Source organism: Iodobacter fluviatilis (assembly GCF_004194535.1).
Taxonomy (GTDB): Bacteria; Pseudomonadota; Gammaproteobacteria; order Burkholderiales; family Chitinibacteraceae; genus Iodobacter; species Iodobacter fluviatilis_A.
This window is the reverse complement of sequence record NZ_CP025781.1, coordinates 288,358-346,028: the sequence shown is the minus strand read 5'-3', so window position 1 is coordinate 346,028 and position 57,671 is coordinate 288,358. Positions and strand designations below refer to the sequence as shown.

Annotated in this window: 42 protein-coding genes, 3 tRNA genes and 1 pseudogene (2 of these 46 only partly in view); 29 read left to right on the top strand and 17 right to left on the bottom strand. The window is 47.9% G+C overall.

The annotated features are described in order from the left end of the window. The 9 genes from C1H71_RS01550 to C1H71_RS01510 form a co-directional block, all read left to right on the top strand. Positions 1–1,544, top strand: partial view of a lamin tail domain-containing protein gene (locus C1H71_RS01550; RefSeq protein ID WP_130105002.1) — the 3' portion only. It extends 376 nt beyond the left edge of the window; only the last 1,544 of its 1,920 coding nucleotides appear in the window; its start codon lies off the left edge, out of view; it ends in the stop codon at positions 1,542–1,544. 73 nt (positions 1,545–1,617) lie between these two features. After that, positions 1,618–2,091: a hypothetical protein gene (locus tag C1H71_RS01545; RefSeq protein WP_130105001.1), complete on the top strand. Its 474-nt coding sequence runs from the start codon at positions 1,618–1,620 to the stop codon at positions 2,089–2,091. A 450-nt stretch (positions 2,092–2,541) separates the two neighbouring features. Then, positions 2,542–2,985: a type IV pilin protein gene (locus tag C1H71_RS01540; RefSeq protein WP_130105000.1), complete on the top strand. Its 444-nt coding sequence runs from the start codon at positions 2,542–2,544 to the stop codon at positions 2,983–2,985. Continuing rightward, a complete protein-coding gene (locus C1H71_RS01535; RefSeq protein WP_130104999.1) occupies positions 2,985–3,653 on the top strand; it encodes a GspH/FimT family pseudopilin in 669 nt (222 codons plus the stop codon). The genes C1H71_RS01540 and C1H71_RS01535 overlap by 1 nt, the downstream gene beginning before the upstream one ends. A gap of 3 nt (positions 3,654–3,656) precedes the next feature. Beyond that, positions 3,657–4,166, top strand: a complete 510-nt coding sequence (locus C1H71_RS01530) for a type IV pilus modification PilV family protein (protein WP_130104998.1) — start codon at positions 3,657–3,659, stop codon at positions 4,164–4,166. After that, positions 4,135–5,337: a PilW family protein gene (locus C1H71_RS01525; RefSeq protein ID WP_130104997.1), complete on the top strand. Its 1,203-nt coding sequence runs from the start codon at positions 4,135–4,137 to the stop codon at positions 5,335–5,337. Before C1H71_RS01530 ends, C1H71_RS01525 begins: the two co-directional genes overlap by 32 nt. Positions 5,338–5,528: 191 nt before the next feature. Continuing rightward, entirely contained in the window at positions 5,529–6,140 is a 612-nt protein-coding gene (locus C1H71_RS01520; protein ID WP_130104996.1) for a hypothetical protein, read from the top strand. Between the two features lie 193 nt (positions 6,141–6,333). Next, positions 6,334–8,526 (top strand): pilus assembly protein, encoded by a 2,193-nt coding sequence (locus C1H71_RS01515; protein ID WP_188053490.1) that lies wholly within the window; start codon positions 6,334–6,336, stop codon positions 8,524–8,526. Further along, entirely contained in the window at positions 8,499–9,338 is an 840-nt protein-coding gene (locus C1H71_RS01510; protein ID WP_130104994.1) for a PilC/PilY family type IV pilus protein, read from the top strand. Before C1H71_RS01515 ends, C1H71_RS01510 begins: the two co-directional genes overlap by 28 nt. A 127-nt stretch (positions 9,339–9,465) precedes the next feature. On the opposite strand, the gene istB is transcribed toward C1H71_RS01510, so the two are convergent. Both istB and istA read right to left on the bottom strand, forming a co-directional pair. Continuing rightward, positions 9,466–10,266 (bottom strand): IS21-like element helper ATPase IstB, encoded by an 801-nt coding sequence (gene istB, locus C1H71_RS01505; RefSeq protein WP_130104872.1) that lies wholly within the window; start codon positions 10,264–10,266, stop codon positions 9,466–9,468. Continuing rightward, positions 10,259–11,779 carry an IS21 family transposase gene (gene istA, locus C1H71_RS01500; protein WP_130104993.1) on the bottom strand — a complete coding sequence of 507 codons (1,521 nt, stop codon included), beginning with the start codon at positions 11,777–11,779 and terminating at the stop codon, positions 10,259–10,261. The genes istB and istA overlap by 8 nt, the downstream gene beginning before the upstream one ends. A gap of 183 nt (positions 11,780–11,962) precedes the next feature. On the opposite strand from istA, the gene C1H71_RS01495 reads away from it, so the two are divergent. Further along, the gene (locus tag C1H71_RS01495) at positions 11,963–12,238 is read left to right on the top strand and encodes a hypothetical protein (protein ID WP_130104992.1); all 276 of its coding nucleotides are present in this window, start codon (positions 11,963–11,965) and stop codon (positions 12,236–12,238) included. Between the two features lie 46 nt (positions 12,239–12,284). Here the strand turns inward: C1H71_RS01495 and serB are convergent, their stop codons facing one another. The 5 genes from serB to mfd all read right to left on the bottom strand — a co-directional run bounded on the left by serB (position 12,285) and on the right by mfd (position 22,508). Further along, positions 12,285–13,124 (bottom strand): phosphoserine phosphatase SerB, encoded by an 840-nt coding sequence (gene serB / locus C1H71_RS01490; protein ID WP_130104991.1) that lies wholly within the window; start codon positions 13,122–13,124, stop codon positions 12,285–12,287. A gap of 73 nt (positions 13,125–13,197) precedes the next feature. After that, entirely contained in the window at positions 13,198–13,959 is a 762-nt protein-coding gene (locus tag C1H71_RS01485) for a substrate-binding periplasmic protein (RefSeq protein ID WP_130104990.1), read from the bottom strand. 78 nt (positions 13,960–14,037) lie between these two features. After that, positions 14,038–14,733, bottom strand: a complete 696-nt coding sequence (locus tag C1H71_RS01480; RefSeq protein ID WP_130104989.1) for a YecA/YgfB family protein — start codon at positions 14,731–14,733, stop codon at positions 14,038–14,040. A 165-nt stretch (positions 14,734–14,898) separates the two neighbouring features. Continuing rightward, positions 14,899–18,957 carry a DEAD/DEAH box helicase gene (locus tag C1H71_RS01475; RefSeq protein WP_130104988.1) on the bottom strand — a complete coding sequence of 1,353 codons (4,059 nt, stop codon included), beginning with the start codon at positions 18,955–18,957 and terminating at the stop codon, positions 14,899–14,901. A gap of 152 nt (positions 18,958–19,109) precedes the next feature. Beyond that, a complete protein-coding gene (mfd, locus tag C1H71_RS01470; RefSeq protein ID WP_130104987.1) occupies positions 19,110–22,508 on the bottom strand; it encodes a transcription-repair coupling factor in 3,399 nt (1,132 codons plus the stop codon). Between the two features lie 291 nt (positions 22,509–22,799). Between mfd and C1H71_RS01465 the strand changes: the two genes are divergently transcribed. From C1H71_RS01465 to C1H71_RS20530, 3 genes are all read left to right on the top strand, one after another. Then, positions 22,800–25,313, top strand: a complete 2,514-nt coding sequence (locus tag C1H71_RS01465) for a bifunctional diguanylate cyclase/phosphodiesterase (RefSeq protein ID WP_130104986.1) — start codon at positions 22,800–22,802, stop codon at positions 25,311–25,313. Between the two features lie 72 nt (positions 25,314–25,385). Next, the gene (gene rlmB / locus C1H71_RS01460; RefSeq protein ID WP_130104985.1) at positions 25,386–26,126 is read left to right on the top strand and encodes a 23S rRNA (guanosine(2251)-2'-O)-methyltransferase RlmB; all 741 of its coding nucleotides are present in this window, start codon (positions 25,386–25,388) and stop codon (positions 26,124–26,126) included. Positions 26,127–26,421: 295 nt separating this feature from the next. Beyond that, a complete protein-coding gene (locus tag C1H71_RS20530; RefSeq protein WP_188053488.1) occupies positions 26,422–26,592 on the top strand; it encodes a hypothetical protein in 171 nt (56 codons plus the stop codon). On the opposite strand, the gene C1H71_RS01455 is transcribed toward C1H71_RS20530, so the two are convergent. The 5 genes from C1H71_RS01455 to hrcA form a co-directional block, all read right to left on the bottom strand. Further along, positions 26,582–28,027 (bottom strand): sensor domain-containing diguanylate cyclase, encoded by a 1,446-nt coding sequence (locus C1H71_RS01455; RefSeq protein WP_130104984.1) that lies wholly within the window; start codon positions 28,025–28,027, stop codon positions 26,582–26,584. The two genes, C1H71_RS20530 and C1H71_RS01455, sit on opposite strands and share 11 nt — an antisense overlap. 139 nt (positions 28,028–28,166) lie before the next feature. Next, complete coding sequence (locus C1H71_RS01450) at positions 28,167–29,468, bottom strand: DUF3999 domain-containing protein (protein WP_130104983.1); 1,302 nt, start codon at positions 29,466–29,468, stop codon at positions 28,167–28,169. A gap of 144 nt (positions 29,469–29,612) precedes the next feature. Then, positions 29,613–33,296, bottom strand: a complete 3,684-nt coding sequence (locus C1H71_RS01445; RefSeq protein WP_130104982.1) for a DUF2339 domain-containing protein — start codon at positions 33,294–33,296, stop codon at positions 29,613–29,615. A gap of 296 nt (positions 33,297–33,592) precedes the next feature. Continuing rightward, entirely contained in the window at positions 33,593–34,621 is a 1,029-nt protein-coding gene (gene mltB, locus C1H71_RS01440; RefSeq protein WP_130104981.1) for a lytic murein transglycosylase B, read from the bottom strand. A gap of 43 nt (positions 34,622–34,664) precedes the next feature. Then, positions 34,665–35,678 (bottom strand): heat-inducible transcriptional repressor HrcA, encoded by a 1,014-nt coding sequence (gene hrcA, locus C1H71_RS01435; protein WP_130104980.1) that lies wholly within the window; start codon positions 35,676–35,678, stop codon positions 34,665–34,667. Positions 35,679–35,825: 147 nt separating this feature from the next. Here hrcA and C1H71_RS01430 point away from each other — a divergent pair, with 147 nt between their 5' ends. The 6 genes and pseudogenes from C1H71_RS01430 (at position 35,826) to C1H71_RS01400 (ending at position 44,458) form a co-directional block, all read left to right on the top strand. Then, positions 35,826–36,701, top strand: coding sequence for an NAD kinase (locus tag C1H71_RS01430; protein WP_130104979.1), 876 nt, complete (start codon positions 35,826–35,828; stop codon positions 36,699–36,701). Positions 36,702–36,912: 211 nt separating this feature from the next. Next, on the top strand, positions 36,913–38,571 hold the full coding sequence (gene recN / locus C1H71_RS01425) for a DNA repair protein RecN (RefSeq protein WP_130104978.1): 1,659 nt from the start codon (positions 36,913–36,915) through the stop codon (positions 38,569–38,571). 134 nt (positions 38,572–38,705) lie between these two features. Continuing rightward, positions 38,706–39,185, top strand: a complete 480-nt coding sequence (gene tadA, locus C1H71_RS01420; RefSeq protein ID WP_130104977.1) for a tRNA adenosine(34) deaminase TadA — start codon at positions 38,706–38,708, stop codon at positions 39,183–39,185. Between the two features lie 500 nt (positions 39,186–39,685). After that, positions 39,686–40,459: pseudogene (locus C1H71_RS21195) on the top strand (glycoside hydrolase family 18 protein); the annotation flags it as partial. A 561-nt stretch (positions 40,460–41,020) separates the two neighbouring features. Beyond that, entirely contained in the window at positions 41,021–42,835 is a 1,815-nt protein-coding gene (locus C1H71_RS01405; protein ID WP_130104975.1) for a M4 family metallopeptidase, read from the top strand. 81 nt (positions 42,836–42,916) lie between these two features. Beyond that, positions 42,917–44,458, top strand: coding sequence for a M28 family metallopeptidase (locus C1H71_RS01400; protein WP_130104974.1), 1,542 nt, complete (start codon positions 42,917–42,919; stop codon positions 44,456–44,458). Positions 44,459–44,523: 65 nt separating this feature from the next. On the opposite strand, the gene C1H71_RS01395 is transcribed toward C1H71_RS01400, so the two are convergent. The 4 genes from C1H71_RS01395 to gspL are packed head-to-tail and all read right to left on the bottom strand — an operon-like array spanning position 44,524 to position 47,165. After that, the gene (locus C1H71_RS01395; protein ID WP_130104973.1) at positions 44,524–44,862 is read right to left on the bottom strand and encodes a P-II family nitrogen regulator; all 339 of its coding nucleotides are present in this window, start codon (positions 44,860–44,862) and stop codon (positions 44,524–44,526) included. 53 nt (positions 44,863–44,915) lie between these two features. Further along, positions 44,916–45,635 (bottom strand): type II secretion system protein N, encoded by a 720-nt coding sequence (gene gspN, locus C1H71_RS01390; protein ID WP_130104972.1) that lies wholly within the window; start codon positions 45,633–45,635, stop codon positions 44,916–44,918. Further along, positions 45,632–46,099, bottom strand: a complete 468-nt coding sequence (gspM, locus tag C1H71_RS01385) for a type II secretion system protein GspM (protein WP_130104971.1) — start codon at positions 46,097–46,099, stop codon at positions 45,632–45,634. Before gspM ends, gspN begins: the two co-directional genes overlap by 4 nt. Before the next feature lie 7 nt (positions 46,100–46,106). After that, positions 46,107–47,165, bottom strand: a complete 1,059-nt coding sequence (gspL, locus tag C1H71_RS01380) for a type II secretion system protein GspL (protein WP_130104970.1) — start codon at positions 47,163–47,165, stop codon at positions 46,107–46,109. Positions 47,166–47,396: 231 nt separating this feature from the next. On the opposite strand from gspL, the gene C1H71_RS01375 reads away from it, so the two are divergent. The 10 genes from C1H71_RS01375 to C1H71_RS20525 all read left to right on the top strand — a co-directional run bounded on the left by C1H71_RS01375 (position 47,397) and on the right by C1H71_RS20525 (position 56,923). Beyond that, positions 47,397–47,481, top strand: a tRNA-Leu gene (locus C1H71_RS01375). A 421-nt stretch (positions 47,482–47,902) separates the two neighbouring features. Then, positions 47,903–49,210, top strand: coding sequence for a trigger factor (gene tig / locus C1H71_RS01370; RefSeq protein ID WP_130104969.1), 1,308 nt, complete (start codon positions 47,903–47,905; stop codon positions 49,208–49,210). A gap of 133 nt (positions 49,211–49,343) precedes the next feature. Then, positions 49,344–49,976 (top strand): ATP-dependent Clp endopeptidase proteolytic subunit ClpP, encoded by a 633-nt coding sequence (gene clpP / locus C1H71_RS01365; protein ID WP_130104968.1) that lies wholly within the window; start codon positions 49,344–49,346, stop codon positions 49,974–49,976. A gap of 124 nt (positions 49,977–50,100) precedes the next feature. Next, positions 50,101–51,357 (top strand): ATP-dependent Clp protease ATP-binding subunit ClpX, encoded by a 1,257-nt coding sequence (gene clpX, locus C1H71_RS01360; protein ID WP_130104967.1) that lies wholly within the window; start codon positions 50,101–50,103, stop codon positions 51,355–51,357. Positions 51,358–51,526: 169 nt separating this feature from the next. Beyond that, positions 51,527–53,941 carry an endopeptidase La gene (lon, locus tag C1H71_RS01355; RefSeq protein ID WP_188053486.1) on the top strand — a complete coding sequence of 805 codons (2,415 nt, stop codon included), beginning with the start codon at positions 51,527–51,529 and terminating at the stop codon, positions 53,939–53,941. Positions 53,942–54,025: 84 nt separating this feature from the next. Further along, entirely contained in the window at positions 54,026–54,298 is a 273-nt protein-coding gene (locus tag C1H71_RS01350; protein ID WP_130104966.1) for an HU family DNA-binding protein, read from the top strand. 49 nt (positions 54,299–54,347) lie between these two features. Then, a tRNA-Val gene (locus tag C1H71_RS01345) sits at positions 54,348–54,423 on the top strand. 29 nt (positions 54,424–54,452) lie between these two features. Further along, a tRNA-Asp gene (locus C1H71_RS01340) sits at positions 54,453–54,529 on the top strand. Positions 54,530–54,784: 255 nt separating this feature from the next. Continuing rightward, entirely contained in the window at positions 54,785–56,617 is a 1,833-nt protein-coding gene (locus tag C1H71_RS01335; RefSeq protein WP_188053484.1) for a peptidylprolyl isomerase, read from the top strand. Between the two features lie 138 nt (positions 56,618–56,755). After that, positions 56,756–56,923, top strand: coding sequence for a hypothetical protein (locus C1H71_RS20525; RefSeq protein ID WP_188053482.1), 168 nt, complete (start codon positions 56,756–56,758; stop codon positions 56,921–56,923). Here C1H71_RS20525 and C1H71_RS01330 read toward each other — a convergent pair. After that, positions 56,904–57,671, bottom strand: the 3' portion of a protein-coding gene (locus C1H71_RS01330; RefSeq protein ID WP_130104964.1) for an enoyl-CoA hydratase-related protein. Its footprint extends 45 nt past the window's final position; the window shows 768 of its 813 coding nt (coding positions 46–813); the start codon falls outside the window, past its right edge — the gene reads right to left on this strand; its stop codon occupies positions 56,904–56,906. The genes C1H71_RS20525 and C1H71_RS01330 overlap by 20 nt on opposite strands.

Genomic DNA, 57,671 nt, shown 5'->3' with positions numbered 1-57,671 from the left:
AATCGTTTTATTTACCCAATAGAGAGATTAAGGCGGGTGCTTATTTGCTGGTAGCAGGGAAAATACCTCGTGAAACTAGGTTAAATACCCGTCAAATTGTGTATGTTGGAAACGTGACGAGCACACCTTATTGGGATGACAATGGTGCTGTAGAGCTGGTTAATGATGGCGTAACGCTTGATTTCGTTCGCTTTGGCAATAGTTTAGCGGCACCGCTGTCTGCCAGTGCATGGTCTGGTAGTAATGTGGCGGCGATGCCTCTCTCGTATGGCCACGCCTTGGTGCGGCGCGGTGAGATGAAGGTTAATTCGCATAGTAAGCAAGATTGGGCTTTGGTTCCTTTTGCTACGCCTGCTGGGCCTAATGATGTCGCGGAAACGGCAGTAGATCATGATAAGGATGGTATTCCTGATAGTGCAGAAGTCGCGGGCGGCACATTTACAGGGCTTGATTATTATGCAATGGGGGCCAGAGTCGGTCAGCCAGATATCTTTATTCAAATCGATCATATGAAATCGACTGATCCAGGTATTTTGCCTACTAAAGAAGCGATGCAAAAAGTGGTAGATGCATTTAAAGCACGCAATATTTCGGTGCATTTTGATTCGGGCACTTTGTATAGCGATGAATTTAACCCCGCAATGTTTAATTTGGGCGGTAGCCTTGTCAGTATAAATAATAAAGTGGGTTATCATCGCTGTATAGGTTTGGATGATCAATTGGATTGTGCATCAATCTATGATTACAAAGACCAGAGTATGGATATCCGCCGCAAGCAAGTGTTCCATTATTTGTTGATGGCAAACTCCCTGAATAAGGATGGTCAATTTAGCCATTCAGGATTTGCTGAATTGTTTGGTAATGACATGGTCGTTACTTTGGGTGATTGGGCGTTGAATACAGATAGTGTAAATGAGCAGAATGTATTAATAAATTTCCAAGCGGCAACCATTATGCACGAATTAGGTCACAACTTAGGTTTAGATCATGGTGGTGATGAGGTGTTAAATAATAAGCCCAATTACTATAGTACGATGAATTACCTTTACCAATTAATGGGCTTAGGTAGTAATCCTAAAATATTATCAGCAGTAGAGCGTTATTTTTTTGCTAAAGAAGCCAATGGGTTTGGTTGGGATGACTTATGCAAATTAGAAGCAGGCCCATGCAGCCGAGATTTTCGAATTGATTATTCGGATGGATCGGGAGACGATCTCAATGAGAGTAATCTTAATGAATTAGCCATGATAGGTAGAGGCTCGTTGGGTATTTATGCGGATTGGAATTTAGATGGGCAATTGAATCAGTTAAGGTATGCCTTAGATCTGAATAATGATGGCAATAAGACGTTTTTATGTGACTACAATGACTGGGGTAATCTTACTTTAGCCTTTGCGCGTGTTGCCAAGGGCAATAGCGGGGCATCAATGAAAGGGAGTATCAACGTGGCTGCAGTCAATCCGATATTGAACGATAAACAGCGCTGGTCAGTAGAAAAAGCACCATCAGCAAGCTTCATGTCGGCGGTGCATCGTGTGCACTAAGTGGCTGTTTCTTGCTCTTTTTTCAAGCGGTTTTGCCCAAGGGGCGGCGCTGCAAATCAGTGGCGCCAGTACGATGAAGCCCCTCTCGGGGGAGGTGCAATCGGCAGGGCTGAAAGCAGGGGGAGCTTACTTTACGCTGGCGGAAGGCGAGGCGGTGGTCGCGCCTTGGCCGCTGGCTTGGCGTGCCTTGCCTAAAGGGACGCTGCTGCTCGTAGAACGCGCGCCACACCCTGCGGGGCCTGTGAGCCGTTTGCGATTACTAAATGGCGATCAGCCTTGGCTGGAGTTGATTGCGGGCGGCTACGCAGGGACTACCGTGCAAGATGGCTGGCGATTGGGCTTTAAAGATGGCAAGGCGTTGTTAGTGCAAGGTGATGAAAATCAGCCGTTTTTAAGCAAAATGCGGATGAAAGATCAGGCTGGTGCAAGCTGGTGTTTACGCCTGCTTGCAACGCATGAAGCGCCGAAGGTGGTGTCTGGTATGGCGCAAGAAGCACAAATCAAAGCAGACTGGCTGCGCTATTTACCGCGCAAGGGGCGCTGTTAAGTGAGTGTTTGATGCGTATTACGTTTTCTTAGCGATATAAAGCAGCTAATGCCTAACCTTTGAGTGAGCTTTAGAGTAATGGCATAAAATGTGTAATTGATTTATGCCGAAGTTATTTTTGATTAATAAGCATAATTAAGAATAGCTTTTTATTCTAAATGGGTATGGAAAAATAATATTGCAGATAATAGCGTGTATAAATACTGTAATTTTTTTGCAACAAATAAAAAAGATAACACTATTTGTAATAATTACTAATTTGTTACGCATAAACCAATTGCATGTAGTGGCCTGAATACCCCATAAATCATCATTCAATTAAATTGCATGTCATTTTAATTGGCCTGTCTAGCCATTTTTCAGGATATTTGATACTGCTCATATAAATCAATGCTTAAATTAAATCAATACCTAAATACCGATAGTAGAACCTTGTAAAGATATGGCTGCATGATTGCCTTGGTTTATCTGAAAGAGGCATTTATGCAGCATACCCGTGGTTTTACTCTGATTGAAGTCATGATTACCGTAGCAATTATTGGGATTTTGGCGAGTATTGCCGTGCCCAGTTATCAAGATTATGTCATGCGCAGCAGGCTGCTTGAGCCACAAAGTAAGCTGAGCGAGCGCCGTGTGCAGCTTGAGCAATTTTTTATGAATAACCGCACGTATCTTGGCTTTCAATGTAAACAAGATGCGGTGGGCTCAGAAAGTTTTAATCTTGATTGCAGTGATTTACAAGCCAATCAATACACCCTTACTGCTCAGGGTATAGGGAGAATGAACGGCTTTATCCTGAGCCTTGATGACCAAGGCATCAAGGCTACGCTTGCCGCACCCAGCGGCTGGACACCAAGCGATAGCTGCTGGATTAGCAAGAAGTCAGGTTGCTGATGATGCTGATCAATAAGTCATATCAAAATAAGTCATCCCAAGAGCAAGGCTTCACGCTGATTGAGCTGATGATTACGCTTTTGATTTTTGGCATCCTTATTGCGTTGGCGGGGCTTTCATTTCAAGGCTGGATAAAAGGCACTGAGCTGCGTACCTATGCAGAGTCATTTCAAAGTGCTGTGCAGCAAGCCAGATCCGAAGCGATTAAACGTAATGGTTATGTTGAGCTGCTGCTCACCAATGATCAGGTGGGGGCCAACAATCGCCAAGCCAATGCGGTGACTCAAAGTAGCAATGGCAGCGCGTGGTTGATTCGGGCCTGTCCAGATTGCGTCAATATCAATACGGAGCCCACTAATAAAGCCCCCCGTTATCCTTATATAGATGGGAAAAACGTGGCTGAAGGCAATTCGGCGCGCTTTAATTTGCAAGCTGATCAAACGCTGCTTCGCTTTGATGCCTTAGGGCGGGCGCATTCACCGCTCACCTTGATCGTGGCGGATACCGCCCAAAGAGCGTTGCTGGCTGATTGCGATAGAGCCCCCGCCGGTAACAGCACTGTAAAAAACCCTGCCCGTATTTGTCTGCGTGTTGATGAGGGCGGCAATGCTCGCCTGTGCATGCCAGATGCGCCTGAAAGCAATCCTGCTACCTGTGTAAGGAGTTAAGCGATGATGAGTCGTCATCAGCAACGCGGCTCGATGCTGCTTGAGTGCCTAATCGGCATCAGTATTTTTTCATTTGGTGTATTGGCCTTAATGGCCTTACAAGGCAATGCAATGCGCCACGCCAGCAGCAGTAGCACTCGTACTACCGCCACACAGTTGATTCAGCGTTTGGATGGGGAGATGCGAGTCAGTATGGATAATCTGGACGATTTTCAAATGACCAGCTGCAGCGGGGCCAAAGCAGGGCCAGCAGCATTATGGGCAGAGGCCGTGCAGGCTAACCTTAGCGGTGCTCAGTGTAAGGTGGAAATTCAGGCCAATAGTGCGGGCAGTACCCCTTGCTCAAGAAGGGCAACCATCTCAATTGCATGGCCTGTGGCACGCGGGGCCAATACTGGGGTTAAGGAAGGCGAGCTTGCCGGATCAAACCAAGCAATCAGTATTGCCGATATTAAAACGATCAGTGAAAACAATAATCCTTATGAAACAATCCACTTATTGTGTGGTAGCTAAGATGCAGCGCGAATCTGGTTTTGGTCTGATTGAGATGATGGTTTCTATGGTCATCGCTTTACTTGCCTCGGTGGCTATTTATCAAACATTTAATAGTAGCGAGGGATTTCGCCGCTCCACATTAGGTAATGGCAATGCCCAAAGCAGTGGTGGGATTGCTGTTATTCAAATCCAAAAAGATTTAGAGCGTGCAGGTTATGGTATTAGTATAAATAGGGCTCTTAATTGTAATGTGGTATCAATTAATTCACAATTTAGTAATTTTCCACTTGTGCCGGTGCTGATTGACCGTGGTGCGCGTTCAGATCGCATAACTATTTTATATGGCAATTCTAATGCGGGTGGAATGCCTGCTTTATTTGGTGAGGCCACAAATCATAGTAATGGTGATGATCAGTTTGCCAATATACTACTGGCTGGGCAGTATAAAGCCAATGATTTAGTGGTCATTTGGCCGGATTCAGGCTCTGGCTCTGCGGCAAACTGCCCCTTGTTTCAAGTGACTTGCACCAATGGTAATTGCCCCGCTGGCAATCGGCCCATATCTACCAAGGATTTTGCTTTAGGGCATAGGGATAATGCATGGAATAGCCGTAATCAAAATGCGCCATTTCCAGAATCCCTGCCTTTAAGTACCACTCGCTTAATGAATTTTGGCTCTATGGTGCGCAGAAGCTATTGCGCATATCAATCTGGCAATCCAAATGGGTGCAATGGGGCAAGTAATTTGAGCGATGGCAGCTTAATTAGCCAAGATGCCTTAGATGGGAAAACTGCTTTAGATGGAAAGTGGAAAACCACGACTGAAAATATCGTTCAGCTAAAAGCAGAATATGGGCTGGATACAGGCTCTGGTGCTGATCATATTGCGAATACGGTGCAAAAGTGGACCAATACAACCCCATCGGATCATAAAACATGGAAGCAGCTCATTGCAATTCGTTATGCCGTCTTAGTACGCTCCGCTTATGCAGAAAAACCTGATCGAAATGGGCAGTGTAGTGCCACAAAAAGTGGACAAAAATTTAAATGGGCTGGAGGATATTTTTCCGAGCCTGAGAATACCTTGGGCAGTAATACAGATTGGAAGTGCTATCGCTATAGCGTGCATGAAACCGTTGTACCACTGCGTAATCAATTGATATTAAATCAGCCTGATTTAATTAAATAAGCACAAATGAGGCTTTTAGCTACCTAGATTGATGAGGCATGGCAGGCTGAAGTTGCTTCTTTATGGCTTTAAAGTTGTGGTACATCAATAAAATGAGTAGATATAAATGGAAATACTTAATGCCCAAGTAATAATTTAAGCGTTTTAAATATTGCTTATGCAGCACAACTTAATACAAATAGCGAGTAGATATGCCAATTTCATCAAGTGTTAAACGAGGCTTAGTTTTAAAACAAACGGGTTTGGTTTTACTGATTGCTTTGATTGTACTGGTGGTCATGAGTTTAGGATCGATTGCCTTGGTGCGTTCAATGATAGCCACCAATCAATTGGCCAATAATTTAGCTTTGCGCCAAGGAACCACGGCGGCGGCCGATGTGGCGCTGGAGAAAGCAAGATATTGGCTGGTGGCAACGTCAATACGCCAGCCGCGTACGTTAGATCAGGAATCTAGAGCCAATGGTTATAGCCCAATAAATATTGATACCCCTGTTGAGGGTAATCATTGGGCCGATGACGTGGCGTGGGTGTGGGCAAATCCAAGTAGTGGGAATACGGCGCTGGCTCAAAGTACTGGAATAGCTAAAACCAGTAATGCTAATGGCTATAGCGTAGCCTATTTTATTCAAAGAAATTGCAAAACAGCAGGCCGTAAAACCCCAAATGACAGTGCTTGTGATTTGCAAAAAATGTCACCTAGCGCACAAGAAAGTAAGTCTATTTATCAGATGACTTATCAGATTACGGTAAGGGTGCAAGGCCCTAAAGATACCGTGAGTTTTTATCAGAGCACCTTGTATTAATACTGGCGTGCAAAGAAATATCAATGATCGTGGTTTGGTGCTGATTGAATACACTCTAATTATTAAATAATAAATGCTGGAGTTTGTTTCCTTTGCATAAAGATAAAAAAAATTATTTGTGATTTTTATCGGTAGTCGTTATTGCACCCTATCAGTTTATTTAATGCCCCGCTTAGTTTCTACGGAGAAAGTGATGAAAAAAATTGCCTTTTGTATTTTGGGCTTGAGTGTAAATGCACTTGCTGCCCAGACAGCAGATCAACCTTTATCCACATTAAGTATCGGGGATGCTAAGCCAAATGTCATGTTTGTAATTGATGATTCAGGCTCTATGGCGTGGAGTTTTATGCCTGATTCGACCAGTTCAAATAAAGGTAAACCCAGTTATAGAAATGCGCAATGTAATACCGTTTATTACAACCCTAGTACGGTTTATGCTGCGCCCGTCAAAGCAGATGGTAGTAGTATGCCCAATGCATCGTTTAATAATGCCTCGTACGATGGTTTTGATACGGGGCGTAGAGGTGGGCCATCAAATAAAATTACATATAATTTAGCAAATCAATTTTTTGCCTATGATAATGTAGGTAGTGGAAATGGTGGTAATGATTCATTGCAAGCTGCTTACTATTATAATTTTAAAAATGGTGCCCCTTCAAAAAATGATTGCGATAGAGCCTCATACAATCAATTGTGGGAAAAAAAGTTAATTAACCCCGCTGAACAGCCGAATTTTGCTAACTGGTTTAGTTATTACCGCACCCGTATGCTGATGATGAAGTCCAGCGTAGGTATTGCATTTGCCCCAGTTGGTGATCGCTACCGTGTGGGTTATTCATCTATTAATAAGCTTTTAAGATCAAATTATGACCGCAATAGTTTTTTAAATATCAATACCTATGACAATAGCCAAAAAAATAACTGGTACAGCTTACTTTATGCCACTCCACCCGTAGGTGGCACGCCATTAAAAAAAGCGCTCAATACCATTGGCCTGATTTATTCAGGAAAAATGCCTTCCTCAAGTGTGACAGACCCTATGCAATACACTTGCCAGCAGAATTTTACGATTCTGACTACTGATGGTTATTGGAATAAATCGGGAGATGAGGTCAATGTTGGGGATACGGATGCAGGAGCAGATATTCCATTGCCGATGAGGGATCCTAACCGGCAGGCTAATACCCTGGCCGATGTGGCAATGCATTATTTTAAAAATGATATTCGTCCAAGTATGGAGAACAACACGCCAGGCGTAGAGGCTTTTGCTGGCGGGGCTAAGGGCCGACAAGTGATGCGCACCTACACGCTGGGGTTGGGCGTGGATGGTACATTAAACCGCAAGAATTACCCTGACCCTTTGTCTGGCTATGTACCTTGGCCCAGGGTGGTGGGGGATACAGACAGCACGATTGATGATCTGTGGCATGCGGCGGTTAATGGCGGCGGGCAATTCTTTAGCGCCAAAGACCCGAGTGCGGTTGCCGCAGGGCTATCGAGTGCGCTGAGTGATATTGAAGCAAAGACTGCCTCCGTGGGATCTGCCGATGTATCTAACTCTTTTATGAGCGCCGCTGATCGCTCTATTTATTACAGCTCCTTTAAAACTGTGGTTTGGTCGGGCAATGTAGTGGCCAATACTTTAAATCTAAAAACAGGACAGCCGGACCCAATGCCACTTTGGTCTGCACAAGATGTACTGGGTGCAATGAATCCAGATAACAGAAAGATTTACACCTGTAGTGCTACAGCCTGCAATAGCTTGACTGATTTCAAAACCAGTAATAGCGCACTTAACAGTGCTTTAAGCAATGGTGTAGCAAGGTTGAATACTAATAATGGCTTAAGCAGTGAGCAGCAAAAAAATAACACCTCTGGGGCATTAATTAATTACCTGCGGGGTGATCAGGGCAATGAGTTTAAGCCCGTAGCACTGAACCCGAGTTCCTTGTATCGCATCCGGAACGGGCGTTTGGGCGCAATTGTGCATGGTGGGGTGAGCTTTGTTAAAAAGCCGAATAAATCATATACCGATGCTGGTTATGTGGACTATGTGCGCAGCAATACCAACCGCCTTGGTATGGTGTATGCCCCTGCCAATGATGGCATGCTGCATGCTTTTAGGGCAGATACGGGGGCTGAAGAATGGGCGTTCATTCCGCCTAGCGTTGTGCCTAATTTATGGCAGCAGGCTGACCGTAGCTTTACTCGTGACTTTAAATACTCCGTTGATGGGGCACCCACCATTGCGGATATTAAAGTGGGCAGTAATTGGAAAACCGTTCTCATCGGAGGCTTAAGAGGCGGTGGCGGTGAGTTTTATGCGCTCGATATTACTAACCCTAGGGTCCCCAGCCTTTGTGGAGCTTTAGTGATGCTCGCTTAGGGCAAACTTATGGGTTTCCAGTGGTAGGTAAACTCAACGGCCAATGGAAAGTGCTGCTTAGTAGCGGTTACGATAATAGCGATGGCAAGGGCTATGTGTTTGTGCTGAATGCGGGCACTGGGGCGCTGGAGCAAACGCTATCAACGTCTTGCGTCAATAGTGGCACTACGGCAGGTGGGCGCTGTGGCATCGCTAAAATTGGCGTATTGATGGAGCGTCAAAATGTGGACGATAGTATTTTGATGGCTTATGCAGGCGATTTGGCCGGTAATCTTTGGCGCTTTAAGTTGGGCGATGGCAGCAGCCAAGCGATCAAAGTAGCCCAAACGGGCACGGATGCACTACGCCAGCCAATTACGACTGCGCCAGTGATTGTTCCTCATGATGTAAATAGCGCTACACCCATGCATTACCTTACGTTTGGTACGGGGCGTTATTTGAATCAGGCCGATATGGTAAGCAGTGATACCCAAACGTTTTATGGGCTGATTGTGAATCCTGCAAGTGCCATTATGGATAACAGCTTTGCGGCCCTGCGGACTTCAACGGCTTTAAGCCCGTTGGTCTTAGAAAAAACCTGCGATAAAACTATTAAAGATAACCTGGGTGGCAGCGTAGGGATGATAGACACGGTAGATACGGGCAATTTATCGGATAAATGCAGCTCAACTTCCGATTATGACACCATCACTTTAAAACGGGCGGCTAATCAAGTGCCAGCCGGAGATTTACTATCATGCAAGCAGCAGCTCAAAGGCTGGCGGGCAGATATGATGTTTACCAAAGAGCGGCTTAGTGTTCACGCCGATTGAAATTTGACCCACCCTGCCGATCGAATTTTGACCCAGGGCCGAGCGTTGCTTTTTATCGGAGCAACTGTGCATAAGTCTAGCAAATAGCGGGCCACTCACCCGCTATTTTTACGCCTTCAGGTTCGGCTTAAAACCGCTCAGCCTCGGTACGCGCTTCCTCCTTTCTGCTTTGCTCCCTTTGTTTTATCTTCGTTTTTGCTGCTAAGCTGCTGTGCTGGAAACGGTAGGAGTCATTCCCCGTTTCTACAATGTGGCAATGGTGCGTCAGCCGATCCAACAACGCCGTCGTCATCTTGGCATCGCCAAATACACTCGACCATTCCGAGAAGTTCAGATTCGTGGTGATGATGACGCTGGTGTGCTCATAGAGCTTCGACAACAAATGAAACAGCAATGCGCCTCCGGCCTGACTAAAGGGTAAGTAGCCCAGTTCATCCAAAATCACCACATCCACTCGCATCAGCGCGAGTGCAATACGACCTGCTTTGCCTTCACGTTTTTCTTTTTCCAGTAAATTGACCAAATCCACGGTCGAATAAAAACGGCCGCGCTTGCCGTGATGCGTGATCCCGCCGATCGCTAACGCCGTGGCCAAATGTGTTTTACCCGTGCCTGGGCCGCCAATCAGTACGGTATTTTGTGCCGTGTCGGTAAAGGCCAATGTCGCCAGTTGATTGACCAGTGCTTGATCTGCCTTGCTCGCGCTAAAGTCAAATCCCGCTAAATCACGATGCACGGGAAACTTCGCTGCGCTCATTTGATGCTGAATCGAGCGCACCTTACGATCGCTGTGTTCTGCTTGCAATAAATGCTCAATCAGCCAGCCACACGTTTCCATACTCTGGCCGCCCTGGCTCTTCAGATCCAGCCAAGCGGCCGCCATCCCATGCAAGCGCAAGGCTTTGAGTTCAACACTCATCTCATGCATGGCTCGACTCCTCGTGGTCGCTGTCGAACTCGCTCGCTGCACGCAAGCCGTCGTAACGCTGGGTGTTCGCCTGCGGTTCTTCTACTAATTGCAGCTGCGTTTCAGCGCTAATAGCGGACGGTGGGTCATTCAATCGCGCCACTACATTTAAAATGTGTTCAATGCTGATGACGCCTGACTCCAGTACCAACTCAACCGCAACCAGTACTGCATCCAAACCCGCCACCGGAACCGTGGCCAGCACTTGCGCCATCACCTTGTCTCCCCCGTTACGCCGTAACAACCTTTCCTTGAGCTGCAATAAGGGCGCAGGCATCGACGTAAAGGGCGCACCATTGCGTAAGGCCCCCGGCTTACGGGCAATCAGCGGAATATAGTGCAGCCAATCAAAGCTCACCTGCTGTTGCCCCGTCAGCCGCTGATGTCGGGCCATGATTTCATTATTCGCCACCACCACAACTTGCGTGGGATACAAGCGCACACTCACACGCTGCCGCGACCATTCACAAGGCACCGAGTAACGATTGCGCGCGACGGTGATTAAACAGGTGCTGGAAACCCGAGCCAGATGCTCAACGTAACCATCAAACGGGGTCGGCATCGGCATCATTTCTAAACGCTCTTGCTCCAACATCTCGGCAATGCTCAGACCTTTGAATTCGGGATGCCTGAGCACGCCCCATAAGACGCGACAACGCTCGGCCAGCCACGCATTCAATGCGTCAAAGGTACTGAACTTGATGCTTTGCGCCTCCAGCCAGATTCGCCGCCGACTATCTTGGACATTCTTTTCAACCACGCCTTTTTCCCAGCCAGAGGCGACATTGCAAAAGTCGGGATCAAACAAATAATGGGCGCACATCACCGAGAATCGGGCATTCACGATCCGGCCTTTGCCTTTCAATACCTTATCAACAGCGGTCTTCATATTGTCGTAAATGCCTCGGCGCGGCACACCCCCTAAAGCCGCAAAGGATCGAGTATGCGCATCGAACAACATTTCATGCCCTTGACTGGGATAGGCCACTAACCAGAAGGCGCGACTGGCACACAATTTCAGATGGGAAACTTGAATGCGCCGATAAATACCACCAATAAGTAGATGCTCCTCACTCCAATCAAATTGAAAGGCTTCGCCCAAAGCAAATTGCAAGGGCACAAAACCCTGTGGGGTCTTACCGGCTTTGCCCCGCCAAGCACGAACGAAATCAGTGACGCCACTGTAAGCCCCTGTATAACCCTCAGCTTGAATCTGCTCAAACAAGGCTTTGGCGGTGCGACGATTCTGCTTGGATCGGAAGGAGTCGGCAGTCAGGGCTTGTTCTAGAGTGGCATGATAGGGCGTCAGTTTGCCAGGCTTACGCTGCCGTACGTATTGCGGCTCAGCCTTGGCAGCGGGTTTGCGAACCCAAGCGCGAATAGTGTTACGCGCCAGCCCCGTGCGCTTGGTGATTTCGTGCAGCGACAGATTATCGCGAAAATACATCCTGCGGATTTTGCCCATCATTTCCATGGTGATCACCTTTTATCCTCTGCTCAAGAGTTAAGCAGAATAAGTAAAGCACCTGGGTCAATTTTGGATCGGCAGAACTAGCTGTGGTGGGTCAGTTTTCGGTCGGCGTCAACACGGCTTAGCAATGATCCCGTTGTTCTGGCAGAAACAGCCCGTTTTTCTACGAGTATTCCAGGTGGTGACGTGTGTACTGCAGGCGGTGTGGGGCGGCAATATACATTGCCTTTAAATATCAGCAAAGACTGGCTGTGCTCTAACCCATCAACCGATCAGTATCTTACCGTTGGCAAAAACCAAAATGACCAAATGCTTGAAGATCCAAAACAAGTGCCTACGATTGTTACGCCAACGGACGATAGCAAGTTGGTTAATCCTGATGGCACTTTAAACAATGGGCCTGCTTTACTTAACTCCCAGCTCAAAGGCCGCCGCAGCTCTTGGACTGAACTAGTACGCTAAATAAAAAACACCACTGTATGAGAATTGCAGTGGTGTTTTTTAAGTGTTAAATAAAATAATTCAATACCCCGTCTAACCCTACCTGATTAATGCAATAGGGCGCTTCACGCTGTACTAACGGTTTGGCGTGGCAGGCTACGCCAAAGCCTGCTGCTTTGAGCATGGGTAAATCATTGGCTCCGTCGCCCATGGCAACCACTTGGTCGCTGCGTAATCCCAGCTCTTCTCGGTATTTGATGAGCTCGGCTTGTTTGCGCTCTGCATCTACAATATCGCCGATGACTTTGCCGGTGAGTTTGCCATTTTCAATTTCTAAAATATTGGCAATGGCGCGAGATAGCCCCAGCCTGCTTTGTAGTTTTTCGGTAAAGAAGGTAAAGCCGCCTGAAATTAATAGCGTTTTGGCTCCTGCGTCCTGAAAGCCTTTGAGCATGGCCTCTGCGCCAGGCATGAGCTTGAGTCGTTCGATGTAAACGCGCTCTAAGGCGCTTTCATCTAAGCCTGCCAGCAGCGCTACACGGCGGCTGAGGCTTTCTTTAAAGTCGATTTCACCGCGCATGGCGCTGGCGGTAATTTCAGAAACCTGCGTTTTTATGCCTTGCATATCGGCAATCTCATCGATGCATTCGATGGTGATCAGCGTTGAATCCATATCCATCACCACAAGGCCAATATCCCGCACGTTGGTTTCCTCGGGGATAAAAGCAAAATCGAGCTGATTGGATTCGCAAAAATCCGCCACAGCTTCTTCATTGCTGATATCTGCACCTTGTAAACGAAACGCTTGCTGGTGGATGGCCTCGATGCTATGCGCACCCGCAAGGCGAGCGAGTTGTTTTAGGTTTTGGGTGGAAATTTCTGGCGCTTGGATAACAAGACGAAACATAGGAGATTCTCTGCAGGTATTTAGCGAGGGGCTTGATTGTAACCTTGCTTGGGCAATGCAGCAAAAAGAGGCTTTATTCTTGGGTGACGTTTTTAAAATGACTAGATTCGCGCACGCGCTCGATATCTTGCCAAATATCTTGGCTTTGTTTGAGTTTGCGCTTTTGATAGTCATGCGAAAAAGCGAGGAATAAATCGCTGACTAGAAAGGGCTGGGGTAATTTTTCTATGGTTTTTGCATATTCTGGATGTGATTTTAGGCTGCGAACGCTCTGGCGTTCTTCAGCTACGGCGATTTGAATGATCCCCATATCTAGTTTTCTGAAGAGGTCATCCACCGATTGCGAGCTATCTTCAATAGGAATTTTTTTTTGCTTAAGGATATTGGCGGCTAAATAACCCGCTTGTACGCCGACAGGGCCTTGCAAGGTGGAGAACTGCTGTCCATCCCAAAAGCTGGTGCTGTCTTTATGCCGATAAACCGAGCGGGTTGTGGTGAGTAGCCGGTATTCGTGCTGCGGTTCTGCTTGATTATTGATGGGGAAAGCTGCAATGCTGCGCCGCTCTGGCAAATAGGCAATGCCAATAACGCCATCGTAGCTGCCCGCTTGTACTTCTTTAAGGCAGCGTTTCCAAGGCAGAGCCTTATAAGTGAAGCTGATATTAAGCCGATCAGCAACCATATTAAGCAGATAAAAACTTAAACCTGTGCCATTTTTTAAGGTGCTGGGATAAGCGTCTTCGTTATCAAAGCAAAGTTTGACGTTTTCTTGGGCTGCAGAGAGTGGGCTATAGAGGGAGAGGGTGAGGCAGCTCAGAAGAAAGAGGCTTTTCATGATAAGGCTCGCTAAATTTCTAGCTTAAGCATAGCGCGCCTCTTCTTCTTTGCTGGATTTTGGCGCTTATTTAGCGGCTTATGCGCCGCAGCACTTTTTGAATTTTTTGCCGCTACCACAGCTGCAAGGGTCATTGCGGCCAATTTTAGGCTGGGTATGCACCACGGTTTCTACTTTGCCAAATTGTTTATTTAGCCACCAGTGCAGCACGTCTTCGATCAGCCAAGGCAGCTCGTCAATCAGCGCATCGCGGGCTTTAATGCTTAATACTTGTTCTTCGTCATCAGGGTGATGGCCTAGTTCTAAGGTCAGAATCTTGGCGACGACTTCGTAAAGGTCTTCGTTTTCATCCAGCGTGTCTTGCCAGAGGTCTTCGCGCAGCAAAATACCCGCTCTAAAGCCAGATGCCCAGTAAGCGCCCAGCATTTCACGCCATTTTTCATCGATGCCTTCATCTTGCAGCACGATCGGTACATACATCGGCTCTTCGGTTTCTTTATTGCGCGCTTTCAGTGAAAACGCGGCTTGAATAGCGGCGTGGTGACGTTGGATCAGGGCGATGATCTCATCTTTTTCTTCCGCGTCTTTAAATTCTGGCGCTTGGCCTTCAAAAATATGCGGCAGCCATTCTTCTTCAGGCGCCTGTTCTGGGCTGATGGCCAGCGCAACAAAGAAGCCATCGAGCATTTCCAAATCCATCGTTTCTGCGCCAGTGGCTTCAGACATTAAAAACGCATCTAGGCGTTCTAGTTCGGCTTGCTTTAGTGCTGACATACTGTATTTCCAATAAGTGTAAAAAATTCTAAAAGGTCTGTAGACACAGAGCTAAATGAGAACACGGAGCACACAGAGAAACCCTAAGGAGAGAATAGTTTTTTCTCCGTGTGCTCTGTGTTCTCCCCTGATCTCGGTGTCTACAGAAGTTAGGGGTTGAAGGGTTTAATTCCCACCTCGTAGCAACCCCAACAACGCTGCGGTATCCATTTTGCCTGTGGCTTCTCCGCCTTCGAGCAGGCTGTCGGCGAGGTCGCGTTTTTCGGCGTGCAGGTTAATAATTTGCGCTTCAATGGTGTCTTTGGCCACAAGGCGGTAAATGGTAACCGGCCTTAGCTGGCCCATACGATGGGCTCGATCAGAGGCTTGGTCTTCCACCGCTGGATTCCACCATGGGTCTAGGTGGATCACATAATCGGCGGCGGTTAGGTTTAAGCCGGTGCCGCCGGCTTTTAAGCTGATTAAAAACACATCGCCAATACCCGCCTGAAAAGCATCAACGCGTTTTTTGCGCTCCATAATCGGTGTGCTGCCATCCAGATATTGGTAGCTGATGCCTTTTTCTTCCAGCCATTCACGCACAATCGCTAGATGATCGACAAACTGGCTGAAAACCAGTGCTTTATGCTTGTTTTCAAGCAGCTCTTCGGTAATTTCTGCAAAGGCGGCGAGTTTACTCGCAGTGAGCGTGGATGTGGGCAGTACCAGCTTAGGATTGCAACAAAAGCGGCGTAAACGGGTGATTTCGGCTAGTACTCGCATGGCGCGGTTTTCATCCCCACCTGCGGCATCGAGCTTTTCTACTGCTTCTTGGCGTAGTGCCTCGTATAAATGGCGCTCATCTTTGGATAGCTCAACTTGCAGGGTGATTTCGGTGCGCGGCGGTAATTCGCTGAGCACTTGCGTCTTGGTGCGGCGCAGGATAAACGGTTGGATCAGTTTTTTCAAATGCCCACGGGCGGTTTTATCACCACGCTCTATTGGGCCGCTAAATTTGGCGGCAAAGCGCTCTTTCGATCCAAGCAGGCCAGGGTTGATAAAACGGAATAAATTCCACAGCTCGCCAAGGTGGTTTTCTACGGGTGTGCCGCTGGCAATCATTTTGAAATCGGCATTGAGCGCCATTGCCGCTTGGCTTCGCTTGGTGGCGGCGTTTTTAATTGCCTGCGCTTCGTCTAATACCACGGTATGCCAGTGCTGAGCCGCAAAGGCCTCTGCATCTTGCTGCAACATACCGTAGCTAGCGATGACTAAATCAAATGAGCCTAAATCGCTGAGGTCACGGTTGGTGTGATAAGTCTGCACTTTTAGCGTGGGTGCAAAGCGGATGGCTTCGGCTTGCCAGTTTAGCGCCACCGATAGCGGGGCAATCACCAGCGCGGGGCCTTGCGGCGCGCGGGTAAGCAGCAGCGCTAGGGACTGTACGGTTTTGCCCAAACCCATATCATCGGCCAAACAAGCTCCCACGCCCCAACGGGCAAGGCGGGATAGCCACTGAAAGCCTTCTAGCTGATAGTCGCGTAGCTCGGCTTGCAGGGTGGAGGGCACTTTTGGTTGGAAATCGGCGAGGGAATCAAGCTTAGCCACTTGTGCTTGCCATTCGGCATCGCTTTGTAAATCGCCCACTTCACCGGCTAGCTCGGCCAGCAGTGGCGCGGTCAGTGCGCTGATTTTTAGCCCGTCTTTGCCCATCTCGGCCAGCACGCGCAATTCATCTAGACGCTTTTTAAAGGCTTCGGTAAGGGCCAGATAATCGCCATCGCCCAATGGCAGGAAGCGGCCTTCGGCTTTATCCATCATTTGCAAGAGTTCGCGCAGCGCCAGTACGCGGCCATCGTCTAGCGTTAGCTCGCCACCCGCAACAAACCATTCGCCTTGTTTTTTAACCGTGAGCGACATTTGCGCAAGGCCACGGGTGCTATTTAGGCGGAAACGCTCGCCTTCAGGCCACACCAGCTGCAGCGTATCGTCGCCAAAGGTTTTTAGCTCGGCTAATAGCTCAAGGCAAAGCTCGGGATGGAATAGCTCCCACTCCAGACCATTTTGCTCCGCTTGCGATAAGGTAGGGGATGCATCAATTACGCGTTTCAGGCGTTTTTTCTCAAGGCTTAAATCCCGCACGGCCTGCACGGCACGGCCTTCGATCTCGCCGAGTACATTTACACTGCCTTTAGCGGGCGTCATCCAGCTGCCACCTGCCATTGGGCGCACTAAGAGCTGCAAACGCAGGCCTTCTTGCAGGGGCAAAAGATGGGCGTAAAGCGTGACATCGGCGGGTACTGATTCCACATGTGCTGCTAGCTCGGGCAGATCAGAGTGAATGGCAATATGCGGAGCAATCGCAGTAATGACATCCACCAGCTGCGCTTTGGCGGCGACGGGAACCGCCAGGCCCGTACCCAAAATGCCTGCAATTTGCTTGATTTCTGGGCTGCTGCTGTAAATCACTAAGCGGGTTGGGGTTTCTTTTTTCCAAATAAATGGCGCGTTGCTATCCATATCAGGATCGAGCTCTAGCGTGATCTGGCCGTTTTTTTCTTTAAGCAGTAGTGCCACGTCGCCTTTGGCAATGTCGATGCGCACATCGGGTGCATCCAGCCAAAACAGTGCAGGATGTCCGATTAAATGTCCCAGCGCTGTTTCGCCATCCAGCTCGTAATCGCTGCCGCCGTAGTAATTGTTGTACGATTTTCTGATGCAGCTGGCCACGCGTTTATCTTGGTCAGACATTCCCGCCAGCGTGCCTTGCTCTTGTAAAAGTCGGCGCAGCGCTACAGCACGGCCTTTGCTCCAGATGCCTTTGGCGCTTTTCTTTTGTTCGCGTGGCTCGATACGGATATCGCCATGGCTTTCTTCAACTAGCCATGCAATCCGGGTATCGCTGGTGCTGGCTGCGCTGCCCGCTTTAAGCTGGCTAAGCGCTACCAGTGCGCGTTGCCAGCCTTCTTCGCGCACGATGGCGGAGACCAGTGGGGTGAGCTGCTGCTGAGCATGCCAGCCGGGAAAGGCCAGCGGCTTAGCAAATTGGCGGTGGATCAGTACATCCAGCTCGGCAGCGATCCATTGGTAGCCATTTTTTTCTGCTTTACTGCGGGCGGTGATTAGCTTTTTACACCAGCTATCGTCTACATTGCTGTCTTGCCAGAAGAGCGCCAGTGCTTCAAAGAGGCCATCGCAATCGCTAGGTTGGTGTACATAGCTAGGTGAGCTGCTGATCAGCGGTACGCCTAGCACCAAATGATCGCTTAAGGGCTTGAGTGCAAGGTAGGCATAAGCATGCTTTTGCTTATGGCCATCGTCAATTTGTGCTTTGGCGAGCTTTAAGCTGGCGGGGCTGTTCAAGCCTAAGAGCGCCACAATATAGAGCAAGCCATCGGTGTTTTCTAAAAAAAACTTACGCTTACCGCTACCTTGTTTGTGAGCTTTAATTAGCGCTTCGTAAATTTCAACAGCAATGGCGTATTCGCCACGTAATGTGGCTAAGGCGGCGAGGTTTTCGGCTAAAAACTGCGCGGGTGTTTTGGCTTGAATTTGCTTGAGCTGGGCCAGATCGCCCCGCAGCAGCGCATGGGCTGCCAGTTGGGCTGAAAGCAGCGGCCAATCGCAAAAGCTGTTTTCAAACATGCTTAAAGCGTAGTGATAAATGCTGTTGCAGTCGCTTAAACTCCATGCGCTATCAAGTAAGGCATCGTGCACAAGCTGGCTTTGGATTTCATCATCTAGTAAAGAAAATAACAGTTGCCCGCTACTACTTTCAAAAAAATGCTGCGTGAGCTGATGCGCCAAGCCAAGGCGCTGCCGCCATTCACCAAGCAGCTCTAGCTGCCCGCAAAAAGCCGCAAACATGACTTCACGCTGGCAAAATTCAGCATCATAGGTTTTCCAAGGCGAGTACTCATGCTGCTGGGTAAATAGCTCACGCAAACTGCCTACCCAACTGGGCAGCCAGCCGGTTTGTTTTAATTTTAATAGCACTGGAAAAGTGTGTTCATCTTCCAGTGCATAGCCCATCCCCACTTGCAGGGCGATTGCTTTTTGCAGCATCAGACGGGCAAGGCATGCTTTGATTTTAGGTGGATCATAAGCCGTGCCATCGGCCATTTTTTCTTTACGTAGCGTCAGCAGCAAGACCAGCCGTGCCTGAGTGACCGGCTCTTGTAGCAATGCCATAGCGTAAAGCAAAGGCAGATCGTCGGAATGAATGGCGGGAAGAGAAGTCGGCATAGTGGCTTGTTGGTAATGTGAGGATTAAAGTGATGGCCAGAGCAGCGCTTGGGCCACGATGACGTTTTGTCCGTTAAAAATTGCAGCAGGTGAGCTGATGCGAGTTTCTTGGGGAGGACACGATAAACCGTTGTAACCGCCCTAAGAAGACATTAGTGTCTTAGCTCCTGCAGCAGCTCTTTCACTCGCACAGCCCGCAAGGCGCTTTCTGGCCAGTTGCCCTCTACGCGTAATTTATCTTGGCCGCTCATTTTATAATTCTTTTTGTTTTGGATGAGTTTGATTATTTTCATCGGCTCGATCACGGTATTGGTGGTAAAGCTCAGCACGATAGCGACATCACTGGCGTCGATTTTAGCAATGCCCAAGCTGCCAGCAATCATGCGCAGGCGGTGGCAATCGAGTAGTACTTTGGCGGGAGCAGGCAATAAGCCGAAGCGATCGATCAGCTCTTGCATAATGTCATCTAGATCTTCATTGCTTTCACAATGAGCAAGACGTTTATAGAGGCTTAAGCGCTCGTTTACATCGGGGCAGTATTCGGCGGGTAGCAGCGCGGGGGCACGTAGATTGATTTCGGTGGTGACCCCCAGCGGCTGAGATAAATCAGGCTCGATGCCTTTTTTAAGTGATTTAACCGCTTCTTTGAGCATCTGGCTGTAGAGCGAGAAGCCGATTTCCTGCATCTCACCCGATTGCGAGTCGCCCAGCACTTCACCCGCACCGCGGATTTCTAAGTCGTGCATGGCCAGATAAAATCCAGCCCCCAACTCATCCATCATTTGAATCGCTTCAAGGCGTTTTTTAGCGTCGCCGGACAGTGCTTCAGGCTCAGGCACCAGCAGGTAGGCGTATGCCTGGTGATGGCTGCGGCCCACGCGGCCACGCATCTGGTGTAATTGCGCCAAGCCAAATTTATCGGCGCGGTTCATCAAAATAGTGTTGGCGTTGGGGATGTCGATCCCCGTTTCAATAATGGTGGTGCAAAGCAGAATGTTAAAACGCTGCTGGGAAAAGTCTCGCATCACGTGTTCAAGATCGCGTTCACGCATTTGGCCATGCGCCACGCCAACGCGAGCTTCGGGTAGCAGCGTGCTGAGTTTTTCGCGCATATTGTCGATGGTGTCGACTTCATTGTGTAAAAAGAATACTTGGCCACCGCGCTTTAGCTCGCGCAATACCGCTTCGCGGATAATGCCGTCGCTAAATTTGGCAAGAAAGGTTTTAACCGCAAGGCGTTTATTGGGCGCGGTGGCAATCACGGAAAAGTCACGCAAGCCTTCTAGGCTCATCGCCAGCGTGCGCGGAATCGGCGTGGCGGTAAGGGTGAGTACATCCACATCGGCACGCAGCGCTTTAAGCTGCTCTTTTTGCCGCACACCAAAGCGGTGTTCTTCGTCGATAATCACGAGGCCCAGCTTGCTAAATTCCACATCCGGCTGCACTAGCTTATGCGTGCCAATCACAATATCGACCGTGCCTTCCGCCATGCCTTTCATGGTGGCAGCGGCTTCCTTAGCGCTTCTGAAGCGCGAGATTTCCGCCACTTTAATCGGCCAGTCAGAAAAGCGATCGCTAAAGGTTTGGAAATGTTGCTCGGCCAGTAGGGTGGTTGGCACCAAGACGGCTACTTGCTTGCCGCCCGCTACGGCAGCAAAGGCGGCACGCAGCGCGACTTCAGTTTTACCAAAGCCTACGTCACCACACACCAGTCTATCCATTGGTTTGTCGACACGCATATCGACCAATACGGCTTCAATTGCAGCGGCTTGGTCGGCGGTTTCTTCAAAGCCAAAGCCTGCGGCAAAGGCGGCATAATCATGGAAATCCCATTCGAAAGCGTGGCCCTTACGTAGGGCGCGGCGGGCGTAGAGATTAAGCAGCTCTGCGGCGGTGTCTCTGACTTGCTCAGCGGCTTTGTGTTTGGATTTATCCCAACTGCCACTGCCTAATTTATGTAGGGGGGCCGCGTCTGCGCTACCACCGGAATAACGGCTGATGACATGCAGCTGGCTTACCGGCACATACAGTTTATCGTTGCCCGCGTATTCAATGACGACTAGCTCGGTTTCGCCCTCACCCAAATCCATGCTGGTTAGGCCGGAGTAGCGACCAATACCGTGGCCTTCGTGCACCACAGCATCGCCAATTTTTAGCTCGGATAAATCGCGCAGCATGGCATCAGTATTACTACGCTTTTGCTGACGCTTACCACGGCTTTGCGCCACCATTTCATACAGATTGGCTTCGGTAATAATCGCCAGTGCGCTGTCGTTTAAGATAAAGCCGTTGTAAAACGGCGCGGCGGTAAGCAGAACCTGCTCTTTACTGGCTTGGATATCGGCCCAGCTTTCGATCAGTTTAGGTTTAAATCCGTACTCAGCAAAAAACTGTGCCATGGTTTCGCGGCGGCCAAGGCTTTCGGCACATAGCAAAATACGTCCTTTAAATTGGGCAATAAAATCTGTGAGCTTGCTGATTGGGTTTTCGCTGCGTCGGTCTACATTTAGAGCGGGCAGGGTGGTGCTGAATGCAGAATCACCGGCAATAAATTCAATACGGCGGTGTTGTTTTAAGCCGCTAAATAGCGCATCGGGCGTGAGGTAGAGATCTTTGGGCGCAAGAATTGGCCGCTCTTTGTCGCCAGATAAGTTTCGGTAACGGTCAGAGGTTTCGGCCCAGAATTGTTCCGCAGCGACAAGTAGCTCTCCGTGTTGGGCTAGAACCGCGTCTTTAGGCAAGTAATCAAATAGTGTGGCCGTTTGTTCAAAAAATAGCGGTAGATAATATTCAATCCCAGCGGGGGTGCTGCCGTTACCTATTTCTTTATAAATGCGTGCTTTACTTGGGTCGCCTTCAAATACTTCTCTAAAGCGTTGTCTGAACTGGGTGCGCCCCTTTTCATCGAGCGGAAATTCACGCGCGGGCAAGAGGCGGATTTCGGGAACTGGATAAAGGCTGCGCTGGGTATCCACATCAAAGGTGCGGATGGTTTCGATAACATCGCCAAATAAATCGAGCCGAAAAGGCAGAGTTGAGCCCATAGGGAAGAGATCAATCAGCCCGCCACGGATAGAAAACTCACCTGGCCCATAAACCTGAGTGACATGGCTGTAACCTGCAAATGCCATATCTGCGCGTAGCTGATCTGTATCAAGCCGCTCTCCTTTTTTTAGGAAGAAGGTGTAGGCGGCAAGGTACTCTACTGGGGGCAAAACGCCCATCGCTGTTTGCACGGGTACAATCACCACATCTGCTTGATTCTGACGAATCTGCCATAGCGCAGCTAAGCGCTCCGAAATTAAATCATGGTGCGGGCTAAAATGATCGTAAGCCAGTGTTTCCCAGTCAGGAAACAGCACGATGTTTTTTTGCGGTGCTAGAAAAGCAATTTCTTCTTTTAAGCGGCTGGCCACCTGCGCACTTGATGTAAACACCACCAGTGGGTGGGCAATATTTGCATAGTGGCTTAAGGCCCAAGCATCACCAGATCCATGCAGGGCATTGATTTGGGTGCGTTGGCCGTTTAAGGGGAGTGCAGGCAGAGTCATGGCAGGTGGCATTCATAGAAAGCGTAGTGGCGGATTATACCCGTCCTCATGATTTAGCCATCGCTTAAAATTGCACTAAATCGCATCTATGCGTGCGTGCAAATGTTTTAGGCCTGCTTTCAAATGACGGCGATAAAATTTAGGCGCGCTAGGGGATTTACGAGGTTTTCTCAAAGGGTTTAGAAAGGTAGTACTTGATTTTTTTTCTCATCTACAGAATGATGCTTACAAAATTAGACATATTTTATTCGCATAGAAAAGAATAAAGATCGCTCAGGAGGGGCAATATTAATGCGTAGGATTTGGCTACAGCAGTTACTTATTGCTTTGATATACGGTATTTCAAGTTTTATTAGCTGGAAATTGTCCTCAGGGCAGCATTTGTTTAGTTTGCATGCAGGAATAGGGGTTGCAGCTTTACTCCTAGCTGGCCCTCGCTCCATCCTTCCTTTGGCGCTCGTTTCTTGGATATTGCCAGTGCTTCAAGGTTACCCACTTCAGGGGGTATTAGCGCTTTCCTTGCTGAACATTGTGCAGCCTCTGCTGGTGCAGGCCTTATTGCCCAAATTTGCTTTGGGTGGAGAGCTACGGGTTAAAGACAGTATGCGGCTACTTTTTGCTGGCCCTTTGGTAGGCGCATTTTTTGCTGCCAGTTGCGGTGTGGTTATTGAAAGTGTGTTTTTTCCAGCCTCAACCACGTTGTTGTTCTTTGATTGGATTTCTTGGTGGTTGGGGGATGCCCTCTTTATTTTAATTGTGGTGCCATTTTGTTTTGGCTTGCAGCATCAGCGTGCCATGATTTGGCCCAATAGACTGGCTGAATTGCTATTGGTGGTGGCGATTACGGGCTTGGGCGCACTATTACTCAGCGAATTTAATGGTCACAAAGAATTGCTGTTTTTATTGTTTCCTTTAATTATTTGGTCTGCATTACGCTTTGGCCACGTTGGCAATGGCGTGCTTGGGATAGTGGTTGCATTGCTGGCGGCGTGTTCGCAATTCGGTAATATATGGCTGGGTGGTGTTTTATCCACTTTGCTGCTTTTATCTGTGGTGGTAACCGGCGTGGTGCTGGCGGCCTCCAATCAAGAAGACTTTGTGGCAGCGAAAGGCACGCGTTTGGCTGCACAGGTTTTTGGTAGTGCCAGTCAAGGCATTTTAATTACTGATGCCAATGCTCGCATTGTGGCTGTTAACGCTGCTTTTTGCCGTATTACAGGATTTGAGCCTAAGGATGCGATTGGGCATATTTCACGCATGTTTAAGCAGCAAGGGCAGCTCGATATCAACCGTAAAATGTTGGATGAATTAAATACTTACGGGCAATGGCAGGGGGAGATGGAGGATAAGCGTAAATGTGGGGAAGTCTATCCTGCGTGGCTGTCGATTAGTGCGGTAAGGGATGAGCAGGGCAGAATGACCAATTATGTGGGGGTTTTTTCTGATTACACCCATAGAAAATCAGCGGAGCAGCGGCTCTATTATCTGGCCAACCACGACCCGCTCACGGGGTTGTATAACCGTATGGCATTGCAAGAAAAGCTTAACCATGCGGTGCTAAGCGCTGATGACAAGCCATTTGCTGTTTTGTTTATTGACCTAGATCGCTTTAAAACCATTAATGACACGCTTGGTCATGAAGTGGGCGATGCTTTATTAGTGACTGTGGCGCAACGCTTACAAACGGTAGTGAGTGAATATGATGTTTTAGCCCGTATTGGCGGGGATGAATTTACTATTTTGCTGGAAGATGCCGAATCCCTAGAGCAAGTAAGCCTAGTGGCTGAGGATTTGCGCCAGGCTTTAATCCAGCCTTGCGTGATTAATGGCCAAGAATTGTTTGTAAGCTGCTCCATCGGTGTGAGTGTTTATCCTTGTGATGGTAAAACGCCTGCGGCTCTACTTAAAAATGCTGATGTGGCGATGTACCGCGCCAAAGAAACAGGCAAAAACAATGTGCAGTTTTTTGCTGCAAATATGAATGAAATGGCGTTTGAGCATCTGATGATGGAAAACGGCTTACGTCATGCTTTAGAGCGCCAGCAGTTTTGCCTGCACTATCAACCCAAAATTGATTTAGCATCTGGTCGCTTAAGTGGTTTAGAAAGCTTGATTCGTTGGAATCACCCAAGCTTGGGCTTGGTTCCTCCGGTGAGTTTTATTCCATTGGCTGAAGAAAGTGGCCTGATTGTGGCTATTGGCGAGTGGGTGCTCTTTGAAGCGTGTCGGCAAATGTGTGTTTGGTTGAAGGCGGGTTTGGATATTCCACACGTGGCCGTCAATTTATCTCCAAGGCAATTCCAAAAAGAAAATTTAGTGCAGCAGGTGAAAGAGGCGCTGGTGCAAAGCGGCTTGCCTGCATCGCGCTTAGAGTTGGAAATCACCGAGAGCATGATTATGCAAGACCCAAAACGGGCCGTGCAGACCCTTAATGAGCTGAAGTTGATGGGGGTGATGCTGGCTATTGATGATTTTGGAACGGGCTATTCATCGCTTTCTAATCTTAAGCATTTCCCGATTGATAGCTTAAAAATTGATCGATCCTTTGTGGAAGGCCTGCCGGAGGACTCGGATAATGCCGCGATTACCGAGGCAATTATTGCCATGGCACGTAAATTACGCCTCACGGTAGTCGGTGAAGGCGTAGAAACGGCTCAACAAATGTTATTCTTGCGCAAAAGCGGCTGCCATAGCGTGCAAGGTTATTTATACTCACGCGCCTTGTCTGCCGATGATCTTGTGGCGTATCTAGCCCATGAAGGGCTGGTAAAGCTAAATCCATCTAATAAAGAACCGGTTTTTTAAGGTGATTTTAATCGCATGCCTAGCTCATTGAGGGCTAAGCACCATTGCGAAAAAACGTAAACAGAGTCTGATATGCAAAAAAAATTAATCCACGGTTTTCATGCCGTTGCGTCCCGTGTTAAACGCTTCCCTGATAGCGTTTTAGAATTGTTCTTTAATGGCAGTCGCGCCGATCCACGTGCTAAAGAGCTACTGAAATTAGCAGAGCAGCAAGGCGTGCACGTGATTATGGTGGATGCCTCGCGTTTGGATGGGATGACGGGTCATGCTCGCCACCAAGGCGTAGCGGCGATGATCGACGCGGGTAAATCTTACGTGGTGCTGGAAGATGTACTGGAAGATCTGACTGAGCCACCGTTTTTGCTAATTTTGGATGGTATTACCGATCCGCATAATCTAGGCGCTTGCTTGCGTGTGGCCGATGCAATGGGCGTGCATGCCGTGATTGCACCAAAAGATAAATCGGTTAGCATTAATGCCACCGTATCTAAAGTGGCTTGCGGTGCTGCCGAAGTGATTCCTTACATCATGGTGACTAATTTAGCGCGCACTTTACGCGATTTAAAAGATCAAAATGTTTGGATTGTAGGTACGGATGCCGATGCCAAAACTGATTTGCATCATTTCAACCAAACCGGCCCATTGGCTTGGGTATTGGGCAATGAAGGTGAAGGCATGCGCCGCCTGACGCGTGAATCTTGCGATACCTTGGTTTCTATCCCAATGTTTGGCTCGGTAGAAAGCTTGAATGTATCGGTAGCCAGTGGGATTATCCTTGCAGAAAGTCGCCGTCAGCGTGAAATGAATAAGTAATAGGTCATCGCTACTTAGGTGGGTGGGGGGAGCCAAAATGGTGGGTTTGGCTTACCCACCATGTACAGCCAAACCGTCTCACACCCCGCCTAGCTTTAAAGAAATAGCTCAAACCACCTGTTGTTTCTGCGGCCACAGTACTGCCAGCGATTCACCCAGCGCATCCACAGGGTTATACCCTTTCTCTTTAGTAAATACCTCATTGCTTTAGCCTAGCTGCTAGGGTTTCTATTGCCAGCACGGTGCGCGCTCAATATGCAGAGACAGGGGCCCAAATGCAAGAGCCGCTAAAATTATGCAGTGTGCCGAAGTCTATTGGCCACAGCATTTACTGCAATCTTTATTTGGCATTCGCAGTAATATTCATGTGGCCACACAGGGAGACGCATTGGTGACGCTGTGGAATGTCAGTGATATGACTGAATACTGGGAGTTGTTAAATGCGATGAATGGAATTAGCCCGTAACTACACAATTTCTGTTTTGTTCTTTGGCTTTGTAAAGTAGCTGGTCAGTGCGATCAAAAAATGATTGGCTATTATCGCTATCGGTTAATTCACTAACGCCAAGGCTGATCGTAATTGAGCGGGGAATAGGGAGTTTAAAATCATGGCTGGCAATAACGGCCCTTATTTTTTCGGCCAATTCGCTGGCAATATGCCTAGGGCAATTATCCAGTAGTAGAATAAATTCTTCGCCGCCCCAGCGTGCCAGCGTATCGCTTGCCCTTGTGGATTTTTTTAAAAGCTGTGCAAGCTGCTGAAGTACTGCATCACCTTGTAAATGCCCGAGTTCGTCATTGATGCGTTTGAAATAATCTACATCGAGCAATACACAAGAAAGTGGGCGTTTTTTTCTGGATATTTCTAATAGTTTTTGGTTGAAAATAACTTCAAAGGCTTGCCGGTTGAGTAAACGGGTAAGTGAATCTGTATTGGCTAATTTTTCAAGATAGCGTTGATTACGGTTAATGCTATAGATCGCTGCAGCAACAACTAAAAATGAAATTAAAACTGAAATGGCTATGTTAATATAAAGTATTTTTTGAACTGGACGTAGGGTATCGGTCTCGTTTTGTTCAACAATTAAATACCAATTAAGCTCTGGGATGTAGCGGGTATTAACTTGAATAAGCTGGTTATTTAATTGGTAGCTTAATTGCTGCGGTGTGGTGCTTTTATTAATAATAGCCGTGGCAATGTTTTGCAGGCCAGGTTGTTTATAAATGGATGGATAAAATAGCTGCGGTTTCGATGTAAGTATGATTTGGCCCGTTTTGTTAACGTAATAAACATTTTTTTGAAAACGTGTGCCGTATTTTTTAAGTAAATGACTCATGGAATTTAGAGTGAGCCCAACGCCTGTTATGCCAATAAAATTGCCTTTATAATCCTTAATTTGATGATTAATAAAAATGGTCATTCTATTTTGGTAGTTTTTATCTGGGTCTACATTTATTTTATACTCAGTCGCCATTTTCTTGGCACGAAAATACCAAGCATCGCGCGGGTCTTGTTCTTTTATTTCTTGGAGAATGCCTGTAGGGTGATAATAATGGCGGGTTTTTTCAGGGATAAGAAAGGTGGTGACGGTTTGATATTTAATTTGAATTTCATTTAAGTAACGGATTAATTGTTCTGGATTATTCTCTCCTTTTAATAGCCAGTCACGTAAAAAAGTGTCTTGTGCCATTTGGGAGGAGATTAAAACTGGGCGAAATATGTCTTTTTGTATTTCAGAATAAATATTGTCGGCCGCAATAGGCAATTCATTGCTAATAATATGTGAGCGAATCGCTTGGCTAGAAACCCAATAGCTGGCAATGCTTGTGCTTAAAAATCCAACGACTAAAAGTATCGTTACAAGAGTTAAGAGCCTTAAGCGTTTTGGGATCAGTGGCATTGTGGCTCAATACATAAAGCTGAAGTTAATATATTATGCTGTTGTATTTATGGTTTGGCAAGGTTTAGCAGATAATCTGTAGTTTTCTAATTAAATATGTATGCAATTTTAATTTTTTTATTGTAGATTTGCCAGCTACTTACAATTTTTTTGTTTGCTGTAATAATTTCCATGCCATTGTGCCTAATACGGTCACTGCCAATACCAGTGCAGCCCATAAACCGTAAGTTCTAGCTGGGGAAGGGGCGCTGGCTATGGTTGTTGTGATGGCAACTTTATTAAGCAAAACGCCTGCTGTGGCGGGTGCAATCTGCTTGCCAATAATTAAATCCTGAGCTTGCATGGCGGCGTTTTGGATTTGAATATTGCCAAAGGCAAGGGTAAATGGCGCTTCACCACGGGCGGCAAAGGCTATTTGCTGTGCTAACCAGCCCACTTTTAATTTGGGCATGCCTTGCCCCAATCCTCCTCCATTTTGTTTAACTTGTAGTTGCCAATAGCGATGATTATTGGGGCTGATTTCTATGCTTGGGCTTTCGCTATTTGCGAGGCGATACACAATCATATTTTGTACGCTTTGCCACGGGCCTTTAGGATTGGCGCTGCTGGATAGGCTTACTTCGGCTACGGTATTTAACTGTGGTAGCGCAAGTTGCACTCTATCAATGGGGGCATGCAGGCCTAGATCAAACAGATATTCGCCCTGCTGAGAGGCGGTGGCAACGATGGGCGTTAGCCATATTCTGTGGGCGATTGGGGCATCTTGCGTAGAATATTGCAGCAGGGCTTGCGTAAGGGTAAGCGGCGTTTCAGGGTTAAGGCGCAGGTACTTTGCTTGAACTCCTGTTAAATCAATTTTGGCCTGCTTTAGAACTTGGCCTTGATAATCAAGCTGCACCAGCGCCGTACTGCCTAGCTCTTGCCATGATTTTAAATCATCGCTAACGGCTAGCTTTATTTGGCTTTGGTAATTACTTTCTTGCCAGCTTAAAGCTAGGGTTTCAAAGCGGCCTTGGATTTGTGATGCATCGACGATATAGCTGCTTTGGCTGGAGCTGGCACTGCTGGTTTGAGCGCTGAGCTGACCATTGCTATGAACTTGTACCGATATTTGCTGAGAGAGTTGTGTATTGGAGTAGGGGAAAAACCGCAGCGCTGTTTGTGCGGATTGGATGGAGGGCTTTGGGCTTATAAAGGCATAAGGAACCACTTCTCCTGCGGCATTAAACACCCGTAGATCGCCTAAATCTGCGTCTTGGCTAAATTGATACACGCTAATGGGTAAATCTAGCCGGTAAAAAGGCGCGGTTTCTTTGATGATTAAGGCTTGCTGATGGCTAAATAGACTGCTTGTTAATATGGCTGGCAACGGCGTAGGCGTGAGTTTTTTTGCGAGGGTAAGAGGGCTGATGCAAAGCAATAAAATCAGCATACGGCGCATGAGGTTTCCTTTTATATGACTGATATTGTTGAGTAGTATTTACCCAATATATGGTCCATAAAAAACACAAAAATTAGAGGCAGCACTTTGCTTTATGGCTATTTTTCGTGATTTTAGTGTTTTTTATGGACTAAAAATGATTGTTTATACATCACCCTCTTTCGATTCTTGCTTGGGCGGTAGGGGTGATAAATAGCCAATGATTAATAGCAAAATCCCTACACCAATAAAGCTTACGATGCGCTCGATGCCGCTGATTCTGGATAAATCGATAATAAATAGTTTGGCCACTACCACCACCAAGAGGGCTGCGCCGCTAAACCATAGCGATCTATCCAATTTACGGGCAGAAAACAACATGATGCTAAAGGCCAGTAGCGTCCAGAAGATTGATAGCGAGGCTTGCACCAGTGTGGAGTGTAGTAGCGCGCTGGCCACATAGGGTACATCAGCCCAATGATGTAGGGTGCGCAGCAAGACGCCATTGAGCCAGACAAAAGCTGTGAAACCAACCCCGATTTTTAGCCACTGCTGCGGTAAACCGCCACGCAGCTTGTCAACGCGATACAGCCACAGGCCGATTAAGGCAAAGATGCCGATTTGGATCAGATCAAGCGGATTAAGCAGTGGCCAACGGCTGCCGCTTTGGCTGAGGTTGGCGTAAAAGGTCCAAAGCCACATGATGAGGATCACGGGGGCTGAAGCAATGGCGCATAGACGCAGCATGCTGCCACGGCGGGTGAGCTGCATGGCGGCCAGCGCAAACAATCCCCATGCCAGCATAAAGATTTGCTGCATATTGCTGGAACGAATCGCTTCCCATACCGAGAAAGGCAAGGCAAGGCCGTGGTGCAGGCCGCGCAATAAAGCGCCGTTAAACCAAATAAATAAGGTGGCAAGCAGGGTATAGGCCAGCCAATTGGGTAAAACAGCATCAGTAAATAGGCTGTATTTTTGATCGCGCCAAGCCATATACAGTGCGCCAAATGCCGCAAGCTGAGCCAGCTCTAGTAGATTAAAGAGTGGCAGATAGCGGATGGGCAAGAGGCTACCATCGTTAAAGTTGGCGATCAGTAGCCAAGCCCATAGCACGGCAAGTAAAGCACGCACGGCAATGCGCGTTGCTAACAGCCCGCCTAAGCGTTGAGCCGCCATCACGACCAAGATGGATGCGGCGCTCCAAAATAGCGCAAACACGGCTTGTACTTTGAGTGAGTTAATTGGGGTAGAGAGGCTGTAATACTCGCCTCCCCAATGGGCAAAGACGCGCAGCAGTATCGCGTTAAGCCAGAGAAACCCCAGTCCAAGTAAGCTAGGGGTCAGCCATTTGGATAGATCAAGCAAGCCCAATGTGCGTAAGCGCTTTATCCACGCCAGCAGCCCAACTAGCCCAAGGCCAAGGGCGATATCGAGTGGATTAAGTAGCGGTATATAAGGCAGTGGCTCCGCATTGCCATCGCTGCCGAGTGCAAATAAGGTCCAAATGAGTAGGCCAGCCGCAATTGGCACCGCACCCGCCACAAAGTAAGCGCGTGGATGACGTGCAATTGGCCAATTGATTTTGCTGCCATATTCGGCCAGCAGCCAAAGTACGGCTGCGCTGATTAAAGGCCACGCTACATTGCGCCATATCCCTTCTGGTACAGCTTGGCGAGTCAGCCAAGCCAGTTCTGTGGCAACTAAAATACTGAGCAGCCAAATGCCCAGCGCATGCAGAATTTCGATGGCTTGCTTGTCTTCTTCATGCCTATGCAGTAGCCATAGCGCCAGTGGTAAGGACAGTGGCCACGCTAGTATGCCCAATCCTGTCATCGCATGGCTGTTATGAATGAGCACTTGCAATAGCATCAAGCCAAGTGCAGGAAAAAGCGCGAGCGCAGGCAGGCGCAGCAGCGGCCAAGCCCATTTTTTGCAAGCTAAGCTGGCCAGTAGTGCGCTAAAGCCGATAAAGATCACCTCGGCTGAATACTGCTCTGAGCTGAGGACAAAGGATTCAATCTCATAAAGGCCAGAACCCAGCCACCAGATTAATCCCCATGCGGCCAGTAACGGTGAGAGGGTCGCTCCAGGTTTAAACCATTCCAGCGCCGCTTTTTTTTGCAATAAATAGCCGCTGAATAGGCTAGATAAAGCCAACATCAGGCCGCCGATATAGCCGCTATTGAGGATGGCAATGGCGTTTTCATTGAGTGGACCAGCCTTATTAAAGAAGGCGATGCCGGCAATGGCCTGCAAGACCAGCGCACAAAGCAGGGAGCGAAGTCTTTGCTGGCGTAAGCTCACCCAGATAATCGCCGCCGCTTCAACGGCCCAGCTGGCGGCGGTGGTGCGGGCATCAAAGGCCAGCGGTATGGCTAGTGTGGCAAACAGTACGCCCAGCGCTAACATGGCCTCAAATAATAGGTGCAGCTCGTCCCGTTTACGCTGCCACAGAGATTGGGCAATGCCGATATAAAAAGCGGAGAGGGCAACGGCGCTGCCCGCCAGTGCAAATTGAATCTCATGCACTAGCGCAGCCTGTAGGCCAAAGGCTGCCAGCGGTGTGCCAAAAATCAGCGTGCCGTCTACATAGCTTTTAAGCGCGATTTGCTGGCGCAGGGCATAGAGCAGGGCAATACCCACATAAAATAGGAAAAACAAAATTAAAAACGGCTCGGTACTGGCCAAGAGCGCAGGCTGGTATTTAAGCGCTCCCCAACTGGTGGCAATACCAAAGGTGAAGACAAAACCGAGTAAATTCAGCGGTCGCCAAGTCTTATACCAAGCAATGGCGAAAATGCCGGCATTTAGCAGCGCAAAATAGCCAAATAGCGCGATATGGCTGCCGCTACCGGTGGAGGTTAAAATTGGCGCTAAAAAGCCGCCGCTAATCCCCATCACGGCCAGCGATCTAGCATCTTGTTTAATCGCCAGAATGGCCGAGAACACCGCAATGAGCACTAAGAATGCCAGTGCAAAGCCAGCAGGAATTACTGCAAACTTGAGTGCGGTAAAGGCAGTGAGGTAAAGCACACCCACCCCACCGCCTTGCATAATCAGCGCGTATTCACGGCGCTTATCCCGTAATCGCCAGCCAATCACCAAGAGGGCAACAGCACCGAGTGCGGTGCCAGCAAAGCGAAACTCCACCGGCAGCATGCTGTTGTCAGCGGCAAATTTTAGTAAAAACGCTACGCCAAAAAAGAGGATTAAGATCCCAACCCGCACCACGGTATTGCCGCCCAATAGCCAGTTTTTGGCCATTTGATAAGCGTTATTCAATTGGGTGTCCAGCCAGCTTGGCCCTGCAGCAGGGCGAGGGCTAGGGATTTGGGGCGGCTCGGCGGCTTGTGAAAGTGGTGTGGTATCTGGCTTAGATGGGCTTGTTGCTATGCTTGGAAAAATGTTAGTGGCGGCTTCAGAAAGACTGATGTTGCTAGGCTCTTGCAGAAGTGCTTCAGCCGCCGTGCTCATGCTTGGTTCTGATGTTAGTGCTTCAGACGCAGTCATTATTGAGCTGCTTGGCTCAATAATGTGGGCTTCACGGTCTGACATGCTAACAAGGTCTGTGGTTTTTGCGGGGGCTGAGGCTTTCATTTGCGCAACTTCTGCCTGCAAAGACGCCAAGGATTGCTCTAGCTGATCTACCCTTTGCCTCAGGCTCAGCGCGCTGGCGTTAGCCACTGGTGCTGTCTGCTCTTGGCTACTTGCCTGGGCTGGGTGGGTAGATTGCTTGCTTATAAAAATGTAAATCACAAAACCCAACAGGGCGCAGCCGAATGCGCCTTCCACGCCAAATTGAAATCCACCCCAAATCATGGCGATCAAAATAAAGATGCTGGCTTTCATGCGGGCCCTTGTTGTGCATGCATTTGGGCACGGCGTGCCCGTTTGTGCATCAATGTGAGAATGGTTTTTTTGGGTGTGTATTGCGTGTCTAGCAGCCTGTCGGACTTAGCATCAGTCAGCTGCAAAATCACCTGATCGGCCTATATTTCACCAGATTTTTGACCAATAACTCGTTATTGGCGCTGCAAATCCGGCAAAATCTGGTCTCGATCATGCGATTTTTCGCTTCGACCGTCGAAGTCCGACAGGCTGCTAGGCCAATCCTTAATACTTTGTTTAAAGCATTAGCGTTAGCCCTACCATTTTTTCTTGGCCGGCTTGCTTGTGGGTTTAGCTGGCCTTAAATCATCGCCTTCTTGATAGCTTTTTAAAATGCTTTCAGAAAGTTGCAGCACGGCCGTCGCGTAGAGCGTGCTTTTGTTGTAACGGGTAATCACATAAAAATTATTAAAGCCTAAAAAGTGGCGGGTAAAACCAGGCTCGGTTTCTAGCGAGAACAGCACGGCTTTTTCTGCGGTATCTAGCTCGGTGATCGGTACCACGCCTTTTTGCATGAGATCGCCCACGCTGTAGTGCAGATTAAATTTATCGGCGAAAACTTCACTTAAATCGGCATTGATATTAACGGCGGTGTAGGCGGTTTTACCCTGCTGCCAGCCGTGCTCTTTTAAATAATGGGCAACACTAGCGATGGCATCGTTGGGGTGGTTCCAGATATCGCGGTGGCCGTTTTGGTCGTAATCAACGGCGTATTGACGAAACGATGAGGGCATAAATTGTGGCCAGCCCATGGCTCCAGCGTAAGAGCCTTTAAAACTCAGGGGGTCTTCGTTTTCTTCGCGTGCTAAGAGCAAAAATTCGGTGAGCTCTTTTTGGAAGAACTCGGCACGGCGTGGGTAATCAAAGGCAATGGTGGTCAGTACGTCCAAAATATGAAAGCTACCGGTGTTTTTGCCGTAATTGGTTTCGGCCCCTAAAATCGCCACGATAACTTCTGGCTCTACCTCATAGCGCTCGCTAATTTCTTTGATCGCAATGGCGTGTTCACGCCAAAATTTGGCTCCCGCTAGGCTGCGCGCTGGGTTTACAAAATTCACCCGAAAGGTATACCAAGGCCTAGCGGTAGAAGGGCGATCTAAAACATCTAAAACATTGCTTTTGGGCGTAGCGCGGCTTAGCGTTTGCACTAGCTCTTCTTCGCTAAATTGGTAAGCAGCTGCGGTGGCTTTGATATAGGCCTGCACGTCTTTTCGGGCAACGAGAGCTTCATCGGCTTGGGCAAAACCCATCAGGCTAACTAATAATAGGGGAAGAAATTTATGCATTGTTTTCACTTAGAGAGGTGTGGAAGGGGGCTATGTCGTGCCCCTATTGGGAGAGCGCCGTAGAAAGTAATTGTGCGGTGATATCTACAATTGGAATCACCCGCTGATAATCCATTCTGCTTGGGCCTATCACGCCTAGTGTGCCAACAATCTCACCATTGACGCGATAGGGCGCAGTAATTACTGAGCATTCATCTAGGGGGGCCAAGCCAGATTCATCACCGATATAAATTTTAACGCCATCAGCGTGATTGCCAAGATCTAACAGCTGCAGCAGCGCTGTTTTTTGCTCAAACAGCGCAAACAATTGGCGCATTCTAATAACATTGGAGGATAAATCACCAAAGCCTAAAAGGTGATGCTCACCTGCAATTATCATGGAATCGCTGTGTTTTGCCAAAGAGGCACCGACGGCGACGGCGGCATTCATCAGGCTGACAATATCGCTTTTAAGCCGGACTAACTCGTTTTGTACCAGATGAGTCAGTGCCGAAAGTGTTTTGCCTGAGCAATATTCATTCAGTACATTAGCGGCTTCAATCAGCTCGCTGGCGCTAAACAGCCGCTCGGTTTGCAAAATACGGTTCTGCACATCGCCATCGCTAGTCACTAAAATCAGCAGCACACGGCGCTCTGATAGCTGCATAAACTCGATTTGCTTGAGCAAAATATCGTGGCGCTTTGGGCTTTGTACCATGCCTGCAAAGTGAGTAAGCTGCGATAAAATTTGCGATGCGGCAGCCACGCTGCGCTGTGGGCTATCGATGGGAAGCTGCTCGGTGAGTTCGGTAATAGTGAGTTTATCTAAAGTTTTCACTGTAAGTAATGAATCAACAAATACACGGTAAGCTAGGGCGGTAGGAATCCTACCTGCCGAGGTATGTGGGCTGGCAACAAAGCCTAGTGCTTCTAAATCAACCATCGTATTACGAATGGTGGCTGAGCTAATATCTAGCCCAGAAAAGTGCTGCAGGGCTTTTGAGCCAATAGGTTGACCGTCGGCAATGTAGCGCTCGACGAGGGTTTTAAGTAGAATTTGAGAACGATCGTTCAGCATGTGGGCCAATGGCGCTAGGGTTTATGGCGAATCTTACTTTGTTTTACAAGGACTTTTGCATCCAAGCAAAGTGTGTTGTGTTGTTTTAGTGAGTTTAAAGCAAAGTGCGCGGGTGTTTTTTTATTAAATTTCGGGTCTAATAAGCTTATGCATAGTCTACTGTTCAAAACCATTGCCGTGGTTGGCCGAACCGGCACACCGACCTTAGACGAGCCGATTCGTCGGCTTGCCGCTCTGCTGGCTCGCGCAGGCGTTAAGGTATTCTTGGATCAATCCACTGCGGATGAGCATGGCATCACCGAGCACCAGGCGGTTAGTCGCGATAATATCGGTAAAGTGGCTGATTTGGTGATTGTACTGGGTGGAGATGGCACGATGCTGGGTGTTGCTCGCTTATTGGCACCTTATCGCATTCCCCTTGTCGGTGTTAATCAAGGCCGTTTGGGCTTTATGACCGATATTTCAGTGGATGAGATGGATGAGCTGATAATTGCAATGCTATACGGCGAGTTCATCCCCGAAGAGCGCATCCTGCTTGAAACGACCGTGGTGCGTGATGGCCATGAAATCGATAGCGCTCTGGCGTTTAATGATGTGGTGTTTAGCCGTGGCAATACCGGCGGCATGATTGAGTTTGAAATCTTTATCGACGGGCGCTTTGTATATAGCCAGCGCTCAGATGGCCTGATTATTTCCACACCTACTGGCTCTACGGCTTACGCGCTGGCATCGGGCGGGCCGATTTTGCACCCTAGCCTACCCGCCATTGCGCTTGTGCCCATTTGCCCACAATCCTTGTCTAACCGCCCGATTGTGGTGAACGACACCTGTGCAGTTGAGTTTTTATTGACTCGCTCGGAAGATGCACGGGTTTATTTTGATAATCAATCGCACTGTAATTTGCACGAAAAAGACCGTGTATTAATTAGCCGCTACCGCAATACATTGAGGGTACTACACCCCAATAGCTATCACTACTACGATACGCTGCGCGAGAAACTGCGTTGGGGCGAGCGCTTGTAGGCGAAGATCTACGCACTTTTTAAAAAAGCTTAAAAGATCTATAAACGCAGAGCTAGATAAAGATAAAAGGCAGCAGACAGAGAGAGCCCTTTGGGGGCGATTAACTATTACCTGCCTTAAGACTGTTTCTTTGCGTGCTTCCTTGATCTCTGTGCCTACAGATCTTTTTTCACGCTCATCATCACTTGTAACCAAGGTGTAAACAAAGCGCATGCTGCTTTCTATCTCACTTAAATCATTTGTTATCGTCGACGAGCTTGTCCTCGATTTTACCTCTGGCTTGACGACCTTAACGGGGGAAACGGGCGCGGGTAAATCCATTGTGATTGATGCTTTGGGCTTGCTTTTGGGGGGGAGGGCAGAAAGCGCGGTGGTGCGCCATGGGGCTGATAAGGCCGAGTTGCAAGCGCGGTTTGTCGTGCCTCAAACGGCCTTGGCGTGGTTAGAAGCCGAAGCCTTGCAAGGGGATGAAGGTGGGGAGCTATTGATACGGCGCAATATTGATAGTCATGGTAAATCCCGTGCTTGGATTAATGGGATTTCCGCCACTTTGGCCCAGCTAAAAACACTGGGTGAGCAATTGGTGGATATCCACGGCCAGCATGCCCCGCAATCCTTATTACGCCCCGATGTGCAGCGTGATTTAGTCGATGGTTACGCCGGAGCTGCGGCGCTGGCGCGAGATGTGGCGGGCCTATTTAAAGATTGGAGAACGGCTACCGATGAATTGGCTACGGCCAGCAATAATGCCGAGGCCTTTGAGGCCGAGCGAGAACGCCTGCAATGGCAGGTTGAAGAAGTAGCCGCCTTGCAATTTACCGCTGCAGAATGGCCAGAGCTGCAAGCCGAGCATAAACGTTTACACCATGCTGCCAGCCTGATTGACGGGGTGCAAAGCAGCCTATTGATGCTGGCCGATGGCGATGAAAATTGCCAGTCTTGGCTAGGAGCTGTGGCGACGAAGCTTAGTGCCTTGGCTGATTTTGACGCAGGTATTTCTGAAACTTTAGAACTACTTGCCAGCACCGAGGCGCAGATGATGGAGTCGGTATATGCCTTGCGCCGCTATGCCGATCATCTAGAGCTAGATCCTGCAAGGCTTGCTGATGTAGAAAGCCGCTTAGACGCCATTTTTCGTATGGCGCGTAAATATCGTGTTGAGCCTGCGGATCTGCCAGAAAAACTCGCCAGTTGGCAAGAGCGCTTGGCCGAATTAGGCGGAGCGCAAGGTTTAGATGCCGTGCGCCGGCGTGCGGAGAAGCTAGAAGCCGAATTACGCAAGCAAGCTGCCGTTCTTTCAAGCAAACGCATAGCAGCGGCAAGCAAGCTAGGTAAATTGGTTACTGCAGAGTTACAACTCTTGGCTTTAGTGGGCAGCCGCTTTGAAATTGCCCTACATGTCCACGAAGCCCCTGCAAGCTTTGGTCTAGAAACCATTGAATTTATGGTTGCAAATCACCCGACTACTCCAGCCAGAGCGATGGCAAAAGTGGCATCCGGTGGCGAGTTATCACGCATCAGCCTGGCCTTACAGGTGATTGCCAGCCAAGTTGCTAATGTGCCTACGCTGATTTTTGATGAGGTGGATGTGGGGATTGGTGGGCGCGTGGCTGAGATTGTGGGTCGCATGTTGGCCGATTTAGGTGCAGCGCGGCAAGTGCTATGTATTACCCATTTACCCCAGGTGGCAGCGTGTGGATTTCAGCAGCTACAAGTGAGCAAAACCCAATCCGCCACTGGCGTGCTGAGTACCATCCGCATGCTAAGCATGGAAGAGCGCATCGAAGAAATCGCCCGCATGTTGGGTGGGGTAGAAATCACCGGCACCACCCGCCAGCATGCGGCAGAAATGCTGGGTGTTGCGGTGTAAGTTGCCCTATGCTATTTGGCTAAAGCATGAATCACAGTGTGAATCAAGTTTCCCGGCTTGAGTTCTCTGTAGCTCAGGATTTAGCGTTGTAATTAAAGTTTGAGAATGGATGTGGTGGGGAATAATAAGGTTTTATGAATGATTTAGATTTTATGAATGAGGCACTTCAAGAGGCGCAACGAGCCAAAGAATTGGGCGAGGTGCCGGTAGGTGCGATTGTGGTGCATCGTGGTGAGATCATTGGCCGCGGCTGCAATCAACCTATCCTGCGTCACGATCCAAGCGCGCACGCAGAGATGATGGCGATTCGCCAAGCGGCACAACACTTGGGCAATTATCGCCTGCCTGAGTGCGAGTTATTTGTGACTTTAGAGCCATGCATTATGTGTGCTGGCGCGATCTTGCATTCACGGATTGCCCGTGTTGTGTATGCGGCAACTGATCCTAAAACCGGGGCGGCGGGTAGTGTGATTAACCCTTTTGCCGATTGCCGATTAAATCATCAAACCCAAGTTGTAGATGGCGTGATGGCGCATGAATCTGCGGACATGCTTCGAGCTTTTTTTCGTGAACGTCGGCAAGCGGAAAAAGAGCGCAAGAAAACTGTCGTATAAAGTTCACTGTATTGTTTAATATTTACACTTTAATCTGGGCAGGTCGTAAACTGGACACTCACTCTTTACAGGAATGTGGGGGTGAAGAAATGACTACCCGCGGTTGCAATGACAGTATTGCTTGGTGCTTGTGTAAGCCAGTCTACGTCGCTGGCGGCAGTGCCGACCGAAAAAGCCACACCATCAGATAAATAGAATAATAAACAAGTGGTGGCTTATATCCGTACTTGGCCTATTGGCTCTTCCCTCAAGATATGGATAAAGGCTGCCGCTGGAGTGCTAATGATATTCAAGCGATCAACTTACCACTTTAAATTTAAGTTTTGGTTTGATTCGCAATGAAACTAATGTGTATATTAAAGATCTAGAGCCACAACCTAATTCAGATAAAACAGCTACCATTGCCTCATTTGTGAATATGTGGAGTGAGGTGGAAAAGCTGCAAGCTAAATATCCCCATTTGAAAGTAAACGTCTCTATGGGGTGCAGATGGTTTTTCTCTATTATTTAGAGCGCCAGAATCGCGAGCTAAATTCATTACTAATGTGGTTAAGTTAATAGATGAACATAAATTAGTATGGATTGATTACGATTGGGAATGCCCCGTTGGCCCAGATTGGTTGCCTATTGCAAAAGATCGAAGTGATAAAGAAGATTACCATCTTCTTTTAGAAGAAACTCGGATCGATTTAAATAAATATGGCGCTAAAATGGGTAGGAGTTATCAATTGTCGGTCGCTATACCGCCTACACCTTAGTTTCTGAAAAATATTGATGTGATGCGGGTGGCTAATTTAGTGAACTTTATGCAAGTGATGGCTTCCACCTTTGCCGAATCATAGAGTAAAAATATCAGTCACCATACTCATTTATATCAAAATAAATTAGATCCTGATACTGGCGGCTGGAGTGCCGGTCAAGCGATGAATTTATATATTCATGCAGGTGCTTCGCTGAGCAAATTATTACTAGACAGTACTTTTTATGGCCGTGCTAGGCAAGGTGTTGCCGCTAATAATGATGGCTTATATAACGCTTTCAAGAAAGGCACCTTTGATGAAGGTACCTCTTGGCAAGACATCAAAGCGTTGAAAGCAAAGGGTGCGACACGTTTCTGGGGTGCTGTGGCTAAAGCCCCTTGGTTGCATGATTGTCACTTAATGATGACCTACGAAGATCAAGAAAGTTTGAAGTACAAGCACGGTATGTTAAAAGCAAGCATCTTGGCGGCATCATGGTTTGGGAGTATGGCTATGATATGGATAGCGAGTTAGAAAAGTGATTAATGAGTCATTGATGTAATTGATTAAAATAAAAAACGGCTACTTTCGAGTAGTATTTTTTTGTCGTTTTTTAGAGAAATATCCGATTAATTTGCAACTAAGTTGCTAATGAACCGACTCCTGAAAGTTGAAAATATAATGATGCCTCATTGTATTTTGTATTAAAAAGTTGAATTTTTTAATGGTTGTAAAAATGTGCGCTATGTTATGAGCATAAGCCCTAGTGGGCTTACTGCTTACAAATATGTTGAGTCATCATTGTTGGCATTTTGTTGCGTCGTTATTCACTAATAAATACGGGTTTTTAAAAAAAATACTAAATTAAAATAAATCCTTGATGTTGGTCAAATTTTAGCTAATGATTGTAAAACAATGCCGCGTAAATATAAGTGGCAAGTAATGTCGATACCTTGGGGCGCATTTATCTAGCGTTGACTTAATCCAAAGGGCTTGCGCTCAATATTTATATTGAGGATTGCCTGTGCTTGTTTGTTTTTATTTAGTCATTCTCCTAGGGGTAAATCCCCGTTTAATTTAAAAGGGTCGCTAATAATGAAGAAAGCATTAAATCGCGTAGCTCGTCCTCTACTAATGTCAGTTCTATTAGGTGGAGCATTCAATGCCATGGCTGCTGAACGCGTTGATTTGGATGGATTTGTGGCCCCTGCTGGAATTACAGCCCGTGGCTTAACTGATGATGGAGTGCACAGCTTACTTGGCTTACAGCCTGATGAATTAAAAGTCGCACGTAGTCAAACTTATTCCGACGGTAAAGTGGTCACTCGCTATCAGCAATTCCACCAGGGCGTGCCAGTTTGGGGCGAGGGTGTGGTTGAAAACCGTGCTGCGGGTTTCGCTCAGCCTGCTTTGTCTGGTGCCATGATACGCAATCTAAGCAATGATATTCCAAGTGCTAAGCCTCTATATTCACCAGCACAAATTTTAAATCTGGCCAAAACACAAGCTAAGGCCCTTAAAACTGAAAACGAGCAAGCCAAGCTGTATGTCAAGCTGGGTGCAAGTAATGTGGCGCAGCTTATTTATGTGGTCTCGTTTGTCAATGGCAGCGCCACTAACCCAAGCCGTCCGCACTTTATTATTGATGCCAATACCGGCGTGGTACTCGATCGCTGGGAAGGGATTACGCATAAAGATGCCACTGGCCCAGGCGGCAATACAAAAACAGGGCAATATGAATACGGTACTAAATATGGTCCGCTGGTCGTTACCGATGATTGCAAAATGAATAGCGGTAATGTGATTACGGTCGATTTGAAAAACGGCACATCAGGCACTGCGCCTTATCAATTTACTTGCCCACGCAATACTTATAAGGCAGCTAATGGCGCATTTTCACCGTTGAATGACGCGCATTACTTCGGTAATGTGGTTTTCAATATGTATAACGACTGGTTTGCTCTGCGCCCAATTACTCAAACGCTATATATGAAAGTGCACTACGGCAATAGCTACGAAAATGCATTCTGGGACGGCTCGGCCATGCATTTTGGTGATGGTGCAAACAGGTTCTATCCGCTGGTGTCCTTGGATGTATCCGCTCACGAAGTAAGCCACGGTTTTACCGAGCAAAACTCAGGGCTGGTTTATTCCCAAATGTCGGGTGGGATGAACGAAGCGTTCTCTGATATGGCAGGGGAAGCGGCTGAGTTTTATATGAAGGGCGGCAATGATTTCCTGGTGGGGTCAGAAATCTTTAAGGCCAACGGGGCTTTGCGTTATATGGACGATCCTACCAAGGATGGTCGCTCTATTGGCCATGCCAGCCAGTATAACGATAGCCTTGATGTGCACTTAAGTAGTGGCGTGTACAACAAAGCCTTCTACTTACTATCTACCAAGGCAGGCTGGAATACCCGTAAAGCGTTTGAAGTGATGGTGGATGCGAACCGCTTGTACTGGACAGCCAATAGCACCTTCGATCAAGGGGCTTGCGGCGTGGAAAAAGCAGCATTGAGCCGTGGTTATGTCGTTGCTGATGTGACTGCTGCCTTTGAAGCTGTGGGCGTAAGCTGCATTGTTAAGCCACCACTGCCAGGTCAAGTGCTGGTTAAAGGTGTGCCAGTTACAGGCTTAAGCTTGGCAACAAACGCAACAGTGGCTTACACCATTGTGATCCCTGCCGGTGCTAAAAACCTCACCTTTAAAACATCGGGTGGCACAGGTGATGCTGACATCTACGTCAAATTTGGCACGGCACCAACAACGACTACTTATGACGCTAAATCAGTTGGTGGCACCAATGCAGAAAACATTACCGTTGCAGCGCCTAAGGCAGGTACTTACCATCTGCTGCTAAAAGCGTATACCGCGTTTAGAGGCGCAACGCTGCTTGCAAATCATCAGTAATTGAGTTGATCTTAGCCCCGCTCCGAATGTGAGTGGGGCTTTTTTTTTGGGATTTATAATCTATTACCAAGGATTTCATACATGAATTACAAAATTCTGGCTGCATTGCTATGCAGCAGCATGATTGCTACGTCAGCTGTTGAAGCTGCACCTAAAAAAGTCTGGATTACTTTAGGGGATGCAGCCTATTTACAGCTGCAAAAATTAGCGCCTAAAACAATTGCCAAAGAGAGCCAAAGCATCCTGCCACAAGAGGGGCTGCTGGCGGCCGAGCGCGTCCATTTGGTTGAGGTGGACGAGAGCCAATTGCTAGGCTTGTCTGAGGCCGTGCACCACGAGCTAAAGCGTTGCGGTGGCTTTATGTTCCACGCTAGCGAAGCGGCTGGGCGTCAGGCACTGCAGCCCACTGCTTCTCTGTTGGCCGCGCTAAGGCCTTCATATGCCTTGGATAATCAAAGCGTGGTGAATGCCTTGCTGCCACAAATGCAAGACAGCAATATTGCGCAAACGATTGTTGATTTATCTGCTTTTACCAATCGTTATTACACCTCCACATCGGGTGTGAATGCCTCTAACTGGATCAAAACGCGCTGGCAGCAAATGGCAGCAGGGCGCAGTGATATTACGGTGGAGCAATTTACCCATGCAGCCTGGGCGCAAAAATCGGTGATCTTAACGATTAAAGGCACAGATAATGCAGACGAAGTAGTGGTATTGGGCGGCCATCTCGATTCAATCAGTAACCAAGGCTCAGGTGAAAGCATGCGCGCACCTGGGGCGGATGATGATGCATCCGGTATCGCCAGCATGACCGAGGTATTGCGGGTGATGGTGGCAGGTGGCTACAAGCCTCGCCGCACACTTAAATTAATGGGGTATGCTGCAGAAGAAGTCGGCTTGCGCGGTTCGCAAGATATTGCCAAAAGTTTTAAAGCGGCTAACACCAATGTGGTTGGGGTGATGCAGCTGGATATGACTAACTACAAAGGCTCGGATAAAGACATTTATCTTTACACCGATTACACCGATAACGCGCAAAATCAGTTTGTAGCTAATCTGCTCACCAGTTATTTACCAAGCATTAAAATTGGCTACGACAAGTGCGGCTATGCCTGCTCGGATCATGCTTCATGGAATGCACAGGGCTATTTTGCCTCTATGCCATTTGAATCGTCATTTACTCAAGATAATCCCTATATCCATACCGCGAACGACACCTATGCCAATAGCGGCAATCAGGCTCAGCACGCTTTGAAGTTTTCTAAAATGGCGCTGGCCTTTATGGTTGAGCTGGGAAGCGATGGCGCTATTGGGCCTGGGCCCGCTGATAAGGTGGAAAACTTCTCCGGCAAGCTGACGGTTGGGCAAAAGCAAAGTTATGGCCCGTTTAAAGTGGGGGCTGGCAGTGATTTTACCGCAGTGCTGAGCGGCACTGGCGATGCAGATTTATATCTGCGTAAAGGAAGCGCCCCAAGCACCAGCGTTTTTGATTGCAAATCCGATGGGGTAAATAGTACAGAAAGTTGCGTACTTAATATCAGCAGCAATGGTGATGTGTACTTGCTGCTTAATGGCTATGCAGCGGCAAATTACACTTTGAAGGTCACTTATCGCGCGCAGTAAAATTTCGTGGATAAAAAGTGCCGCTCGGAGCTTGGCTGAGCGGCATTTTGTGCCTGATGTGGGGCTTAAATTGCTTGTTCATTTATTTCGCCAGTGCGAATACGCACGACATGTTCAACCGGCGTTACAAAGATTTTGCCGTCGCCAATCTTGCCTGTGTTAGCGGCTTTAATGATGGCTTCAATGGCGGTCTCGACTTTATCGTCTTCTAATACCACCTCAATTTTAGCTTTAGGCAAAAAGTCGACTACGTACTCAGCGCCACGGTAAAGCTCTGTATGGCCTTTTTGCCGGCCAAAGCCTTTAACTTCGGTGACGGTTAAGCCTGAAATGCCTAGTTCAGACAAGGCTTCCCGTACTTCGTCGAGTTTAAAAGGCTTAATGATTGCTTCGATTTTTTTCATTTTGCTTATCCTTTGCTGTCGGTGGGTCGCTGCCAGATTATAGAGCGGCTCGTTTATACGCCTAGCTTGAGTTCACGTTGCTCACCGTTCAACGGCATGCGGTTGAGTAATGGGGCAAATAGACTTTCTTTGCCACTGGCGGGTTTGAGTAGCAATGCGCCTTGTGGGCCACGCTGAGGGTCGATTTTACCTTGGCCATTAATGGCTAAGAGTGGGTTTGCCTGTGAAGAGATGTTCCAGTCTAGATTAGGCTGTAGTTTTATTTGGTAGCTACCAAAAGGATTGGCTTGAGGTGTGACTAAGGAGCTGGCATTTTGCCAGGCAATGCCGATTTCACTCGACTGCTTTACTGATATTTTGCTGGCTTCAATTTCCAATAGGCCAGCCAACTGAAAGGGCGCTAGTTTTTTATCTAGGGCAAATAGCGGCGCAGCAGGGAGGGCTATTTTTACGGCCTCTAGCCGATTGCCGCCCAGCCCTAGTAATAGCTGAGCATTGCCGCTGTGGCTGCCGTGGCGGGTTTCTAGTTGCCAAGCCAGTTGCCCAGTAAAGAGCTTAGCGGGCTGCCATTGCCAGCGAACTTCGTCTAGAAGTTGCTGGCCGCTTATGCCAAGAGGGGTAAGCCGCCCAGACCAAATAGTGCCCGAGATGCCGCCTAATTGTAGCGGTGCAGGCACAAGCTTTAAAATAAACACGGCTGGGAACTGTAAAATTAAAAAAACAATAAAGAGTGGGATGAGAAACTTGCTGCGGTGATAAATAAACTGTTTCATTGACGTTCTACCGTGGCGGTGAGTTGCACTAAGCCGTTATGCGTTGTCCCACTGATATTGAGTGCATGAATGCGTGAGCCAGTTTCATTACGTAGGTCTGCGAGTAAAGGTAGAGCATCGGCAAAGCGGATTTGTGCAATTTTAATTTGTAATTTATCTGCGGATAAAGCTTGGATATCTGCGCTGGTGTTTTTAGCATCTAGGCTGGCTTGCACGCTGGCGCGTAAATCACCGCTACGGCTAGGCCCCGCAGGTGTGGCCTTGATGGCAGATAATTGTCTTTGTAGCTCGGCAAGTTGTAGCTGTATTTGCGGAACTTGGCGGCTGAGTAATGCTCGGGATGTGCTAATAGGCTGCCAAATCCCTGCATAGAGAATGGCAAAAGCGGCAAAGCCCGCGCAGGCACTGAGGTAAATGCGCTCACGTGGGTTCCTCTGCTGCCAGAATTCTTTAAATTTGTTCATTTAATGCTCATTTTGCTGCTTGGGTGTGAATAAGGATTTTCATTTGCCCTGTTGAGGCGGGCTGGGTTTCGGCAAAGAGCCCCGCACTCTTGAGTTGTGCTTGCAGGCTACTTGCTTGTGAATCGGGTAGTAGCATACTGAGCTGCCCATTGGCGTAGTCGAGCTGTTCCAGTTGCAAGCCATTGCCCGCAATGCTGGCTACGGTTAGTAGTAGATCTAGGCTGTCGCCATTGCTGCTAGTGCTCAGCCCGCCGCGTTCGCGCAATTTGCTTTGGATTTGCAATACGGGGTCAAACACGGGTTCGCCAGGAAAAGCGGCTGCGTAGGTTTGGCGCATTTCACGTTGCAAAGCCATCTTAGTGCTGCGTAATTGCCACCAATCGCCCATTTGCCCCAAAAGAATCGCTGCAAAAATACTGGCGAGCAGGAGGGCGGGTGTTTGGAGGATTTTCCAATCAAAGCGCCATTGGCTGCGCTGCGCAAAATCACCTTGTAGCAGGTTAGTGCTAGGGGAAGCATCACGGATTAAATCCGCTAGAGCCAAGTCTTGGCGCGGCGCATCGCCAATCAACGCCTCTATAATGCTGGCGTCGTCAAAATGGCTGTACTGGCCGTCAGGCGTGCGTAGTAAGCCCGCTTGACCATCCTGAATCACATAGCAATCTGTGCCTTTTGGGAGTAAGTCATAAAGGCTCCATACCGCGCTGGGGGTGATTTGGTGCTCGCGTAATTGGCTAAGGTAAGCCTCTAGCCATTTACGCTCTACCGCAATTACTTTGTTGCTGCTGTCCGATAGGCCGAAATGAAGCGTAGCCGCGGGGCTCAGTAAGCGATCCTCTAATAGGTGGGGTAATAGTTTGAGTTGCTTGGCTAAGGATTGCTTGGGGAGCTCAGCTATATATAGATTGCTGAGTGCCGCAGGAATAATCAGCTCAATGCGTTGGGCTAGGGGAAGCGCGCTAAGGGGGGCAGAGCCAGATGCTTGCTCTGCAAACCAGCGGACTTCGCTTGTTGCCAGATCGCTGGCAGGAAGAATGCGTAGGAGTGTGTATGTATGATCGTTCACGGGCGGAGTGACGTAAGAGTGTATAAGGGGAAAATCTATGCGGAGTATGACATAAACTTTTTGTGGGCTGTGTAGATTGCGATTATCTTACTGATATATTAAACAAAATCGTGTTGATGCTGCTGCCTGCAAAAAGTATTTTGAAATATTTTAAAAAAAGGCTTGGCAAGGCGAAACTCTTCATCTAGAATGCGGGTCTTCCTTCGGTGCACAACGAGCCGAAGCGAAGTGGGGGGGTTGGCGGAATTGGTAGACGCACTGGATTTAGGTTCCAGCGCCGTAAGGTGTAAGAGTTCGAGTCTCTTATCCCCCACCAAATATTCTGAAAAGGCCGTAAGAGCAATGCTCTTGCGGCCTTTTTCATGCTTGCTATTTATTGAGTTAGGTTTTGTGGTTTAAAAATCGCTCGTTTTTTATTCTGTTTATCGTCCTGTCTCTATTGCCGCTTATTGCGTGGCTGAAGCCCTGCCGCCGCTATGTTTGCTGCTGCCTTGCTGCTGGTTAATAATTCTGTTTGGATTTGCACCCTGATGTGCGCTAAACTTACCGACTTTGTTGGTAAATCACGATAAGTGCTGCGCGTAAAGCTGAGGTTTTCATTGGATACAGGTGATGATCTGAAGCTGAAGCTTTTGGCTGATACAGCCTTGGCGTAGTGTTTTTTGCAGATGAGCTGGCTTATCCCCTATTTATTAAGATGCGTGTACGCGCGTTGATCCCCATAGGAATGGTTTGAAATGCAAGTACAACTAGAAACCCTGAATCAACTCGAACGTCGCCTGTCTATTTCTGTGCCACGCTCAGAAATTACTGAACAAGTTAACGCGCGTTTGAAGCATGTGGCTAAGACTGCAAGAATCGCAGGTTTCCGCCCAGGTAAGGCTCCGATGAAAATCGTTGCGCAAAACTATGGCTTCCGCATCCAAGAAGAAGTATTGGGTGAAACGGTTGAAGCAAGTTTTGGCCAAGCGGTTCAAGAGCAAAAGCTGCGCGTAGCGGGCTATCCACGTTTTGAACCAAAAGATGCGGCAGAAGAAACGGGCGATTTCCAATTCTCAGCTACATTTGAAGTGTATCCAGAAATTGTGATTGGTGATTTGGCGGCTGCGCAAATTGAAAAGCCAGTCTTGGATTTATCTGATGCTGAAGTAGAAAAAACCGTTGATATCCTGCGTCGCCAGCGTACCCGCTTTGAGCGTGTCGAGCGCGAAGCGGCTGATGGCGATCGCGTGATTGTTGACTTTAAAGGCTCAATCGACGGTGTATTGTTTGACGGTGGCTCTGCTGAGAACCACGCTTTCTTGCTGGGCAAGGGCCAAATGCTGCCAGGTTTTGAAGTCGGTGTGATTGGCATGAAAGAAGACGAAACCAAATCGGTTAGCGTTGAATTTCCCGCTGATTACCATGGTGCTGATGTAGCAGGTAAGACTGCTGTATTTGAAATAACGGTTAAAAATGTAGCGGCTGCAATCTTGCCAGAAGTTGATGCAGCATTTGCAAAAAGCCTCGGTATCGTCGATGGTGATGTAGAGAAAATGCGTGCTGAAGTGCGTGGTAATCTAGAGCGCGAAGTACGCTTTCGTCTGAAAGCTCGCGCTAAAGAAAACGTCATGACTGCGCTGATTGCTGCTGCTCCAGTTGATTTGCCTAAGGCTTTAGTTCAGTTAGAAGTCGGTCGTTTGGCCGAAGGCGCGCTGGCGGACTTGAAAGCACGCGGTATCGACCCAAAGTACGTTCCGTTCTCGCCAGAAATGTTTGAAGCACAAGCTCAGCGCCGTGTTCACCTTGGTTTAGCTTTGGCTGAGCTGGTGAAAGGTAATGCATTAGAAGCTAAGCTAGAGCAAGTTAAGGCCGTGGTTGAAGACTTGGCACAGAATTACGAAGATCCAAGCGAAGTAGTGGCTTGGTACTTTGAAGATCGCGAGCGTCTAGCTGGCCCAGAGTCAATGGCATTGGAAGACAATGTGGTTGAGTTTGTATTAGCTAAGGCGCAAGTAACCGAAAAAGGCATGTCCTTTGAAGAATTGATGGGCCAACAAGGCTAATCAATCTCGGCAAATGAGGTGCTACGATAAAGTGCCATCAAGGTGGTGCTTTATCGTTTAAATGACCCTATGGGATCTATTGATGTGTTTTCCAAAAAACAATCAATCGAGCCATTATTTCTGAGAGAAAAAGATGTCGAGACAAGAATTTGACCCACAAAACCTGGGGTATATCCCAATGGTCGTTGAGCAAAGCGGCCGTGGCGAGCGCTCTTACGATATCTATTCACGCCTATTAAAAGAGCGTGTTATTTTCTTGGTTGGCCCCGTTAACGATCAAAGCGCAAATCTGATTGTTGCGCAGATGTTGTTTTTAGAGTCCGAGAATCCAGATAAAGATATTCACTTGTATATCAACTCACCTGGTGGCTCTGTGACCGCAGGTTTGGCGATTTACGACACAATGAATTTTATTAAGCCTGACGTATCAACTATGTGTGTGGGTATGGCGGCGAGTATGGGTGCATTCTTGTTATCAAGTGGCACTAAGGGTAAGCGCTACGCGCTGCCTAATTCACGCATTATGATTCATCAGCCTTTGATTGGTGGTCTTTCTGGCCAAGCTTCTGATGTTGAAATTCATGCGCGTGAATTAATCAAAACCAAGCGTTCCTTAAATGAAATGCTTGCTAAACATACAGGTCAAAGTATCGAAGCCGTTGAGCGCGATACCGATCGTGATAATTTCATGAGTGCTGCAGAGTCAAAAGATTACGGTTTGATTGATGATGTATTGCAGTCTCGTAGCTTGCCAACAGCTAAATAAGCTGGCTTGAGTTGTGACAATGCCGCCAGCGTGCCTGGCGGTTTTTTATTCTAGTGGCCTGTCGGTTTGTGGTTTTAAATAAGACAGGTTGCAATGGCCCGTTTTTTGGGGTGTAGGTTAGGCGATGTCAGAAAAACTCCTTTATTGTTCTTTTTGCGGTAAAAGCCAGCACGAAGTGGTTAAGCTGATTGCTGGCCCGCAAGTGTTTATTTGCAACGAATGCATTGAGCTTTGCCGTGATGTATTAAAAGACGAAGCCGCTGCGGCGGTGGTTGGTGAGGCAGCGCAGGCAGGTGATGGCAAGCGCGTTCCTACGCCAGTTGAGATCCGAACCACACTGGATTCTTATGTGATTGGCCAAGAACGCGCCAAAAAGATTCTAGCTGTTGCGGTTTACAATCATTACAAGCGCTTAACGAGTAATAAGTCTGTTGATAATGATGTGGAGTTGGCTAAATCCAATATTCTGCTGATCGGGCCAACTGGTTCGGGTAAAACATTATTAGCGCAAACCATGGCTAAGCTGTTGGATGTGCCGTTTGTGATTGCCGATGCCACAACGCTGACTGAAGCGGGTTATGTGGGTGAAGACGTAGAACACATTATTGCTAAGCTTTTGGCTCAGTGTGATTACGATGTAGAAAAAGCCCAGCGGGGCATTATCTATATCGACGAGATCGATAAAATTGCGCGTAAATCTGAAAACCCATCGATTACCCGTGATGTATCGGGTGAGGGTGTGCAGCAGGCGTTATTGAAGCTGGTAGAGGGGACGGTTGCATCGGTTCCTCCTCAGGGCGGTCGTAAACATCCAAATCAAGATATGCCGCAGGTTGATACCACTAATATCTTGTTTATTTGTGGTGGTGCGTTTGAAGGCTTAGATAAAATCATCCGCAATCGTTCAGTAAAAAGCGGCATCGGTTTTGGTGCCGAAGTAATGAGCAAGGACGAAAACACCAGTGTTGGCAAAATGCTGCATACGGTAGAGCCTGATGATTTGATTCGCTTTGGCTTGATTCCTGAATTTGTAGGCCGCTTGCCAGTGACTGCAACCTTAGAAGAATTAGATGAAGCGGCTTTGGTCTCTATTCTGACAGAGCCTAAAAACGCCCTGATTAAACAGTATCAAAAACTGTTTTCCTTGGAAGGCGTTGAGCTTGATGTCGGAAAAGAAGCCTTGGCATCGATTGCACATAAGGCGATGGAGCGTAAAATTGGTGCACGTGGCCTGCGCTCGATTGTTGAATCATCTTTGCTAGATATCATGTACGAGCTACCTTCTATGGAAGGGGTGAGCCGTGTGGTGGTGGATGAATCGGTGATTAAAAACGCAACTGCGCCAACAATTGTTTACGCTGATCCTGCTGAAACTGAGTAATAATGTGTAAAGACACCGGCCAAGGTTTGCTGGTGTCTTTATGCAAGCAAAAAGATACTATTTAAGCTTTGGGCTGAAATTTTCAGGTCAGAGTTACTTCTAGGGCATTGTAATTTCTTGCCCAAGCCCCAGCTCTAGGGGGTAAATCCACTTTCGAGGCCCTTTGTTGATGTCACAAACTGTTGCGTTTGCCGACGATGTCCATTTGCCGCTGCTGCCGCTACGAGATGTGGTGGTGTTTCCGCATATGGTTATCCCGCTATTTGTGGGTCGCCCAAAGTCGATTCGTGCGCTAGAAGCCGCGATGGAAGATGGCCGCCATATCTTGCTGGTTGCGCAAAAGAACGCCCAGAAAGATGAGCCAGGCTTGGCTGACATTTATCCAGTAGGTACGATTGCCAGCATCTTACAGATGCTGAAGCTTCCTGACGGCACGGTTAAAGTGCTGGTTGAAGGTGGCCAGCGTGCTGAAGTCACCGATATTGATGAAGAGGCCGGCTTTTATAGCGCGATCGCTCATCCGGTTGATGCCAGCGGTGAGCAAGGGCATGAAGTAGAGGCGATGCGCCGTGCCTTGCTGACCCAATTTGATCAATTTGTTAAGCTCAATAAAAAAATTCCACCAGAAATTTTGACCTCTCTGGCTGGGATAGAAGATGCGCATCGCTTGGCGGATACGATTGCCGCGCATTTGCCTTTAAAGCTTGAGCAAAAGCAATCCATATTAGAAATGTTCGATCTTCGTCGTCGCATGGAGCAGCTGCTCAAACAGCTTGAATCTGAGCTCGATATCTTGCAGGTAGAAAAGCGTATTCGTGGTCGCGTGAAGCGTCAAATGGAAAAAAGCCAGCGTGAGTACTATCTGAATGAGCAGGTTAAAGCCATTCAGAAAGAGCTGGGCGAGCTAGATGAAAACGCAGATATCGACGAGCTTGATAAAAAAATCAAAAACGCCGGTATGAGCAAAGAAGCGCGCGATAAAGCCGAATCTGAGCTGAAAAAATTACGCATGATGTCGCCGATGTCCGCAGAAGCAACCGTAGTGCGTAATTACATCGATACCTTGCTTGATTTGCCGTGGAAAAAGAAAACCAAAATCAGCAAAGAGCTACCTGCCGCTGAGTTGGTGCTGGATACCGATCACTACGGCCTTGAGAAGGTCAAAGAGCGCATTGTTGAGTACCTTGCGGTACAAAGCCGTGTTGAAAAGCTCAAAGCGCCTATTCTGTGCCTTGTAGGGCCGCCTGGCGTGGGTAAGACCTCCTTGGGTGAGTCGATCGCTCGTGCTACTAATCGTAAATTTGTACGCATGGCCTTAGGTGGCGTGCGTGATGAATCTGAGATTCGTGGGCATCGCCGCACATATATTGGCTCGATGCCGGGTAAAATCCTACAGTCGATGACAAAAATTGGTGTAAAAAATCCACTCTTTTTGCTTGATGAGGTGGATAAGATGGGCTCGGATTTTCGAGGCGACCCTTCTTCTGCCTTGCTAGAAGTATTGGACCCAGAACAAAACCACGCATTTAGCGATCATTATCTAGAAGTGGATTTTGATTTGTCGGATGTAATGTTTGTGGCAACGGCTAACTCACTGAATATTCCTCCGGCATTGTTGGATAGAATGGAAGTGATTCGTTTGTCGGGTTATACCGAAGACGAAAAAGTAAATATTGCACTTAAATACCTAGTGCCAAAACAAACTAAGGCCAATGGTGTAGCTGAGGGTGAATTGGTGATTTCCGACGCTGCTGTACGTGATGTAGTGCGTTTCTACACCCGTGAAGCAGGGGTACGGAGCTTGGATAGAGAAATCGCGCGTATCTGCCGCAAGGTGGTGAAAAGCTTGATGATGAAACCAAGTGATAAAAAGATCACCATTACGCCTAAAAACTTAGAAAAATACTTAGGTGTACATCGTTTTGATTACGGTGTTGCAGAACAAACCAATCAAATTGGTCAGGTAACTGGCCTTGCTTGGACCGAAGTAGGTGGTGAATTGCTCACTATCGAAGCGGTAAAATTCCCAGGCAAGGGGAAAATGATACAAACCGGTAAGCTCGGTGATGTGATGCAAGAGTCCATCCAAGCGGCGTTATCGGTTGTGCGTAGTCGCGCTAAGGCCCTAGGGATAGACCCTGATTTTTATCAGAAAATTGATATGCACATCCATTTTCCTGAAGGTGCTACGCCAAAAGATGGCCCTTCAGCGGGGATTGGTATTGCAACTGCAATGGTCTCCGTGCTGGCTGGGATCCCCGTTCGTTGCGATGTTGCAATGACAGGAGAGATCACCTTGCGTGGGGAAGTGTTGCCAATTGGCGGTTTAAAGGAGAAACTGCTTGCTGCTCACCGAGGTGGCATCAAGCAGGTATTGATTCCAGAGGGCAATGTCAAGGATCTCGCTGAGATACCAGACAATGTAAAGCGCGGGTTAACCATACACCCAGTCAAGTGGATCGATCAGGTGTTGGGGCTTGCCTTAGAGCGGTTGCCGGAGGTTTTGCCGGAAGTGGTGGCGAGTTCAGAGGCTGTTTTGCCGCAAGCTGGGGTGGAAGTAACTGGACAGCTTACTAAACATTAGTTGACACGAGATTTTGTGGCTTGCTATAAAGCTTCAGTAATTAGTTAATCGTATCAATCCAATCAGAATTGAAAGGGGACGTAAGTGAATAAATCGGAACTCATCAACGCCATCGCAGAATCCGCTGGTCTCTCCAAGGCTGATGCAGGTAAAGCTCTGGATGCAACAGTAGAAGCCGTAACTCAAGCCCTTAAATCAGGCGACGAAGTAACGTTGGTCGGCTTTGGTTCTTTTTACGTGTCTGAGCGCGCTGAGCGCAGCGGCCGTAACCCACGCACTGGCGAGACTATCGCGATTGCTGCTGCAAAACAGCCTAAATTTAGGGCTGGTAAATCTTTGAAAGATGCAGTACAATAATCGACTTACTTTGCTGACTAAATCTTTGTTGGTGTAGTAATTTGGTCTGGGGTGATTAGCTCAGTTGGTAGAGCGTCTGCCTTACACGCAGAATGTCGGCGGTTCGACCCCGTCATCACCCACCATATAACTACAGAAGATTTAGTTGCATCGAGGAGTGGTAGTTCAGTTGGTTAGAATACCGGCCTGTCACGCCGGGGGTCGCGGGTTCGAGTCCCGTCCGCTCCGCCAGATTAGAATAAAAAGCCAAGCAGAAATGCTTGGCTTTTTTATTTGTCTATTATTTGCGTTTGCAAGACAGGCAGGCGTCAATCTGGCATTATCCGATAGGGTGAGATTTACACGCTCGGTTATGGTGCCCACATCTTGTGGTGATTGTGGTTGCCCGTTTAAACATAAAAAATACACGCCTTCGTGGCATAGATTGAATGGCCATTCGCCACTTCAGATTGTATGTTGCGAATCACTCGCGGAGTTGCTTGTCCCATGTTTTCTTTTGTTGAAAAAAACAAGACCGCCGTTCAGGTGGTACTTGGCCTCGTTTCTTTGGGTCTAGTTGTTGGTGTTGGCCTTACAGGCTACAGCGCTATGGAAGATGGCGATTCGTATCTGGCTAAGGTTGGCCAGACGCTTATTACCCCTCGTGAGCTTGCTCAAGCCATTGGCAACCAGCCTATCGCAAATGAAATGAAACCGATGGTGCTTGAGCAGCTGGTTAAAAAGCAGCTCTTACTTGAGCAAGCAGGTTTATTGCATCTCAAGGTTTCGGACAATCAAGTCCGTGACGCAATTGCTGCTATTCCAGACTTCCAAGAAAATGGCAAATTTAGCACACAGCGCTACCAAGACTTACTTGCAGCCCAGCAAATGACGCCGCTGGCCTTTCAGCAGCGTGTGCGTGATGATTTATCTAGCCGACATTTATTGTCTGGGTTTGCTAATGGTATTCAATCGGCGGCCATGACTGAGCATATGGCGAAGCTTTTGGGTGAGAAAAGAGAAGTGGCGATGGTGCAGATTTTGCCTGTCTCTTTTTTGTCGCAAGTGACGATATCGGATGCCGAGGTTAAAAAATATTACGATACACACAGCGAAGAATTTAAATCGCCAGAAATGGCCCGCTTGGAATATATCGTTTTCTCTCAGCAAGAATTAGCTAAAAGTGTTGTGGTGACGCCCGCCGATGTGCAGAAATATTTTGAAGTAAATAAAGCGCAACTTACAGGCGAAGAGCGTAAAGCCAGCCACATCTTAATTACGCTGGCTAAAGATGCTAAGCCAGAAGTGAAGAAAGCAGCGCAGGCTAAGGCGGATGCCATTTTAAAAGAGCTAAAAGCCAATCCCGCGCGTTTTGCTGAGCTAGCTAAAAAAGAGTCGCAAGATCCAGGCTCGGCTATGAATGGTGGGGATTTAGGTTTTTTTCCTCATGGCGCGATGGTAAAGCCGTTTGATGATGCGGCGTTTAAACTTAAAAAAGGCGAAATTAGTGCGGTAGTTGCCAGCGATTTTGGCTTGCACATTATTCGTCTTGATGATATTCGCAGTAAAACTTTGGCAGAAGTACAGCCTGAAGTTGAGCGCAAGCTTAAGCTTGAAAAAGTGCAGCAAAGCTTCCAAAACCAAGCTGAGAAATTTAATGAGCTGGTTTATCAGCAAGCGGATAGTTTAAAGCCAGCGGCAGAGGCATTTAAATTGCTTGTGCAGCAAAGTGCTTGGGTGACACGTGCAGCGGCGACTGATGAAGTGCTCAATAACGAGAAGTTACGTGAGGCTGTCTTTAGCGATGATGTATTAAAAAAGAAACATAATTCAGAAGCCATTGAAGTGACGCCAGGTACTTTGGTTTCTGTGCGTGTTCTTGAGGCAAAACCCGCGCAACTGCAGAAGTTAGAAGCGGTAAGCGCAGGCATTTTAGCTAAGCTTAAGCAAGAGAAGGCGCTTAAATTAGCGCTTGCTGAGGGCACTAAGAAATTAGCTGAGCTGAAAAAAGGCGGGGCGGACACGCTTACTTGGTCTGCAGCACAAGAAACGCTACGTATGGGGCAATCTGCAGTGCCAGAAGCTCAGCTGAAAGAAATTTTTAGCGTTTCTGCGGATAAGCTACCCGCTTACGTGGGTTCAGAGGTGAAAGGCCAAGGTTTTGCGCTATTTAAAGTGCTGAAATCAACGGCTGCCCCTGTATTAGACGACGAATTACGTCGCCGCATGAGTGAAAATATCGGGCAGATGTACGGCCAAGTTGAAGTGGCTAGCTATTTACAGGCGCTTAAATCGCAAATTAAAGTTGATTACAAGCTAAAACCTAGCTCACTTGAGTAAAAAAGGGGGTGAAAACGGCAAGAGAAATTTTATCTTGCCGTTTTTTGATAATTAGGATTGTATTTTCTTACTGACATGCCGATATTACTAATAAGCAATGGACTTATATTCTTGCTTATGACCTGAGGAGATATTGCCATGATCACCGTATTCAAGATGGAAGACGGAAGCGCAGAGCTAGAAACCGTGGATATCCTCGCAACTAGAGATGAATTTCTTCGCCCCTTTAACCTGCCTAGTTTGCAACTGCTCAGTGTTGCTGAGTCTGAATGTGCGAGGGTTTCAGTTACTCGCCATTTAGCTTAGCGTTTCGATTGATGTGCCATGAAGGGGCGCGTTTGCCCAAATAGGCGGCCGCGCCTTCACGTGCTTCTTCATGGGTTCTGATGTGTGCAATACGGTGTGCGGTATCAGAAATCATCGCATCATCAATAGGGCGATGTACTACGGATGTAATTAGCCTTTTGGCTGCAGTGAGTGCATGTGGGCTATTTTGTAGTAACTCGTTTATCCAAGCCTGTACTTGCGCATCCATTTCCTCGATATTCTGTTTTACCTCGTGTACCAATCCCAATTGCAGTGCAGTGTGGCAGTCAAATTGCTCCGCTGTCAGCATATAGCGCCTTGCTGCGCTGATGCCAATTTTGCCTATGATATAAGGCCCAATAACGGCGGGGATTAAGCCTAGCCGCACTTCATTGATACGAAACCAACTATCGCTAGTGGCCACGGCTAAATCACAGCAAGCAATCAAACCAACCCCTCCCCCCAAGGCGGGGCCTTGAATACGAGCAATCGTGGGCACGGGTAGCCGCTCAAGTGTTTGCATGAGGCGGGCAAGCCTGAGTGCATCTTCAAAATTGCGATGTTGATCAAATTGGGTGGAATGGTGCATCCAGCTTAAGTCTGCACCTGCACTAAAGGTGCTGCCTTCGGCTGATAGCACAACGACGCGTAAGTTGGAGTTTTGCCCGAATGCAGCAAGAGTGGCGGTGAGCTCTGCAATTAACATGTCATCAAAGGCATTACACAGCTCAGGTCTTGCGAGCGTTAT

Excerpts from the sequence above, each read along its gene's own strand:
- C1H71_RS01545 (WP_130105001.1), top strand. The coding sequence starts at position 1,618 with ATGAAGCCCCTCTCGGGGGAGGTGCAATCGGCAGGGCTGAAAGCAGGG.
- C1H71_RS01540 (WP_130105000.1), top strand. The coding sequence starts at position 2,542 with ATGATTGCCTTGGTTTATCTGAAAGAGGCATTTATGCAGCATACCCGT.
- C1H71_RS01535 (WP_130104999.1), top strand. The coding sequence starts at position 2,985 with ATGATGCTGATCAATAAGTCATATCAAAATAAGTCATCCCAAGAGCAA.
- C1H71_RS01530 (WP_130104998.1), top strand. The coding sequence starts at position 3,657 with ATGATGAGTCGTCATCAGCAACGCGGCTCGATGCTGCTTGAGTGCCTA.
- C1H71_RS01525 (WP_130104997.1), top strand. The coding sequence starts at position 4,135 with ATGAAACAATCCACTTATTGTGTGGTAGCTAAGATGCAGCGCGAATCT.
- C1H71_RS01520 (WP_130104996.1), top strand. The coding sequence starts at position 5,529 with ATGCCAATTTCATCAAGTGTTAAACGAGGCTTAGTTTTAAAACAAACG.
- C1H71_RS01515 (WP_188053490.1), top strand. The coding sequence starts at position 6,334 with ATGAAAAAAATTGCCTTTTGTATTTTGGGCTTGAGTGTAAATGCACTT.
- istB (WP_130104872.1), bottom strand. The coding sequence starts at position 10,266 with ATGCATGAGATGAGTGTTGAACTCAAAGCCTTGCGCTTGCATGGGATG.
- istA (WP_130104993.1), bottom strand. The coding sequence starts at position 11,779 with ATGGAAATGATGGGCAAAATCCGCAGGATGTATTTTCGCGATAATCTG.
- serB (WP_130104991.1), bottom strand. The coding sequence starts at position 13,124 with ATGTTTCGTCTTGTTATCCAAGCGCCAGAAATTTCCACCCAAAACCTA.
- C1H71_RS01485 (WP_130104990.1), bottom strand. The coding sequence starts at position 13,959 with ATGAAAAGCCTCTTTCTTCTGAGCTGCCTCACCCTCTCCCTCTATAGC.
- C1H71_RS01480 (WP_130104989.1), bottom strand. The coding sequence starts at position 14,733 with ATGTCAGCACTAAAGCAAGCCGAACTAGAACGCCTAGATGCGTTTTTA.
- C1H71_RS01475 (WP_130104988.1), bottom strand. The coding sequence starts at position 18,957 with ATGCCGACTTCTCTTCCCGCCATTCATTCCGACGATCTGCCTTTGCTT.
- mfd (WP_130104987.1), bottom strand. The coding sequence starts at position 22,508 with ATGACTCTGCCTGCACTCCCCTTAAACGGCCAACGCACCCAAATCAAT.
- C1H71_RS01465 (WP_130104986.1), top strand. The coding sequence starts at position 22,800 with ATGCGTAGGATTTGGCTACAGCAGTTACTTATTGCTTTGATATACGGT.
- rlmB (WP_130104985.1), top strand. The coding sequence starts at position 25,386 with ATGCAAAAAAAATTAATCCACGGTTTTCATGCCGTTGCGTCCCGTGTT.
- C1H71_RS20530 (WP_188053488.1), top strand. The coding sequence starts at position 26,422 with ATGCAGTGTGCCGAAGTCTATTGGCCACAGCATTTACTGCAATCTTTA.
- C1H71_RS01455 (WP_130104984.1), bottom strand. The coding sequence starts at position 28,027 with ATGCCACTGATCCCAAAACGCTTAAGGCTCTTAACTCTTGTAACGATA.
- C1H71_RS01450 (WP_130104983.1), bottom strand. The coding sequence starts at position 29,468 with ATGCGCCGTATGCTGATTTTATTGCTTTGCATCAGCCCTCTTACCCTC.
- C1H71_RS01445 (WP_130104982.1), bottom strand. The coding sequence starts at position 33,296 with ATGAAAGCCAGCATCTTTATTTTGATCGCCATGATTTGGGGTGGATTT.
- mltB (WP_130104981.1), bottom strand. The coding sequence starts at position 34,621 with ATGCATAAATTTCTTCCCCTATTATTAGTTAGCCTGATGGGTTTTGCC.
- hrcA (WP_130104980.1), bottom strand. The coding sequence starts at position 35,678 with ATGCTGAACGATCGTTCTCAAATTCTACTTAAAACCCTCGTCGAGCGC.
- C1H71_RS01430 (WP_130104979.1), top strand. The coding sequence starts at position 35,826 with ATGCATAGTCTACTGTTCAAAACCATTGCCGTGGTTGGCCGAACCGGC.
- recN (WP_130104978.1), top strand. The coding sequence starts at position 36,913 with ATGCTGCTTTCTATCTCACTTAAATCATTTGTTATCGTCGACGAGCTT.
- tadA (WP_130104977.1), top strand. The coding sequence starts at position 38,706 with ATGAATGATTTAGATTTTATGAATGAGGCACTTCAAGAGGCGCAACGA.
- C1H71_RS01405 (WP_130104975.1), top strand. The coding sequence starts at position 41,021 with ATGAAGAAAGCATTAAATCGCGTAGCTCGTCCTCTACTAATGTCAGTT.
- C1H71_RS01400 (WP_130104974.1), top strand. The coding sequence starts at position 42,917 with ATGAATTACAAAATTCTGGCTGCATTGCTATGCAGCAGCATGATTGCT.
- C1H71_RS01395 (WP_130104973.1), bottom strand. The coding sequence starts at position 44,862 with ATGAAAAAAATCGAAGCAATCATTAAGCCTTTTAAACTCGACGAAGTA.
- gspN (WP_130104972.1), bottom strand. The coding sequence starts at position 45,635 with ATGAAACAGTTTATTTATCACCGCAGCAAGTTTCTCATCCCACTCTTT.
- gspM (WP_130104971.1), bottom strand. The coding sequence starts at position 46,099 with ATGAACAAATTTAAAGAATTCTGGCAGCAGAGGAACCCACGTGAGCGC.
- tig (WP_130104969.1), top strand. The coding sequence starts at position 47,903 with ATGCAAGTACAACTAGAAACCCTGAATCAACTCGAACGTCGCCTGTCT.
- clpP (WP_130104968.1), top strand. The coding sequence starts at position 49,344 with ATGTCGAGACAAGAATTTGACCCACAAAACCTGGGGTATATCCCAATG.
- clpX (WP_130104967.1), top strand. The coding sequence starts at position 50,101 with ATGTCAGAAAAACTCCTTTATTGTTCTTTTTGCGGTAAAAGCCAGCAC.
- lon (WP_188053486.1), top strand. The coding sequence starts at position 51,527 with ATGTCACAAACTGTTGCGTTTGCCGACGATGTCCATTTGCCGCTGCTG.
- C1H71_RS01335 (WP_188053484.1), top strand. The coding sequence starts at position 54,785 with ATGTTTTCTTTTGTTGAAAAAAACAAGACCGCCGTTCAGGTGGTACTT.
- C1H71_RS20525 (WP_188053482.1), top strand. The coding sequence starts at position 56,756 with ATGATCACCGTATTCAAGATGGAAGACGGAAGCGCAGAGCTAGAAACC.